This is a genomic window from Pseudonocardia acidicola (genome assembly GCF_012911935.1).
Classification (GTDB): domain Bacteria; phylum Actinomycetota; class Actinomycetes; order Mycobacteriales; family Pseudonocardiaceae; genus Pseudonocardia; species Pseudonocardia acidicola.
Genome location: NZ_JAAXLA010000045.1, coordinates 1 through 55,131, shown reverse-complemented (window position 1 = coordinate 55,131; position 55,131 = coordinate 1). Strand labels below are relative to the sequence as shown.

Annotated in this window: 50 protein-coding genes, 1 tRNA gene, 1 rRNA gene, 2 pseudogenes and 1 riboswitch; of the genes and pseudogenes, 20 read left to right on the top strand and 34 right to left on the bottom strand. The window is 71.0% G+C overall.

The genetic code is table 11. The features are described 5' to 3' along the window. Nucleotides 1-423: 423 nt before the first annotated feature. The 4 genes from pqqC to HF526_RS22035 are packed head-to-tail and all read left to right on the top strand — an operon-like array spanning nucleotide 424 to nucleotide 3,031. Nucleotides 424-1,119 (top strand): pyrroloquinoline-quinone synthase PqqC, encoded by a 696-nt coding sequence (pqqC, locus tag HF526_RS22050; RefSeq protein ID WP_169383445.1) that lies wholly within the window; start codon nucleotides 424-426, stop codon nucleotides 1,117-1,119. Then, nucleotides 1,109-1,399, top strand: coding sequence for a pyrroloquinoline quinone biosynthesis peptide chaperone PqqD (gene pqqD / locus HF526_RS22045; RefSeq protein ID WP_211177628.1), 291 nt, complete (start codon nucleotides 1,109-1,111; stop codon nucleotides 1,397-1,399). The genes pqqC and pqqD overlap by 11 nt, the downstream gene beginning before the upstream one ends. Further along, nucleotides 1,392-2,477 carry a pyrroloquinoline quinone biosynthesis protein PqqE gene (gene pqqE, locus HF526_RS22040; RefSeq protein WP_169383443.1) on the top strand — a complete coding sequence of 362 codons (1,086 nt, stop codon included), beginning with the start codon at nucleotides 1,392-1,394 and terminating at the stop codon, nucleotides 2,475-2,477. Before pqqD ends, pqqE begins: the two co-directional genes overlap by 8 nt. Nucleotides 2,478-2,479: 2 nt before the next feature. Next, the gene (locus HF526_RS22035) at nucleotides 2,480-3,031 is read left to right on the top strand and encodes a manganese efflux pump MntP (RefSeq protein ID WP_169383442.1); all 552 of its coding nucleotides are present in this window, start codon (nucleotides 2,480-2,482) and stop codon (nucleotides 3,029-3,031) included. 524 nt (nucleotides 3,032-3,555) lie between these two features. Here the strand turns inward: HF526_RS22035 and HF526_RS22030 are convergent. Both HF526_RS22030 and HF526_RS22025 read right to left on the bottom strand, forming a co-directional pair. Next, on the bottom strand, nucleotides 3,556-4,944 hold the full coding sequence (locus HF526_RS22030; RefSeq protein WP_169383441.1) for a condensation domain-containing protein: 1,389 nt from the start codon (nucleotides 4,942-4,944) through the stop codon (nucleotides 3,556-3,558). Between the two features lie 21 nt (nucleotides 4,945-4,965). Next, nucleotides 4,966-6,348: a condensation domain-containing protein gene (locus HF526_RS22025; protein WP_169383440.1), complete on the bottom strand. Its 1,383-nt coding sequence runs from the start codon at nucleotides 6,346-6,348 to the stop codon at nucleotides 4,966-4,968. Nucleotides 6,349-6,796: 448 nt separating this feature from the next. Between HF526_RS22025 and HF526_RS22020 the strand changes: the two genes are divergently transcribed. From HF526_RS22020 to HF526_RS22005, 4 genes are all read left to right on the top strand, one after another. After that, nucleotides 6,797-6,976, top strand: coding sequence for a hypothetical protein (locus tag HF526_RS22020; protein ID WP_169383439.1), 180 nt, complete (start codon nucleotides 6,797-6,799; stop codon nucleotides 6,974-6,976). Between the two features lie 1,300 nt (nucleotides 6,977-8,276). Further along, a complete protein-coding gene (locus HF526_RS22015; protein WP_169383438.1) occupies nucleotides 8,277-8,462 on the top strand; it encodes a three-helix bundle dimerization domain-containing protein in 186 nt (61 codons plus the stop codon). A 430-nt stretch (nucleotides 8,463-8,892) separates the two neighbouring features. Continuing rightward, nucleotides 8,893-9,402 (top strand): hypothetical protein, encoded by a 510-nt coding sequence (locus tag HF526_RS34695; RefSeq protein ID WP_211177627.1) that lies wholly within the window; start codon nucleotides 8,893-8,895, stop codon nucleotides 9,400-9,402. Nucleotides 9,403-9,470: 68 nt separating this feature from the next. Beyond that, nucleotides 9,471-9,896 (top strand): cadmium resistance transporter, encoded by a 426-nt coding sequence (locus HF526_RS22005; RefSeq protein ID WP_169383437.1) that lies wholly within the window; start codon nucleotides 9,471-9,473, stop codon nucleotides 9,894-9,896. A 917-nt stretch (nucleotides 9,897-10,813) separates the two neighbouring features. On the opposite strand, the gene HF526_RS22000 is transcribed toward HF526_RS22005, so the two are convergent. Next, complete coding sequence (locus tag HF526_RS22000) at nucleotides 10,814-10,981, bottom strand: hypothetical protein (protein WP_169383436.1); 168 nt, start codon at nucleotides 10,979-10,981, stop codon at nucleotides 10,814-10,816. 75 nt (nucleotides 10,982-11,056) lie between these two features. Between HF526_RS22000 and HF526_RS21995 the strand changes: the two genes are divergently transcribed. Further along, on the top strand, nucleotides 11,057-12,454 hold the full coding sequence (locus HF526_RS21995; protein ID WP_211177626.1) for a cytochrome ubiquinol oxidase subunit I: 1,398 nt from the start codon (nucleotides 11,057-11,059) through the stop codon (nucleotides 12,452-12,454). After that, nucleotides 12,451-13,647: a cytochrome d ubiquinol oxidase subunit II gene (locus tag HF526_RS21990; RefSeq protein WP_169383435.1), complete on the top strand. Its 1,197-nt coding sequence runs from the start codon at nucleotides 12,451-12,453 to the stop codon at nucleotides 13,645-13,647. Before HF526_RS21995 ends, HF526_RS21990 begins: the two co-directional genes overlap by 4 nt. A 45-nt stretch (nucleotides 13,648-13,692) precedes the next feature. On the opposite strand, the pseudogene HF526_RS35590 reads toward HF526_RS21990, so the two are convergent. The 17 genes and pseudogenes from HF526_RS35590 to HF526_RS21905 all read right to left on the bottom strand — a co-directional run. Further along, a pseudogene (locus HF526_RS35590) lies at nucleotides 13,693-13,868 on the bottom strand (lipoyl synthase); the annotation flags it as partial. Nucleotides 13,869-13,885: 17 nt separating this feature from the next. Continuing rightward, nucleotides 13,886-15,265 (bottom strand): L-serine ammonia-lyase, encoded by a 1,380-nt coding sequence (locus HF526_RS21980; RefSeq protein WP_169383452.1) that lies wholly within the window; start codon nucleotides 15,263-15,265, stop codon nucleotides 13,886-13,888. A 5-nt stretch (nucleotides 15,266-15,270) separates the two neighbouring features. Then, nucleotides 15,271-16,551: a serine hydroxymethyltransferase gene (gene glyA, locus HF526_RS21975; RefSeq protein ID WP_169383434.1), complete on the bottom strand. Its 1,281-nt coding sequence runs from the start codon at nucleotides 16,549-16,551 to the stop codon at nucleotides 15,271-15,273. After that, nucleotides 16,548-16,961, bottom strand: coding sequence for a glycine cleavage system protein GcvH (gcvH, locus tag HF526_RS21970; protein WP_169383433.1), 414 nt, complete (start codon nucleotides 16,959-16,961; stop codon nucleotides 16,548-16,550). Before gcvH ends, glyA begins: the two co-directional genes overlap by 4 nt. 17 nt (nucleotides 16,962-16,978) lie before the next feature. Further along, nucleotides 16,979-18,076 carry a glycine cleavage system aminomethyltransferase GcvT gene (gene gcvT, locus HF526_RS21965; RefSeq protein WP_169383432.1) on the bottom strand — a complete coding sequence of 366 codons (1,098 nt, stop codon included), beginning with the start codon at nucleotides 18,074-18,076 and terminating at the stop codon, nucleotides 16,979-16,981. Next, nucleotides 18,076-20,955 (bottom strand): aminomethyl-transferring glycine dehydrogenase, encoded by a 2,880-nt coding sequence (gcvP, locus tag HF526_RS21960; protein ID WP_169383431.1) that lies wholly within the window; start codon nucleotides 20,953-20,955, stop codon nucleotides 18,076-18,078. The genes gcvT and gcvP overlap by 1 nt, the downstream gene beginning before the upstream one ends. A 143-nt stretch (nucleotides 20,956-21,098) precedes the next feature. Then, nucleotides 21,099-21,203, bottom strand: a riboswitch (glycine riboswitch). Between the two features lie 142 nt (nucleotides 21,204-21,345). Further along, nucleotides 21,346-21,546, bottom strand: coding sequence for a hypothetical protein (locus tag HF526_RS21955; RefSeq protein ID WP_169383407.1), 201 nt, complete (start codon nucleotides 21,544-21,546; stop codon nucleotides 21,346-21,348). 89 nt (nucleotides 21,547-21,635) lie between these two features. Then, nucleotides 21,636-22,308: pseudogene (locus HF526_RS21950) on the bottom strand (AAA family ATPase). An 8-nt stretch (nucleotides 22,309-22,316) separates the two neighbouring features. Next, nucleotides 22,317-22,505, bottom strand: a complete 189-nt coding sequence (locus HF526_RS21945; RefSeq protein WP_169383430.1) for a hypothetical protein — start codon at nucleotides 22,503-22,505, stop codon at nucleotides 22,317-22,319. 66 nt (nucleotides 22,506-22,571) lie between these two features. Then, nucleotides 22,572-24,956 (bottom strand): xanthine dehydrogenase family protein molybdopterin-binding subunit, encoded by a 2,385-nt coding sequence (locus HF526_RS21940; RefSeq protein ID WP_169383429.1) that lies wholly within the window; start codon nucleotides 24,954-24,956, stop codon nucleotides 22,572-22,574. 44 nt (nucleotides 24,957-25,000) lie between these two features. Continuing rightward, a complete protein-coding gene (locus HF526_RS21935; protein WP_169383428.1) occupies nucleotides 25,001-25,507 on the bottom strand; it encodes a (2Fe-2S)-binding protein in 507 nt (168 codons plus the stop codon). A 29-nt stretch (nucleotides 25,508-25,536) separates the two neighbouring features. Next, nucleotides 25,537-26,415, bottom strand: coding sequence for an FAD binding domain-containing protein (locus HF526_RS21930; RefSeq protein WP_169383427.1), 879 nt, complete (start codon nucleotides 26,413-26,415; stop codon nucleotides 25,537-25,539). A gap of 543 nt (nucleotides 26,416-26,958) precedes the next feature. Beyond that, entirely contained in the window at nucleotides 26,959-27,441 is a 483-nt protein-coding gene (locus HF526_RS21925; RefSeq protein ID WP_169383426.1) for a 2Fe-2S iron-sulfur cluster-binding protein, read from the bottom strand. Further along, nucleotides 27,438-28,346: an FAD binding domain-containing protein gene (locus HF526_RS21920; RefSeq protein ID WP_169383425.1), complete on the bottom strand. Its 909-nt coding sequence runs from the start codon at nucleotides 28,344-28,346 to the stop codon at nucleotides 27,438-27,440. The genes HF526_RS21925 and HF526_RS21920 overlap by 4 nt, the downstream gene beginning before the upstream one ends. Beyond that, nucleotides 28,343-30,646, bottom strand: coding sequence for a xanthine dehydrogenase family protein molybdopterin-binding subunit (locus tag HF526_RS21915; RefSeq protein ID WP_169383424.1), 2,304 nt, complete (start codon nucleotides 30,644-30,646; stop codon nucleotides 28,343-28,345). Before HF526_RS21915 ends, HF526_RS21920 begins: the two co-directional genes overlap by 4 nt. Next, entirely contained in the window at nucleotides 30,643-32,205 is a 1,563-nt protein-coding gene (locus HF526_RS21910; RefSeq protein WP_169383423.1) for a hydantoinase/oxoprolinase N-terminal domain-containing protein, read from the bottom strand. The genes HF526_RS21915 and HF526_RS21910 overlap by 4 nt, the downstream gene beginning before the upstream one ends. Further along, the gene (locus HF526_RS21905) at nucleotides 32,192-33,265 is read right to left on the bottom strand and encodes an S-methyl thiohydantoin desulfurase domain-containing protein (RefSeq protein ID WP_169383422.1); all 1,074 of its coding nucleotides are present in this window, start codon (nucleotides 33,263-33,265) and stop codon (nucleotides 32,192-32,194) included. The genes HF526_RS21910 and HF526_RS21905 overlap by 14 nt, the downstream gene beginning before the upstream one ends. 93 nt (nucleotides 33,266-33,358) lie before the next feature. On the opposite strand from HF526_RS21905, the gene HF526_RS21900 reads away from it, so the two are divergent. Further along, the gene (locus HF526_RS21900) at nucleotides 33,359-34,840 is read left to right on the top strand and encodes a helix-turn-helix domain-containing protein (protein ID WP_169383421.1); all 1,482 of its coding nucleotides are present in this window, start codon (nucleotides 33,359-33,361) and stop codon (nucleotides 34,838-34,840) included. A 58-nt stretch (nucleotides 34,841-34,898) separates the two neighbouring features. Here the strand turns inward: HF526_RS21900 and HF526_RS21895 are convergent, their stop codons facing one another. Together HF526_RS21895 and HF526_RS21890 are read right to left on the bottom strand one after the other, a co-directional pair. Further along, nucleotides 34,899-35,999 (bottom strand): DUF917 domain-containing protein, encoded by a 1,101-nt coding sequence (locus tag HF526_RS21895; RefSeq protein ID WP_169383420.1) that lies wholly within the window; start codon nucleotides 35,997-35,999, stop codon nucleotides 34,899-34,901. Between the two features lie 62 nt (nucleotides 36,000-36,061). Beyond that, nucleotides 36,062-37,606 carry a hydantoinase/oxoprolinase family protein gene (locus tag HF526_RS21890; protein WP_169383419.1) on the bottom strand — a complete coding sequence of 515 codons (1,545 nt, stop codon included), beginning with the start codon at nucleotides 37,604-37,606 and terminating at the stop codon, nucleotides 36,062-36,064. Nucleotides 37,607-37,986: 380 nt separating this feature from the next. On the opposite strand from HF526_RS21890, the gene HF526_RS21885 reads away from it, so the two are divergent. Genes HF526_RS21885 through HF526_RS21875 form a run of 3 tightly spaced genes read left to right on the top strand, consistent with a single transcriptional unit; the run spans nucleotide 37,987 to nucleotide 39,738 of the window. Then, entirely contained in the window at nucleotides 37,987-38,988 is a 1,002-nt protein-coding gene (locus tag HF526_RS21885; RefSeq protein ID WP_211177625.1) for an LLM class flavin-dependent oxidoreductase, read from the top strand. A 52-nt stretch (nucleotides 38,989-39,040) separates the two neighbouring features. Beyond that, on the top strand, nucleotides 39,041-39,355 hold the full coding sequence (locus tag HF526_RS21880; protein ID WP_169383418.1) for a hypothetical protein: 315 nt from the start codon (nucleotides 39,041-39,043) through the stop codon (nucleotides 39,353-39,355). Next, nucleotides 39,352-39,738, top strand: coding sequence for an NUDIX hydrolase (locus HF526_RS21875; RefSeq protein WP_211177624.1), 387 nt, complete (start codon nucleotides 39,352-39,354; stop codon nucleotides 39,736-39,738). Before HF526_RS21880 ends, HF526_RS21875 begins: the two co-directional genes overlap by 4 nt. Before the next feature lie 39 nt (nucleotides 39,739-39,777). Here the strand turns inward: HF526_RS21875 and HF526_RS21870 are convergent, their stop codons facing one another. The 4 genes from HF526_RS21870 to HF526_RS21855 all read right to left on the bottom strand — a co-directional run bounded on the left by HF526_RS21870 (nucleotide 39,778) and on the right by HF526_RS21855 (nucleotide 43,488). Further along, entirely contained in the window at nucleotides 39,778-41,136 is a 1,359-nt protein-coding gene (locus HF526_RS21870; protein WP_338051653.1) for a dipeptidase, read from the bottom strand. Nucleotides 41,137-41,789: 653 nt separating this feature from the next. Continuing rightward, nucleotides 41,790-42,239, bottom strand: a complete 450-nt coding sequence (locus tag HF526_RS37505; RefSeq protein WP_169383416.1) for an RraA family protein — start codon at nucleotides 42,237-42,239, stop codon at nucleotides 41,790-41,792. Next, nucleotides 42,193-42,873: a CoA transferase gene (locus HF526_RS21860; RefSeq protein ID WP_211177623.1), complete on the bottom strand. Its 681-nt coding sequence runs from the start codon at nucleotides 42,871-42,873 to the stop codon at nucleotides 42,193-42,195. The genes HF526_RS37505 and HF526_RS21860 overlap by 47 nt, the downstream gene beginning before the upstream one ends. 243 nt (nucleotides 42,874-43,116) lie before the next feature. Next, a complete protein-coding gene (locus HF526_RS21855) occupies nucleotides 43,117-43,488 on the bottom strand; it encodes a hypothetical protein (protein WP_169383415.1) in 372 nt (123 codons plus the stop codon). A gap of 453 nt (nucleotides 43,489-43,941) precedes the next feature. On the opposite strand from HF526_RS21855, the gene HF526_RS21850 reads away from it, so the two are divergent. After that, nucleotides 43,942-44,145, top strand: coding sequence for a cold-shock protein (locus HF526_RS21850; protein WP_169383414.1), 204 nt, complete (start codon nucleotides 43,942-43,944; stop codon nucleotides 44,143-44,145). 651 nt (nucleotides 44,146-44,796) lie between these two features. Here HF526_RS21850 and HF526_RS21845 read toward each other — a convergent pair. The 3 genes from HF526_RS21845 to HF526_RS21835 all read right to left on the bottom strand — a co-directional run bounded on the left by HF526_RS21845 (nucleotide 44,797) and on the right by HF526_RS21835 (nucleotide 45,911). Next, nucleotides 44,797-45,210 (bottom strand): PIN domain-containing protein, encoded by a 414-nt coding sequence (locus tag HF526_RS21845; RefSeq protein ID WP_169383413.1) that lies wholly within the window; start codon nucleotides 45,208-45,210, stop codon nucleotides 44,797-44,799. Next, nucleotides 45,207-45,443, bottom strand: coding sequence for a type II toxin-antitoxin system Phd/YefM family antitoxin (locus HF526_RS21840; RefSeq protein ID WP_211177622.1), 237 nt, complete (start codon nucleotides 45,441-45,443; stop codon nucleotides 45,207-45,209). The genes HF526_RS21845 and HF526_RS21840 overlap by 4 nt, the downstream gene beginning before the upstream one ends. 168 nt (nucleotides 45,444-45,611) lie before the next feature. Next, a complete protein-coding gene (locus HF526_RS21835) occupies nucleotides 45,612-45,911 on the bottom strand; it encodes a leucine zipper domain-containing protein (protein WP_211177621.1) in 300 nt (99 codons plus the stop codon). A 143-nt stretch (nucleotides 45,912-46,054) separates the two neighbouring features. On the opposite strand from HF526_RS21835, the gene HF526_RS21830 reads away from it, so the two are divergent. Next, entirely contained in the window at nucleotides 46,055-47,308 is a 1,254-nt protein-coding gene (locus tag HF526_RS21830; RefSeq protein ID WP_211177620.1) for an amidohydrolase family protein, read from the top strand. Nucleotides 47,309-47,394: 86 nt separating this feature from the next. On the opposite strand, the gene HF526_RS21825 is transcribed toward HF526_RS21830, so the two are convergent. Next, complete coding sequence (locus HF526_RS21825) at nucleotides 47,395-47,865, bottom strand: NUDIX domain-containing protein (RefSeq protein WP_169383412.1); 471 nt, start codon at nucleotides 47,863-47,865, stop codon at nucleotides 47,395-47,397. A 12-nt stretch (nucleotides 47,866-47,877) separates the two neighbouring features. Continuing rightward, entirely contained in the window at nucleotides 47,878-48,468 is a 591-nt protein-coding gene (locus HF526_RS21820; protein ID WP_211177619.1) for an XRE family transcriptional regulator, read from the bottom strand. Here HF526_RS21820 and HF526_RS34690 point away from each other — a divergent pair. Further along, nucleotides 48,457-48,660 carry a site-specific integrase gene (locus tag HF526_RS34690; RefSeq protein WP_239028989.1) on the top strand — a complete coding sequence of 68 codons (204 nt, stop codon included), beginning with the start codon at nucleotides 48,457-48,459 and terminating at the stop codon, nucleotides 48,658-48,660. The two genes, HF526_RS21820 and HF526_RS34690, sit on opposite strands and share 12 nt — an antisense overlap. Before the next feature lie 66 nt (nucleotides 48,661-48,726). On the opposite strand, the gene HF526_RS21815 is transcribed toward HF526_RS34690, so the two are convergent. After that, nucleotides 48,727-48,800, bottom strand: a tRNA-Arg gene (locus tag HF526_RS21815). A gap of 80 nt (nucleotides 48,801-48,880) precedes the next feature. Continuing rightward, nucleotides 48,881-50,686 (bottom strand): N-6 DNA methylase, encoded by a 1,806-nt coding sequence (locus HF526_RS21810; RefSeq protein ID WP_169383411.1) that lies wholly within the window; start codon nucleotides 50,684-50,686, stop codon nucleotides 48,881-48,883. Between the two features lie 66 nt (nucleotides 50,687-50,752). Here HF526_RS21810 and HF526_RS21805 point away from each other — a divergent pair, with 66 nt between their 5' ends. Next, nucleotides 50,753-51,547, top strand: a complete 795-nt coding sequence (locus HF526_RS21805; protein WP_169383410.1) for a PP2C family protein-serine/threonine phosphatase — start codon at nucleotides 50,753-50,755, stop codon at nucleotides 51,545-51,547. Nucleotides 51,548-51,629: 82 nt separating this feature from the next. On the opposite strand, the gene HF526_RS21800 is transcribed toward HF526_RS21805, so the two are convergent. Next, nucleotides 51,630-52,346, bottom strand: a complete 717-nt coding sequence (locus tag HF526_RS21800; protein WP_169383409.1) for a methyltransferase domain-containing protein — start codon at nucleotides 52,344-52,346, stop codon at nucleotides 51,630-51,632. Between the two features lie 77 nt (nucleotides 52,347-52,423). Between HF526_RS21800 and HF526_RS21795 the strand changes: the two genes are divergently transcribed. Both HF526_RS21795 and HF526_RS21790 read left to right on the top strand, forming a co-directional pair. Continuing rightward, a complete protein-coding gene (locus HF526_RS21795) occupies nucleotides 52,424-54,661 on the top strand; it encodes a bifunctional copper resistance protein CopD/cytochrome c oxidase assembly protein (RefSeq protein WP_169383408.1) in 2,238 nt (745 codons plus the stop codon). Nucleotides 54,662-55,034: 373 nt separating this feature from the next. Continuing rightward, nucleotides 55,035-55,131: ribosomal RNA gene (locus HF526_RS21790) — 16S ribosomal RNA — on the top strand; the annotation flags it as partial.

The following is a 55,131-nucleotide window of genomic DNA, read 5'->3' as shown; positions in this document are numbered from 1 at the left end:
ATTCGTCTCGTAGGCTCGGAGATGTCTATAAGAGACAGTTTCCGCAGTGGACCTGCGGGAGGGGCGGGGCTGCAGTTGCACGCCACCGTCGCCGTGCGCGAGACGCTGTGCGACGGGACGGCGTTGCCCCGGACGCCCGACGCTACTGCCCGATCGAGTGGCGCCCGGTGGTACCCGGAGCCGACATGTCCCTGGCTGACGGGCTGTCCTACCGGGCGTTCGACGTCCCCGCCACGAAGCGGGCGCGCTTCGGGCCCGGTGATTGATGAGGAAGGGCGGGTCGTGGGCCATCGCCCACCGACGAGCACAGCGGCCGGGCAGTGGTGTACCTGCCGGGCGTGCAGGAGCTCACGGCGGGGGTGAGTGCGGAGCGTGGGGTGGAAGTGGCCATGGACGGCCTCGAGGTGCAGGTCTGGAGCCGCGATGACGACAACGACGAGAACAGGGACCGACGGTCTGGTCGAGGCGCTGCGCTCCCAGGCACGGCGTTACCACGACCGGCACCCCTTCCACATCAGAATGAACGACGGCCGGCTCAGCCGCCGCCAGATCCGGGGTTGGGTGGCCAACCGCTACTACTACCAGGAGAACATTCCGCGCAAGGATGCCGCGATCCTCGCCAACTGCCCCGACCGCGAGGTGCGCCGGCGCTGGGTCCGCCGCATCGTCGACCACGACGGCACGGCGGGCGAGGAGGGCGGCATCGAGGCCTGGCTGCGCCTGGGCGAGGCCGTGGGGCTGACCCGCGAGGAGATCGCGGATGGGCGGCATCTGGTCCCCGGTGTCCGGTTCGCCGTCGACGCCTACGTCACCTTCGCCCGCACCAAGCCGTGGGTCGAGGCGGTGGCGTCGTCGCTGACCGAGCTCTTCGCACCGGACCTGATGGCCGAGCGCCTCGCCGCGTTCGAGCGCCACTACACCTGGATCGACCGTGGCGGCCTTGCCTACTTCCGGGCCCGACTGGAGCAGGCCCCGCGCGACTCCGAACACGCCCTCGAGGTGGTGACCCGGCACTGTCGATCGGCGCAGGACCAGGCACGGGCGGTGGCCGCCCTGTCGTTCAAGTGCGATGTGCTCTGGAGCGTGATGGATGCGATCGACCGAGCCTATGCGGACTGACCGCGGCACTGTCGAAGGGGCGAGCCGTCCCGGGCTCGCGCCCCACGTCCGGCTGACGTTCGACCGGGCGCGGGCGCGACACGTGCTGCTCAGCCCGGAGGCGGTCGTCGTGCTGAACGGGACGGGCGCGGACGTCCTCGGCCTGTGTGACGGGCGGCGGACGGTGGCCGAGATCGTGGCGGAGCTGCACGGGCGGTACGACCGGGTGGCCGACGGCGAGGTGCAGCGGTTCCTCGCGCGCCTGGTCGCCAAGCGATGCGTGGAGGTCAGCGATGGATAAACCCTTCGGGCTGCTCGCCGAACTCACCTACCGCTGTCCGTTGTCCTGTGCGTACTGCTCCAATCCGCTCAACCTCTCCGACTACACGGACGAGCTGAGCACCGAGCAGTGGCAACGGGTGCTGGCCGAGGCCCAGGAACTGGGTGTCCTGCAGTGTCACCTCTCGGGCGGTGAACCGCTCCTGCGCCGAGACCTGGCGCGGATCGTCGCGACCGCCGGTGAGCTGGGTATGTACACGAACCTGGTCACCAGTGCGATCGGTCTGTCCCGGCGCCGGGCGGAGGAGCTCAGGGCCGCAGGCCTCGATCACGTCCAGGTCAGTATCCAGGCCGACGAACCCGCCCTCTCCGACCGGATCGCCTGCACCCCGTCCTTCGAGCGCAAGATCGAGGCCGCCCGCACGGTGAAGGAGATGGGGTGGCCGCTCACGGTGAACGTCGTGCTTCACCGGCAGAACATCGACCGGGTCGCCGCCATTCTTCAGCTGGCCGAGGAGTTGGGGGCCGGCCGCGTCGAGTTGGCCAACACCCAGTACTACGGCTGGGGCCTGCGCAACCGCGGCGCGCTGCTGCCCAGCAGGGCGCAGCTCGATCGGGCCGAGGCGGTGGTCCGCGCCGCGCGCGAGCGCCTGGCGGGCCGGATGGACGTCCTCTACGTCCTGCCCGACTACTACAGCCGGTACCCGAAGCCCTGCATGGGCGGATGGGCCGCCCGACAGCTGACCGTGACACCCAACGGCGACGCCCTGCCCTGTCCCGCTGCGCAGGCGCTGCCCCTTCCCCGCGCGAGTGTCCGGGAGGACTCCCTGTCACGGATCTGGGCGGAGTCGCCGCTCTTCCAGAGTTTCCGGGGGACGGACTGGATGCCGGACCCCTGCCGCGGCTGCGACCGTCGTGAGATCGACTTCGGTGGGTGTCGGTGCCAGGCGTTCCAGCTCACGGGTGACGCCGCCCGGACCGATCCGGTGTGCCACCTCTCACCGGACCACGGGATCGTCGCCGACGCCGTGCGAGCCGCCAACGACGAGCAGAGATCGACCGACCTTCTCCTCGTCCCTCGGCCACACCGGGCCCGGTAGCCATGCGTGATGCCACGATCGTCACACTGCTGGTCCTCGGGTTCACGCTCAGCCTGGACAACTTCCGGTCGTCGGTCGCGATCGGGACCGTTCCGTTCGGTCTCCGCCGGGCCGCGCAGATCGCCGTGATATTCGGGATCTGGGATGCCGTGGCGCCACTGGCCGGCGGTCTGCTCGGGCACTACGTCGGCAAGGCGATCGGCCCGATCGCGGATTACGTGGGGCCGGCGGTGATGGGCCTGTACGGCGTGTACCTGCTCGTCGGGGCGATCCGGAACCCGGCACCGGAGGAGCTGGACCATCCGTGGGTGACACTGTTCGGCATGCCGCTCTCGCTGAGCGTGGACAACCTGCTCGCCGGTACGGGCCTGGGAGTGCTCGGGTTCTCCGCGGTGATCCCGGCTGTCACCTTCGGCGTGATGACCGCGGTGATGTCGTTCGCCGGGATGTGCCTCGGGCGGGCTGCCGCCAGCGTGATTCGCATCCGCGCCGACCTTCTGAGTGGCATCTCGCTCGTCGCCGCGGCGATCGTGCTGCCGATCGTTTTCGCGTAGCCCGTCCGAGGGCCAAGGACAGTGGGAGTGAGTTCTGGCGCAGCAGGTACGCGGGTCGTCTCGCGCACCGAGGGCAAGCCGGTGTCGGTGGAGATGATCACCGGGTCCGGGTCCGGGTCCGGGTCCTCGCTCCGCCGGCGCCGGCTACGAGTTCCCACCCGCCGATCAGCAGACGAGCACCGGCTGAAGGACCGCAATGGGACGAGAGGTTCGTGCATCCCCGTGGGTTGTTCAAGTGGCACGCGGTGCTGACATTCGCATTACGAGCGGGAAAAAGCGATACAACAGTGCTTGCTGAGGGGTCATCTCACGAATTCAAGCCTTCGAACGTCTGCCGAGCGGAAAAATCGGCGACGCTTCGTACCGCGTCGATTCTGACCCGGTTCTCGTGATGCCGCGTCCGGGGAGGGGAGAGGAGTGCAAGAGCATGACAAGCCCCAGGCGGCCAACCGTGGTTTCGCTGCTCCAGGATGCTGCGGTGCCGGCCCAAGCGCGCGCCGAGGCTCAGCGGGCCGTCGAGCGGATCACACCGGCGCCGGAACCGGAGTGTTGATCCGGTACCTGCCGGTCCGCGCGATCTCCCGCAGCACGCGCACCAGATGCTCCAGGTAGCGCGGCACCGCGGCTCGCGCCGCCTCGGTGTCCGGGTACTGCGCCTTGAGGTATGTCCGGCCCACCAAGCGGTTCAACCACATCGACACGTCCGCCGTCTGGCCGGGGCCGACCAGCAGCGCCATGTTCGCCTCCTGCCACTCACGCACGCCGGGCGCGTGCCGCATGTCCAAATAGGACGCCATGGGCGGAACGGCCGCCGCGTCGCCCTGGGGGTCCAGGGCCGGCAGCAGCTCGGCCACCCGCAGCAGCGACACCCGAGCCAGGCTCTGCGCCTGCTCGAATGCCGCCTGCGCCCGCGCGACCACCTCGCCGAACTCGCCCTGCCCCGCCAACGGGAACGCCACCGGCCCCAGGTTGATGAACCAGCCCTGCGCCGCCTGCCAGCGCGGCTCGTCCCGCGTGTGCACGACCGCCAGGCCCCGATAGTTCTTGACGTCTGCCAGCTCGTACGCCGTGATCCCCAGCGCCGTCAGCCACCCCGCGGAGAAGCCCGCGCCGTTCGCCTTGCACGCGTGCGAAAAGGCCTCCGCCTCGGCCGCGTCGAACACGTCGAGGTCTACCGCCGCGGTCGGGTAGAACCGGCCCGGCTCGGTGCCGAGCTCGAGTGGGAACGTCGGCGGCGGCCCGGAAAGCCAGAAGTCCAGCCACTCGCGCGCCTCGGGCGAATCCAGTGTCAGGCGGGCTGCCCGCTCACGTTCCAGTACGCACGCGTCGACATAGCTGCCCACCTCGGGCAGCCGCGCCGGCGTGCCCGCCAGTTCCGCTTCGTAGAGCGCCCGCAGCTCCGCGAACACCAGCATCACCGAGTAGCCGTCGGAGTGGCTGTGGTCCACCGCGTAGTAGACGGTCGCGCTGTCCTCGCGCACGATCGCGCCGGCGACGAACGGCGGCCACCGCAAGGGGTCCGTGCCCTCGTCGAACCGCTCGTGCAGGTATCCCGCAATGTCGGCGACCTCCCCGGCGGGCACGATCTCCAGCGCCACGGTGTCGCGCTCGACGGTGTGCCGCTGCAGGCCCCCGTCGTCGAGGGAGAACCAGGTGAGCAGCGTCGGATGCCGGTCGAGCCACTTCTCCAGTGCCGCGGCCATCGCCTCCGGCCGGAACGTTCCCGGCAGGTCGAACACCGTCGCCAGCCACGGCGACTGCGACCTGCCCGCCGCCTGGTTCGCCAGCAATCGCCGCAGGTGGTTCTCCTGCAGGTACGACAGCGGTTCCGGCGTCACCGGGCCGCCCGCGGCGGTGGCCCGGAACTCCACCAGGCGGCCGGGCTCGGGGGCGTAGTCAGTGATCGTGGTCATCAACATCGGTGGGTCCCTTCCTCAGACTGCCGGCTGCGGCACGGCCACGACCTCGCGCAGAACCTGCGCCACGCGGTCGAAGTAGCGGGGCAGCACCGCACGTCCGGCAGCGGTGCCCGGATATCGCGCCGAAAGACGCAGCCCCTCGGACGACCGGATCAGCCACAGGTAGACCTCGTCGGCGTGCGGGCTGCGCGAGCGCAGTGCGGCCGCCTTCCAGTCGCCCCACCGGTCCGCGCCCGGCACGCGGCGAAGGTCCATGTAGGACACCACGAACCGGGGTGTCAGGCGGCAGCCGAGGAGTTCGGCGATGCGCTCGAACGGGATGGCGGCCATGGCCTTCGCCGCCCGGGTCGCGGCCGTCACGGCCGTGAGTACGTCGGGGAAGGCGTCCCCCGGCCGGACGGCGACCTCGAGCGGCGCGAGCCCGACGTACCAGCCCATCGACTCGGCCCATTCCACGGCGCTCCGGGTGTGCATCGACATCAGCGCGCCGAACACGCCGCAGCAGGTTTCGGCCTGTCCCGCGAGTGCGAGGCACGCCAGGCTGCCGGCCATGAACGAGCCGCCGCGCTCCCGGCACCGGGCCTCGAACACGGCCGTCTCGTCGGGGCCCAGCAGCAGGTGACATGTGCCGTCCTGGGACACGCTCGCGGTCTGCTCCGGGTTGACCGGCAGCGGGAACGCCGGCAGCTCACCCCCGTGCGACAGCAAGAAATCCCGCCACGCGGCAACTGTCCGGTGATCGGCGAGCACCTGCCCGGCGGAACGCCGTTCGGCACCGGCGAAGTCGACATAGCTTCCGACGGCGCCGAGCTCGGCGGGCCTGCCGCACGTCTGCGCGCGGTACAGATCGCTGATCTCATGGGCGATCAACAGGATGCTGTATCCGTCTACATTGGAGTGATCCAGGCTCACGTAGACGGTGAACGAGTCCCCGTGAGACACCACCGCGAACACGTACGAGGGCCACGTGAGCGGGTCGGTCTCGCTGTCGAAGAGGTTCTCGAGCCGGGCGGCCAGCGCGTGCCCGGACCCGAAGTGGCCGAGGTCCCACCTGCCCATGCCGACGTCACCCTGCGACAGGGTGCTGCGCGAGACGCCGCGCTCGGTGTAGGACAGGACGCTGCGCAACGTCTCGTGCCGGTCGATCCAGCCGAGCAGGGCCCGTTCGAGCGCGGCGAAGTCGGGGCGCCCGGGAAGCTCGAACGCGGTGCCGAGCCAGGACGCGGCGGTCTGCCCGGCCTCGCGGCGCGCCCGGGCAACTCGTAGGTGCGCCTCCTGGACGTAGGCGGCGGGACGTGGGTCGGCCACCACGTTCGTGCCACCCGTTCGAAAGAACGGACGTAATACGGTACACTCGCCGGTACGGACGTGATAGCCGGAAAGTTCGGTGAACTGCACGTGAAATACACGCTCCTCTCCAGACTCGAGCTGCGACGACGGAGGGTGGGAAGCCGGAATTACGGAGAGTTGCGGCGACTGCGCCGCGGTACGGCGGAAGAGTATCCGTCCATCCGAAAGGATGACAACGTGCCAATTGGTGACCTGTCGCACAGCCCGCGAATTCCACATCGTGGACCCAGGCTATTAATTGCGAACTGCGCATGGTTGGCGTGGCTGGAAATTCCGCATCGCGGATCTCCGGGTGGAATTCCATATCGTGGACCCAGGCTAGGAATTCCTTATCGTGGACCCAGTGGGTCTACAGTGGTCGGCGCTGCGGGCTGAGTGCCAGCAGGAAGCCGAGGTCGACAGGCTTTCAGGCGAGCCGACGCCGCGGGGCCGCCGGTGTGGCGCGCGGGTGCGCCGCCCGGTTCGCCGGGGAAGGCCGCTGAGGAACGGCCGCCCCGTGGAACGCGTCGGCCGTCTTGTCCGGCGTCGGCGACAGCCGGGCGTCACCGACGCCCTCGGGAGCCTGAGCGAGCGCCAGGTGCTCAAGGTCCTCACCCGGCTGAGCAGTGCACAGGTCTTCACGATCCTCGGGCTGGTCGACAGCGTCGACTGCTTCCCCGATCGCTGGGCGATCTGAGCGATAGCCGGACGGGGCGTCGATGACGAGCTCAGTGGGGCCGACGACGGGAGGGCTGTGTGATGGGTCAGCGGACGAGAGTCGGACTGGACGTGCGTGTCCGGTCGGTGGTCGCACGTGGTCTGGACGGCAGACCGGGCAGCTGTTCGAGCGGGAGATCAAGGGTGGCCCGGCCTGCGGCGAGATGCATCCGACCATCTCCCCGGTGGTCGCCCGTCCTGCTACTCCGATCCGGCGGCTGCCATGATCTCGCGGGTCTGTCAGCGTCGGCGTGATCGACGACCTCGCGGATCGTCCACGAGGTCGACCCAAGGCCCGATCACCGGTCGACGCACGGCCTCGTCGACGTCGTCGAGCTGCCGCGAGAACACGTTGAGCAGTGCGGCCGGCGGTTGTGAGGTCGACCAGGCATTCTGCCTGGACGGGCGGCGCTGCTGCGCCGAGAGTACGGATAATCCTGCGACTGCATGCTGCGAGTTGGCGCACGTGGAGGTACCTCGTGCAGTCGTCGAGTGTCGATAATGCGCGTTGTGGCCCTTTGGGTGGAGTTCATCGACGGACCTGCCGCGGGTATCACCCGTGAATACCCCCATCTGAACATCGCCTTGCCCAGCTTGTTCTGGGCAGACACCGGCGACCCGATGAGGTGCGCGGTGTACCGCAGAAATGCCGATGCCCCGGACTCCACAACCGGGAAGTGGCGCTACGGAGTCACCAACTCGTGGGCCGGGACGCTCGCCGGGTGACCGAGGTAACGGCCGGCGGACGACGAGTCGTCCTGAGCAGATTAATGATTTGGGCCTTATGTTCGGTTTGTGAAGCGGTCTGCGGATCGAGGAGAGGCTGATCGCGGAGTAGTCAGCCTCGGCCTCAGCGCCGCCCATCCGGCTACACGACACTGCAACTCACAATGGAGGCCGTGTTGCTGCAGCAGTCTCACGCACGTAGCGGAAGAGGATCGGTGCCGCGAGATCGGCCGCAATGTCGTGATGAACGGATGCACAATAATTTCTGAGCGGGAACCACGACTGCTCATGAAGATGTTGTGTCCGAAGGTTTGCAGCTATAATGCGAGATAGGCGATTTCAGTGCAGGAAGTCGCGTTCGAGCTTCAGATTGCGACTCATGACGGGAAGTCTGCCGAGTACGGGCTGAGCGCCTGGAAGTGGATACAGTGAGGTCTGTCCAGATATCGCTGTAAGTGCCATCAGCTACCGTGAAAGTCACCGCTTCGGGTCACGGCCACGGACCTTCTCGTCCGAAGTGGTGGCCGGCGACGGAGCAGAAGGGGCGCGGCGGCATGGCCGCTCCAACACCGAAACTCAGCCGCGAGGGCGCCGCGGCGGGCGTGGGCGAGGACCGGGTCCGCGCCACGGTCAGCGAGGCCGCGCGGCGGTTCGCCGACGCCCGGGTGCGCAGCTTCGTGCCGATCCTGGTCGAGCGGGCCGTCCGCGAAGGGCTGTCGAGCCGGCCGCCGCGACACTGAGCCAGCCGCGCAGCCGGAGCCGGCCCGACTGTGCTGTTACGGCGGAGCGCTGGGCCTGGCGGCCCGCGGTCGGTCCCGAGGGCTGCTCGTGCATGCACGACGTGGTCGGCCCGCACCCGCGGGGCCACGGCGCCGTCAGATCGTGTGCTCGACCGGTTCGAGCGACCCGGTCGAGGCGACGCCCTCGTCCGTGGCGCGATCGGGTGCCGCCGTGAGGGCTCGACGGAGGGGGGTGCGCGCGGCCCTCCGGCTTCGAGGCGACCGAAGTTGCACCAGATGGCGGGCCCGTCTGGAGGGGAACACTCAGCACCATGGAATGAACCTGAGGTGAACGGGCAGTGAACGAACCGGGCGGCGCCGGGGAGCGCTGCGGCCGCGTGTGCGGCGTGACGCACTGCGGTGCCGCCACTGCGAGATCGAGGGAGGAACCATGGCCCCTGCCCGAGCGAGGTCCGCCGAGGCCCAGGAACCGCGCACCGAGCCCACGGCCGCGGAATCCGAGACCCGCGAAACCGGCGGCACCGGTCCCACCGCAGCAGGTGCGGAGCGGGAGGGCGGCGGCCGGGGCGCCACGGTGAACCTCCCGTTCGTCACGGCCCAGTTCCACAAACCCGACCTGCACCTGCCGCGAATGCGCCGCCCCGATCTCGGAGCCACCGCGGGCGCGGCCGCGGCCAAGGCGCGGTCGCTCTCCCCGGCAGACCTCGCCTACTACGCCGGCCTGGGGGCCCTCACCGCTTTCGAACTGATCGAGTGGCCGGTGGCACTCGCCATAGGCGCCGGCACCGCGCTGGCCCGCAGCGGACGCAGCAGCGGCGAACGCCACGCCGGCGACCGCGGCAACGGCGCCGACCGCGGCCCGGGGGACGCCGAGTCGGGCCGCGACCGTGGCACACCTGGCACACCTGAGGGGAGAACCGAGACCGGCGGACAGGGCTAGCAGCTCCCGCCCGGGGTGTCCGGCAGCAGTGCGCGCCGGGCCACCCACGGCTCGCGAGCCTTTGCCTGATGGGGACCCTGGCTGTCCTCGGGGTGGCGGCTGCCGCCTTCACCGTGACCAATGTGGACGCCTTCGTGGTGCTGGCGGTGCTGTTCGCGACCAGCCGAAGCACCGGCGTCCCACGGCCCGGCCAGATCCTGGCCGGGCAGTACCTGGGCTTCGCCGCCCGGGTCGCGGTTGCCGTACTGGCCGCGTCTGGACTGCGGCTGGTTCCGGACCGGTGGGTGGGTCTTCTCGGGCCGCTGACCATCGCCGCGTTCTTCGTCCTGCTCGCCGGATGGTGCGCGGCCGCCGCATTGATCGGCAGCCACAAGAGGGTGGCCGCTACCGTCGGCGCCGCCGGACGCTGGCTCATCCCCGCAGTGTTCAACGCCGTCGGCGCGTGGGTTCTCCTCAGATCCGGGGCCCTGGCCAATCTCGCCACCCGCCGATGAGCTCGACAACATGGTGGATCACGCAGCTCGCCGCGTTGTGTCGATCGGGTGCCTTGCCCGCCGCCGAGTTGATGGCGCGCCCTCGGCCGCCCCGCAGATCGGCAGGGAGAGCTGGACGCCGCGGGACTGCCCGGAGCTCACTTTCGCCGTCCGGGCTCAGGGCTGCGGGATCGCGGCGCTGGTCAGGAGGACCGGCAGGACGCCCAGGAGCGCGGTGTCCGGCAGGGCGGGCACCGCGGCGGGTCGGCGTTCCGGTCAGGTAGGTCGTCGACAGTTTCGTTCCGGCGGAGCGCACAGCCGCGGCCTGCAGCCCCATCGCCGGCGTGGTGGCCGCGAGCAGGCCGAACTTCGCGGGCCAGCCCGGGCGGTCGCCTGTGAGGGCCCAGCCGGCTGTGAAACCCGCGAGGATGGTGAGCTCGATTTGCCGGTCATGACACCGGCGAACGCCTGGCCCAGCCGGGTGAAGCAGGCTGCGTCCACGGCTCCGGCGGCCACGGCCAGGACGATGGCCGGCGGCGGAGATGACGCCGGTCGTCGGCGAGCACCGACCGTACGCGTCGGCCGGCGCCACGGCGGTCGGATGAAGGCCGGCGTGGCGTACCCGGCCCGCCGACCACCAACGCCGACCGCGGCGTGCTCACAACCCGAAGATCGTTGACGCAGCTCGCCCGGTCTGGGCCTCGGTCTGGCGCCGGGTCTGCCGCCGGGCGTAAAGTCGGCCTGCTCGTCCGCCGGTCCTTCCGGTCAGCAGGAACGAGCGGGTTCCGGCGGGCTGCAATACGGAAATGGCGCTGCCGGGGCGATGCAGGACGTGCCACCGCCAATCCCCGCAGTGCGGGAACAGTCCCGCCGATGACGTGCCAAGGGCTTGCCACGGCCGGTGTGGGCGGCTGGGCACCGGTCGATCGGGCCGGCGTCTAGTGCCGCGACTCGCGGATTCCGCGGAATGACTCGACCAGCCGTACGAGGACGCCGATGCCACCGATGAGGGCGACGATGAGGCCGACGACGTACATGTCCGGGAGCAGCAGTCCGAGGGCGCCGATGCCGATCCCGAGCAGCACGACGAGCACTGGGGCGAGCATGGGGACACCACCTCCGCTGCCCATGGTGCCTGTGGGGTCTGGGGCCGCCGCTGCGGCGCGGTTCTGGAGCGCTGTGTGAGCGGCTCACTGCTGGTACTGGCCGAGGGCGACATCCCTGCGCGGGCGCAGATGGGTGCGTCGCTGGGCTTCCACATCATCTTCGCCTGTTTCGGCATCGCCTTTCCCACCGTGGTGCTGATCGCGCACTGGTTGGGAATCCGGCGCGGCGATCAGGTGGCGCTGGTGCTCGCCCAGCGGTGGTCGCGGGTGGCGGCGGTGATCTTCGCCGTCGGGGCGGTGTCGGGCACGGTGCTGTCCTACGAGCTCGGGCTGCTGTGGCCGGGCCTGATGGGCCGCTACGGGTCGGCGTTCGGCATCCCGTTCGCGATCGAGGGCATCTGGTTCTTCGTCGAGGCGATCTTCACGGCCATCTACCTGTACGGCTGGGGCCGACTGCCGCCGTGGCTGCACTGGTGGTCGGGGACGCCGATGGTCATCGCCGGGCTCCTGGGCGCGCTCGCGGTGGTCGCGGCGAACTCGTGGATGAACCAGCCCAGCGGTTTCACGCTGCAGGACGGGCGGGTCGCGTCGGTGGACCCGTGGGCGGTGATCTTCAACCGGGCGACGCCGTTCGAGACCCCGCACATGATCCTGGCCGCCTACATGGTGGTCGGGTTCGTCGTCGCCGGCGTCTATGCGGTCGGGTTGCTGCGCGGGCGGTGGGACCGCTATCACCGACTGGGGTTCCTCGTCCCGTTCTGGGTCGGGGCCGTGTGCGCGCCGCTGCAGGTGCTCATGGGCGACGTGCTCGCCCGGGCGGTGGCGCACCAGCAGCCGATCAAGTTCGCGGCGATGGAACTGGTGGCCGACACACAGCGGGGTGTCACCGAGTGGCTCGGCGGCATCTACTGGAACGGGGAGGTCTACTTCGGGGTCGGCATCCCGTATCTCGACTCCTTGCTGGTCGGGTTCTCGCCGAACACCGAGGTGATCGGGTGGAACAGTGTGCCGCCGCAACTGCGGCCGCCGCTGCCGAACCTGCTCCACCTGTCGTTCGACGGGATGGTCGCCATCGGCACGGCGCTCATGGTGCTCGGCGCGTGGCAGGCATGGGTGTGGAAGTTCCGCCGTGAGGTCCTGAGCACGTGGTGGTTCCTCGTCCCGGCGGCGCTCGCCGGGGCCGCGTCGATCGTGGCCATGGAACTCGGCTGGCTCACCACCGAGGTGGGCCGCCAGCCCTGGGTGGTCTACGGGTTGCTGCTCACACGGGACGCGGTGACCCCGGCCGGCGGGGTGCCGGTCACCCTGGCCGCCACGATCGTGGTCTACGGGGTGCTCACCGCTACCAGCATCGGCGTGCCGTGGCTCATGGGCCGCCGCTGGCAGACCCGGGACGCCGCGCGGACGGGGGCGGACAGTGTGCAGACGCCCTACGGCCCTCCACCGGCCCGGGCCGAGGAGTCACGGGCATGAACCCTTCCGACACCACCATCGCCGTCGCCGCCCTGCTCATGGTGACGATCGCCGGCTATGCCCTCTTCGCCGGCGCCGACCTCGGGGGCGGGATCTGGGACCTGCTGGCGGGCGGTGACGAACGCGGCGCCCGCCCGCGCGAGGAGATCGACGCGTCGGTGACGCCGGTCTGGGAGGGCAACCACGTCTGGATCATCTTCGGGCTCGTGGTCTTCTGGACCGGCTTCCCGAGCGCGTTCAGCGCGGTGATGATCGCGCTGTTCACCCCGCTCGCCCTGTCGCTGCTCGGCATCGTGCTGCGCGGTGTCGGCTTCGCGTTCCGCCACGAGGCCGAGAGCGTGGCGACGAAGCGGCTGTACGGGGCGATGTTCGCCGCCTCCTCCCTGATCACGCCGTTCTTCCTCGGCACCGCGGTCGGCGCGGTGGCCACGGGCGCAGTGCCGGCGAACCCCACCGGTAACGTATGGAGCGCCTGGACCAGCCCGACGGCCATCGTCACCGGTTTGCTCTTCGTCGCCACCTGCGCCTACATCAGTGGCATCTACCTCGTGGCCGACTGCGACCGGCGCGGCCATCCCGACATGGCGAGCTATTTCCGCCGCCGCGCGCTCGCCGCGGGCCTGGTCGCCGGGGTCCTGGCCGCTGTCAACATGGTGCTGCTGATGCGGAACGCCCCGTACCTGTGGGCCCGGCTGATCGGTCCCGCGCTGCCCGCGGTCGTGGTGTCCGTACTGGGCGGGATCGCCGCACTGTTGCTCCTGCCCGGCAACCGGCCCAACCTGCTCCGCGCAGCCGCGGCGCTCGCGGTCGTCGGGGTGGTCGCCGGGTGGGGCGTGGCGCAGTACCCCTGGGTGCTGCCCGGTCAGTTGACGCTCGCGCAGAGCAGCGCGCCCGAGCCGGCACAGGTGGCGCTGTTCGTGGCCCTGGGCCTGGCCGTGGTGTTCGTGCTGCCCGCGTTCGTGTGGCTCTACTGGCTGCAGCAGCACGAGGAGTTGCACGAGTCGCCGCCCCCGCCGGTCCCCCCCGCTGCCCTGGCCGGGGAGAACCGCGTGCCTGCGAAGAACGCCACGGCCACCCGGCCTCCTCCCGATCGGCACCCCGTGCTGGAGACGGCCGCCATCGCCATCGTCGTCACCGGTGTCGCCCGCGAGATCGCCCGACACCTCTTCCCGCGGCGGAGCCGGCGGGACTGACACGGGACTCGGCACAAGGCCGCCGCCGCGGTCGCGGCGATGTGCCCCGAGCTGCCTCCGCACCGTGCCCAGGCCGCCGGAGCGCACCAGCGACGTCAGCTCGGTGTACTGCGGGCCGGTCCCGCGCCCGGGTGCGGATCCACGACGGTGTGCACTCGATCGGGGTCTCGCTGTTGCGGACCTCGACGGAGCAACGTGCGGCCTTCGGGTGCGGTCGCCATCGCGCTGTCCTTCCTGATCAGCATTCGGCGATGCTGACCGGCATGGTGGCCGCGAGGCCGCCGAGTGAGGTCTCCTTGTATTTGTTGTTCATGTCCCGCCCGGTCTCACGCATCGTCTCGATGACGGTGTCGAGTGAGACGTGATGGGAACCATCGCCCCGCAACGCCATCCGCGCGGCGTTGATCGCCTTTCCGGCGGAGATCGCGTTGCGTTCGATGCAGGGGATCTGGACGAGCCCCCCGACCGGGTCGCAGGTCATGCCGAGGCTGTGCTCCATCGCGATCTCGGCGGCGTTCTCGACTTGGGCGGGGGTGCCTCCCAGGATCTCGGCGAGGCCGGCAGCGGCCATGGACGCGGCCGACCCGACCTCACCCTGGCAGCCGACCTCGGCCCCGGAGATCGAGGCCCGCTCCTTGTACAGGGACCCGATCGCACCTGCGGTGAGCAGAAAGCGCACCGCCGTCGCGTCGACGTCGGCGGCGCCCGCCGGGACGTAGCGGGTCGCGTAGAACAGGACCGCGGGGATGATCCCGGCGGCCCCGTTCGTCGGCGCGGTGACGATCCGCCCGCCGGAGGCGTTCTCCTCGTTGACCGCCATCGCGACCAGGTTGACCCAGTCCTCGGCGTAAGCCGGCTCCCGGCCGGGGTCCTCCTGGGTCAGGGCCAGGTGCCACTCTCTCGCCCGGCGCCGCACCTTCAGTGCGCCCGGCAGCGTCCCCTCCCGGGTGAGGCTGTGCTGGACGCACTCGCGCATGACGTCGCGGATGTGCAGCAGACCGGTGCGCACCTCGTCGGTGCTGCGCAGCGTGGTCTCGTACCGCAGCATCACCCCGCTGACCGGTTCGCCCGACTCTGCGCAGAGTGCGAGGAGCTCGGCCGCGGTGCCGAACGGGCCGCGGTCGCGGTGGCCGCTCAGCTGGCCGAACTCCTCGCGGGTGACGACGAAGCCGCCGCCGACGGAGAAGTAGGTGTGGTCATGCAGCACCCGGCCCGTGCCGTCGAGCGCCGCCACGGTCATGCCGTTGGGATGTTCGGGCAGGACGGTGCGCGGGTGCAGGACGATGTCGTCCTCGGCCAGCCGGATCAATGGGCCACCGCCGAGGCGCAGCGGGCTGCCGGCCCGGATGTCGGCGAGCCGCGTTTCCATCTCGACCGGGGTGATCCGGTCGGGTCGGTGTCCCTCCAGCCCGAGCAGGATTGCGCGCATGGTGCCGTGCCCGGCGCCGGTGGCCGCGAGCGAGCCGTAGAGTTCCACCCTGACGTCGGCGGTCGCCGCGAGCAGCCCACGGTCGCGCAGCTCCCCGGCGAACCGGGCGGCCGCGCGCATGGGGCCGACGGTGTGCGAGCTCGACGGGCCGACTCCGATCGAGAACAGGTCGAACACGCTGACCGTCACTGTGCTCACCCCAGCCCGGAGTAGAGCGGGTGCGCCGCGGCGAGCGCGCCGACCCGGCTGCGCAGCGGCTCCACTTCCGAGTCGCCTGCGTGGGTGGGGAGCGACAGCGTCTTCGCAATGACGTCAGCCACCTCGGCGAACGCTTCGTCGTCGAAGCCGCGGGTGGCCAGGGCCGCGGTCCCGATCCGCAGGCCGGAGGTGACCATCGGCGGGCGCGGGTCGAAGGGGACGGCGTTGCGGTTGACGGTGATGTCCACCGCGGCGAGCCGGTCTTCCGCCTGTTGCCCGTCGAGGCCGGCGTCCCGCAGGTCGACCAGTGCGAGGTGTACGTCGGTGCCGCCGGTGAGCACGCCGATTCCGGCCGCGGTGACATCGGCGCGCGTGAGCCGCTCCGCGAGGAGGCGGGCGCCGCGGACGGTGCGCCGCTGCCGGTCGGCAAACTCCGGCTGTGCCGCCATCTTGAACGCGGTTGCCTTGGCGGCGATCACATGCTCCAGCGGCCCGCCCTGCTGACCGGGGAACACCGCTGAGTTGATCTTCTTGGCGAGCGCGGGGTCGTCGGTGAGGATGATGCCCCCGCGCGGCCCGCCGAGCGTCTTGTGCGTGGTCGAGGTGGTGACGTGGGCGTGCGGGACCGGAGACGGGTGCAGGCCTGTCGCCACCAGGCCCGCGAAGTGGGCCATGTCCACCAGCAGGTGGGCGCCGACCTCGTCCGCGATCCGGCGGAACCGCGCGAAGTCCAGGTGTCGAGGGTAAGCCGACCATCCGGCGATGATCAGTTGGGGACGATGCTTCTGGGCCAACCGCGCGACCTCGTCCATGTCGATGAGGTGGCTGTCCTTGGCGACCTCGTACGCGACGACGTGGTAGAGCAGCCCGGAGAAGTTGATCCGCATGCCGTGGGTGAGGTGCCCGCCGTGGGCCAGGGAGAGCCCGAGGATCGTGTCGCCGGGTTTGATGAGTGCCTGCATCGCGGCGGCGTTGGCCTGGGCGCCGGAGTGTGGCTGCACGTTGGCATATGCCGCCCCGAACAGTGCCTTCACCCGGTCGATGGCGAGCCGCTCGATGTCGTCGACGTGTTCGCAGCCGCCGTAGTAGCGGCGTCCGGGGTAGCCCTCGGCGTACTTGTTGGTCAGCACCGACCCCTGTGCCTGCATCACGGCCAGTGGCGCGTGGTTCTCCGATGCGATCATCTCGAGGCCGTGCTGCTGGCGGTGCAACTCGCGCTCGATCAACTCGGCGACGTCCGGGTCGAACGTGGCCAGCGGCGCGTCCAGGGCGTTCATCGGGCGGCCCCCGTCTCGGCGATGAACGTGGCATAGTCGGGAGCGCTTTTCAGCTCGCCGAGCGCCTCGACCCGGACGGCGAACAACCAGCCCTCGCCGAACGGGTCTTCGTTGACAAGGCTCGGATTCTCGGCCAGCGCCGGGTTCACGGCCACGACCTCGCCGGAGACGGGGCTGAACAGCTCCGACACGGCCTTGGTCGACTCGATCTCGCCACACGGCTCGCCTGCCGTGACCATGGCCCCGGCTTCGGGCAGCTCGACGAACACGATCTCGCCGAGGGAGTCGACGGCGGCGGTGGTGATGCCGACCCGGACGGCGTCGGCGGGGACGGGTCCGCCGGGCGCGATGGCGACCCATTCGTGTTCGGCGGAGTAGCTGAGGTCGGTGGGCAGCGGGGTGTCGGTCATGGGGTCTCCTGGGAGGGTCAGCGGCGGTAGAACGGCGGGGTGACGACGACGTAGGTCTCGGCTCGTCCGCGCACGTCGATGGCGAGTTCGGTGCCCGGGGCGGACAGTGCGGTGTCGACGTAGCCGAGGGCGATCGGATGTCCGAGGGTCGGGGAGAGCGCTCCAGAGGTGACTCGCCCGACGACGGTGCCGGTGCCGGCGAGGACGGGGTATCCGGCGCGGGCGGCCCGTCGGCCGGAGCCGCGCAGTCCCACCAGCTTCCGGGTGGGTTCGCGCTCGGCGAGGGCCGCCAGCGCGTCGCGGCCGACGAAGGGCTTGTCGAGTCGGGGCAGGCGGCCCAGGCCGGCGGAGTACGGATCGGTGGCGGTGCTGAGTTCGTGGCCGTAGAGCGCCATGCCGGCCTCGAGGCGCAGGGTGTCGCGGCTGGCCAGGCCGGCGGGGATCAGCCCGGCCGGGCGGCCGGCCTCGAGCAGGGCGCGCCACAGGGCAGGCGCCTGCGCGGCGGGCAGGTAGAGCTCGAATCCGTCTTCGCCGGTGTAGCCGGTGCGAGCGAGCAGGACGTCGTGGCCTGCGACGGTGGCCGGGCCTGCGGCGTAGTACTTCAGCGCCGTCACGATGTCGAGCTGTGCCTGCGGGAGCAGCCCACACACGATCTCTGCCGCGCGAGGGCCCTGGACCGCGATCAGGGCGGTCTCGGCGGAGCGGTCGGTCACCGTCGCGTCGAAGCCTTTGGCGCGCAGGGTCAGCTCGGCGAGGTCGTCGGGGGTGTTGGTGGCGTTGACGACGGCGAGGAAGTGGTCCTGGGCGCGCCGGTAGACGACCAGGTCATCAAGGACGGTGCCTTCGGCGGTGCAGAGCAGCGAGTACTTGGCCCGGCCGACCGCGACCGCGGACAGCTTGCCGGCCAGCGCATGGTCGAGCGCCGCGGCGGCCTGCGGCCCGGTGATCTCGATCTCGCCCATGTGGGAGAGGTCGAACAGGCCGGCGGCGGTGCGCACGGCCCGGTGCTCGGCGAGCTCGCTGTCGTAGCGCAGGGGCATCTGCCAACCGGCGAAGTCGGTCAGTGCCGCGCCGAGCGCCTCGTGTTCGGCGTGCAGCGGGGTGCGGGTTCCCATCAGGGGGTCTCCTCGGGGATCGGGTCGGCGAATGCCGCGGGGGCGGGACAGGCGCAGACGAGGTTGCGGTCGCCGCGGGCGCCGTCGATGCGCCCGACGGGCGGCCAGTACTTCGACGTGCGTAGCCGGGCGACGGGGTAGGCGGCCGTGGAGCGGCTGTAAGGCCGATCCCAGTGGTCGGCGAGCACGGTTTCGGCGGGGTGCGGCGCGTGGCGCAGGGGGCTGTCGGCGACGGCCCACCGCCCGGCGGCCACCGCGTCGATCTCGCCGCGGATCGCGACCATCGCTTCGACGAAGCGGTCGAGCTCGGCGAGGTCCTCGGACTCGGTGGGTTCCACCATGAGCGTGCCGGCTACGGGGAACGCGAGTGTGGGGGCGTGGAAGCCGTAGTCGATCAGTCGTTTGGCCACGTCCTCGGCGGTGACGCCGGTGGCCCTGGTCAGCGGCCGCAGGTCGAGGATGCACTCGTGGGCGACCAGTCCGCCCGGGCCGGTGTAGAGCACCGGGAAGTACGGGTCGAGCTGGTGGGCGAGGTAGTTCGCGGCGAGCACGGCGGTCTGGGTCGCGCGGCGCAGGCCGTCGCCGCCCATGAGTGCGATGTAGGCCCAGGTGATCGGCAGGATGCCGGCGGAGCCGTGTGGTGCGGCGGCCACCGGGAGCCCGCTGGAGCGGGTGGGGTCACCGAGCGGGTTGCCGGGCAGGAACGGGGCGAGGTGCGTGCGGACGGCGACCGGGCCGACGCCGGGTCCGCCCCCGCCGTGTGGGATGCAGAAGGTCTTGTGCAGGTTGAGGTGGGAGACGTCGCCGCCGAACTCGCCGGGTCGGGCGAGCCCGACCATTGCGTTGAGGTTCGCCCCGTCGATGTATACCTGCCCGCCGGCGGCGTGTACGAGCGTGCAGACCGTGCGGATGTCGTCTTCGTAGACCCCGTGGGTGGACGGGTAGGTGATCATGATCGCGGCGGTGCGGTCGCCGTGGGTGTCGAGTTTGGCGCGCAGGTCGTCGAGGTCCACGCTGCCGTCGGCGGCGGTGGCGACGACCTCCACGTCCATCCCGGCGAGCACGGCGGAGGCGGCGTTCGTGCCGTGCGCTGATTGCGGGATCAGGCACACGGTGCGGCGGGTGTCGCCGCGTGAGCGGTGGTAGCCGCGGATCGCGAGCAGGCCCGCGAGCTCGCCCTGGGAGCCGGCGTTGGGCTGTAGCGACACCCGGTCGTAGCCGGTGATCTCGGCGAGCCAGGTCTCCAGGTCGCCGATCAGTCGGGCATAGCCGCGGGTCTGGTGGGCCGGGGCGTAAGGGTGCAGCCCGGCGAACCCGGGCCAGCTGATCGGCTCCATCTCCGCGGTGGCGTTGAGCTTCATCGTGCATGAGCCGAGCGGGATCATGGTCCGGTCCAGGGCCAGGTCCTTGTCGGACAGCGCGCGTAGGAAGCGCAGCATCGCGGTCTCGCTGCGGTGGGTGTGAAAGACCGGATGGGACAGGTAGCCGCTGCTGCGTCGCAGCGCCTCGGGCAGGGCCGGCGTCGCGTGGGCGGGTCGGCATCGCACGTCGAATGCCGTGAGCACTGCGTCGACGATCTCTGCGGTGGTCACCTCGTCGCAGGCCACGGCGACGTGGTCGGCGTCGACCCGGCGCAGGTTGATCCCGGCTGCCTCCGCCGCTGCGACGACCGCGTCGGCTCGTCCGGGCACTGCGGCCAGCACGGTGTCGAAGAAGTCGGCGTGCACGACCTCGACGTCTGCGGCCCGCAGCCCTGTGGCCAGTCGCGTGGCGTGGCTGTGCACCCGCTCCGCGATCGCGCGCAGTCCCTGGGGGCCGTGGTACACGGCGTACATGGCGGCCACGTTGGCCAGCAGCGCCTGCGCGGTGCAGATGTTGCTGGTCGCCTTCTCCCGGCGGATGTGCTGCTCGCGAGTCTGCAGCGCGAGCCGGTAGGCGGTGCGCCCCTCGTCGTCGGTTGACACCCCGACCAGCCGGCCCGGCAGCATCCGCTCCAGCCCGGAGCGCACCGCCAGGTACGCCGCGTGCGGGCCGCCGAAGAACAGGGGGACGCCGAAGCGCTGGGCCGAGCCGACAGCGATGTCGGCGCCGTACTCGCCGGGCGGGGTCAGCAGGGTCAGCGAGAGCAGGTCGGCAGCGACCGTCACCAGCGCCCCGCGCTCCTTCGCCGCCGCAATGACGGGGGCGAGGTCGCGCACGACCCCGCTCGTCCCTGGGGCCTGCAGGACCAGGCCGAACAGGTCGCCCTCGGGGAGCGCCGCGGCCGGGTCGACGACCTCGACGGCCATGTCGAGGGCCTCCGCCCGGGTGCGCAGCACAGCGAGGGTCTGCGGGAGGCATTCGGCGTCGACGAGGACCTTCGCTCCGGTGGGCGCCGACCGGTTGGCCCGGCGCATCAGCAGCACCGCCTCGACGACGGCGGTGGCCTCGTCGAGCAGCGAGGCGCCGGCGACCGGCAGCGCGGTGAGGTCCTCGATCACCGTCTGGAACGTCAGGAGCGCCTCCAACCGGCCCTGGGAGATCTCCGGTTGGTATGGGGTGTAGGCGGTGTACCAGGCGGGTGACTCCAGCACGTTGCGCCGGATCACCGGTGGAGTGATCGTGTCGGCGTAACCGAGCCCGATCATCTGGACCTTCGGCTGGTTCGCCGCGGCCAGCGAGCGCAGCGCGGCGAGCACCTCGTGCTCACTTCGCGCCGCGGGCAGCGCGAGCGGCCGGGCGGTGCGGATGTCGGCCGGCACGGCGGCGTCGACCAACTGCTCGAGGTCGGGATGACCGACCGCCTTCAACATGGTGGTCACGGCCACCTCGTCGGCGCCGATGTGACGGTGGGCGAACGCGAGGGAAGGAGCGAACTCGGGGGGCTGCTCTGTCGGCAACGGGGGCTCCGGGTCTCAGAGGGCGAGGGCGCGCCTGATCGGCGATCTCCCCGCTCTGTCATCGGACCTGAGAGATTCGCGGGCCGAGCCCGCTTGCCCCTTCGGTGCGTCCCGCTGGGTGCGGGAGCGCTTTCCAGAGTTGCCTCGTCACAGCGGTGCGGTGGCCTGAGAGATTCCTGGGGAGGAGTTGCTCCTACGGCTCCGGGCTGCCCCTGAGAGGCCGGCGCCGGATCTCCCGCTGTGAGTTGAACGGCGTATGAAATTCGGGTGCCGGTCCGCTTCGTCGGCGGCTCGGTGAGGGTCACCCTAACCGGGGGCGGGCGTGGCGTCACCCCCATGACGATCATTACTGCGGGGCCGGACCAGGGCGGCCCGGACGCCGGCGAGCGCTCAGACACTGGTTGTCACCCCGCCGCTTGCGCGGTTGTGAATCGCCCCGTCCCGCTCGCCGAGCCGACGACCGGTCCCCCCGCAGCGCAGGGCGATCATCTCGGCGGCGATGGAGACCGCGGTCTCCTCCGGGGTGCGGGCGCCGAGGTCGAGGCCGACTGTTCCGCCCTGCACCGTGGCTTCGGCCGGTGGCATCTCCACCGCGGGTCCCCGCCGGGCCTGTTGTGATGAGCCCGGTTGCGGGGGGTGTGTGTAGGTGGGCGTTCCCGACTGCGGCACTGCTGGTGAGGTCATGCCGTGAGGAGGGTGTCGAGCTGGTTGCGCACCCGGTCGGCGTCCTCGCGGTACTTCAGCACCGCGCCGAGGGTGGCCGCTGCGCTGTCCATGTCCAGTTCCCGGGCCCCGATGAGTTGCAGGGCGCGCGCCCAGTCGAGGGACTCGGCGACACCGGGCGGCTTGATCAGGTCGGCCTGGCGCAGCTTGTGTGCGGTCCCGGCGACCTGCGCGGCGAGGCGGTCGGGCAGTCCGGGCAGCCGGCTGTGCAGGATCTCGATCTCGTGCTGCACGTCGGGGTGGTCGAGCCACAGGTACAGACAGCGCCGCTTGAGCGCGTCGTGCACCTCGCGGGTGCGGTTGGAGGTGAGCACGACGATCGGCGGCCTCCAGCGCCCGCAGGTGCAGGAGCTGGCGGGGGAAGTCCCAGTCGTAGAGGGCCTGTGTGGCGTCGATGCCGTCGTGGCACTGCAGCCGGATCCACTCGGCGCCGAGGACCTGCGCCAATGCCTGGGCCAGCGCGGTCTTGCCGGTGCCCGGCTCGCCCTCGCAGAACAGCGGCCGGTTCATCTGCATCGCGAGGAAGACGGCGGTGGCCAGGCCGTCGTCGGCGAGGTAGCCGGTCGAGCGCAGCGCGGCGGCGAGCTCGGCGGGCGACTCCACCGGTGCGGCCTCGGGTTTGCCGATCATCTGAGTGCTCACGACGTTCGTGCCGTCCGCGGGCGCTGGATCGGTGGTGCAACGAGCAGCAGCGCGATTCCTGCTTCCCAGACGACGCCGAGCGGTGGGGGCGGCGTGCCGCTGCCGGACCCGGTGCGCGGATCGTTCCGCGTCGCCCATGCCACGCCCGGGGGCACCGCGATCGTGAATGCGCTCTCCAGCTGCATCGACGGCTCTCCTCAGGGTCGGCTGCGAGCGGCCCCGGCGGGCCGCTCGCAGCCGGGTAGGACGGGTCAGGGCTGGCTGGTGCCGATGGCACCGATGAGGCGCAGCACGTAATCCGGGGCCAGCGGAAGCTGCCGGATCCGGGCTTCGAACGGTGCCAGCGCATCGGCGACGGCGTTGGCGACCGCCGCCGGCGCGGCGATCTGCCCGCCCTCACCCATGCCCTTGATGCCGCCGATGCTGAACGGCGAGGGCGACTCCAGGCTGAGTACCTCGATCGGCGGGACATCGGTGGAGGTCGGGATCAGGTAGTCCATATACGTCGTGGTCAACGGCTGCCCGTCCTCGCCGTAGACGAATTGCTCGTACAACGCGCCCCCGATGCCCTGGGCGATCGCCCCCTGCACCTGGGCTTCGACGATCATCGGGTTGATGACCGTGCCACAGTCCTCCACAGCGACGATGCGGTCGAGCCTGACCGCCCCGGTGTCGGCATCGACCTCCGCGAGTACGACGACACAGCCGTTGGCGTAGGTAGCGGGCGGGTCGTAGAACCGCGTCGAGGTGAGCATCGGCTCGTCGGAGCGGACCTCGGAGTCCCAGTAGGCCGCATAGGCCACCTCGGCGAAGGTCTTCGATGCCGAAGGGCTACCGACGACGGAGATCTTGCCGTCCTCGATGACGAGATCGTCAGGGTTGGCCTCCAGCATGTTGGCGGCGACCTGGAGGATCTGTTCGCGCACGGCCGCGGCCGCTCGGGCCACGGTCGCCCCACCGATCACCGCGCTGCGGCTGGCGTAGGTGCCGAGGCCGTACGGTGCGGTCAGGGTGTCGCCGAAGACCACCTTCACGTCGGCCATGTCGACCCCGAGACCGTCGGCGGCGATCTGGGCGTAGGAGGTCTCGTGGCCCTGACCATGGCAGGAGGTGCTCACCGCGACGGTGACCGTGCCGCTCGGGTCGACGGTGACCGTGGAGTTGTCGTGCGACGGGAGGGGGGTGCCGGCCTGGGCGGAGGAGTCGCTGCCCCAGGCGGTTTGCTCGACGTAGGAACTGATGCCCAGCCCGATGTAGCGGCCCTGCTCGCGCAGCCGCCGCTGCATGGTGCGGAACGCCGAGTAGTCCACGGTCTTCATGGCCAGCTCGAGTGACTCGAGATAGCTCCCGCTGTCGTAGAGCTGGCCGGTGATCGATCGGTAGGGCAGCTCGTCGGAGTGCAGCATGTTGCGCCGCCGGATCTCCACCGGGTCGATACCCAGATCGCGCGCGATCTCGTCGATCATGATCTCGCGCACCGTGTTCGCGGCCGTCCAGCCCACGCCGCGGTATGCCGCGACGGGGCTCTTGTTGGTCAGTGACGCCGCGACGGTCTCGTCGAAGGCCTCGATGCGGTACGGGCCGGGGAACGACTTCGAGGCCAGCGCAGGCTCGATCAGCGCGCTCTCGGTGTTGAAGGAGTAGCCGCCGCCGTCGCCGATGAACTCCCCGCGCACGCCGAGAATCTTGCCCTCGGCGGAGGCAGCGACCTCGAGGTTGATGTACTCCTCCTTGGCCTGCGTGGCGGCCAGGAGATGCTCGTGCCGGTCCTCGATCCACTTCACCGGCCTGCCGAGTTGCAGCGCGATGAAGGGGATCGCGATCTCCTCCGGCGACGTGCACATCTTCTGCCCGAAACCGCCGCCGACCTCGGGGGCGATCACCCGAACCCGGTGTTCGGGCAGGCTCAGCTGGCCGGCGATGACAGACCGTAGGAAATGCGGCATCTGGGTTGATGACCACACGGTCAATTGCTGCTCGGAGCGCTCGTAGTTGGCCAGCACACCCCGGGTCTCCATCGGGGCCGCGCCATAGCGGTTGTGGTGGAACTGGATGGAGAACACCCGGTCGGCAGCGGCGAAGGCGGCGTCGGTGTCGCCGTGCTTCTCGGTCTGCCGGTAGATCTCGTTGGTGCCCAGCTCCTCGTGCAGCACAGCCGCACCGGGCGCGTTCGCGGCGTCGACGCTCGGCACCGGCGCCAGCACCTCGTACTCGACCGCGGCGCCCAGTGCCTCTGCGGCGTCCTCGGCGGCATAGCGGTCGGCTGCCACGACGACGGCGACGGCGTCGCCCACGAAGCGCACCTTGTCGATCGCGATCACGTTCTGCGGCGTGCGCAGCAGGTTGTCGAGCACGACGTGGTCGATCAGCGGCGGCACATCAGCGAGGTCCTGCCCGGTGAACACCCACACAGACTTGCCCAGCCCGGGCAGGACCGAGGTGTCGATCGACACGATGCGGGCGTGCGGGTGCGGCGAGCGGACATAGACGGCGTGCAGCATGCGCGGCAGGACGAGATCGGCTACGTAGCGGGCCGTACCGGTGAGGTAGCGCGGGTCCTCGACCCGCTTGGCGCGCTTACCGATCCATTTGTCCTTGCGGATCGCGAGGTGGCTCTCGGTGATCGTCTCAGACATGGCGGGAACCCTTCACCTGCGAGGGGACGACGACAGGGGACAAGTCAGGAAGCCTGTGCACTCGACCTCGCCGCCTTTCCCGCCGCGGCGGCAGCGGCAGTGGACTTGACGATGTTCTGGTAGCCGGTACACCGGCAGAGGTTGCCGTTGAGTCCGGCCCGGATCTCGTCCTCGGTCGGCTCCGGGTTCTCGGCGAGCATCGCGTGCACCGACATGAGCATCCCGGCGGTGCAGAACCCGCATTGCAGGCCGTGGTTGTCGGTGAAGGCCTGCTGGACGTAGTCGAGCTTGCCGTCCTCGGCGAGGCCCTCGACGGTGGAGATCTCGGCGTCCTGAGCCTGGACTGCGAAGATCAGACACGATCGGACGGCGCTGCCGTCGAGCAGGACGGTGCATGCCCCGCAGACGCCGTGCTCGCAGCCGAGCTTGGTACCCGTCAGCCCGACGTCCTCACGTAGGACGTCCGCGAGCGTGCGCCGCGACTCGATCAGTACCTCGTGTGACTCGCCGTTGACCGTCAGGTTGACCACATGCTTGGGGTTCGTCGTCATCGGAGGCGTCTCCTTCGTGGTGGATGCCGTCAGGCGGGAGTGGTCGCGCGCTCGAGCGAGGTGCGGATGCCCCGGGTGATCAGCACGCCCGCGACATGGCGGCGGTAGTCGGCGCTCGCGTGGATGTCGTCGCTGGGCCGCAGCGCCTCGGACGTCGCGCTCGCGGCCCTGGACAGCAGGTTGTCGTCGACGTCGCCGGCGGCGGTGCCGACCAGCAGCTGCTCGGCGGCGGCGATCCGGATGGCAGTGGCCCCGCCACCGAAGACCGTCAGCCTGGCGTCGGAGATGACGCCGTCTGACAGCGTCACGAGGGCGACGACGCCGATGATCGCGAAGTCGCCATGCCGGCGGGCGACCTCCTCGAAGTACCAGCCAGAGGACCCGTTCGGCGTGTTGAAGGTGACCGACGTGGCGATCTCGTTCGGCTCGAGCGCTGTCGTGAGGTAGGAGTCGAAGAAGTCCTCGGCTGCGATCGTCCGCATCCCGGAGGCGCTCTGCGCGGTGACGTGCCCGCCGAGCGTGGTGAACACGGCGGGCATCTCCGCGGCCGGGTCGGCGTGGCAGATGCTGCCCACCACCGTTCCGCGGTTGCGTATCTGCGGGTGCCCGACGTGCGCGAGAGCGGCTGCGATGAGCGGGGCGGCAGAGGTGACCGCCGCAGACCGCTCGACGTCGTGCTGGCGGGCCGTGGCTCCGATCGTCAGGTTGCCGGCGCCTGCCTCGATCCGGTCAAGGCCAGGGATGGAGTTGAGATCGACCAGATGCGCGGGGTTCGCCAGGCGCAGGTTCATCATCGGTACGAGGCTCTGCCCGCCGGAGATGACCTTGGCTTCCTCGGAAGAGCTGAGGAGGCCGGCTGCTTCTTCCACCGTTCGACAGGCGTGATAGGTGAAGACGGGTGGCTTCATCGGTGTACCCCCTGGGGAGAGCGGCGTCGTGGAGCGGGGCCCGGAGCAGCGAGTGACCGTGCGCGAGGCCCATGCCCGCGGATCCGGTGGGCTGAATCACAGCGAGCGTATGGGTCGGACAGGTGCGCATCTTCGGCACTCCAACCGAATGGCAGGGCCAAGTTGGCGGATTTGCACAAACGGGTTGCACGAACGAGCAGTGATGTCAACGGTGAGTTGCATCGCTGTTTCAGCGACGTCACACGGCACCCTCGACCGCGGCGCGGTCCGAAGCCCAGCCTGACGTGCGGAAGCGCCACCCTTCATGTGCGGTGGCGGGCCATGCCGACACAGCAACCGGGCTGTCTGTGCCCAGGAAGGTGCTCCGACAAGCGGCCGGTTCGTCCAAGAAACCTAGGGTCGCGCTGTTCGCCGAGACGTCGGCGCCCGACCTCCGCGCGGCGCACGCACAGTCCCGCGCGTCACACGGACACCGGCGTGGTGTGGCCGCGTGCCCGGACGGGTCGACTGCCGGCGGCGCAAGTACGTATGCCTGCCCGCTCTCTACGGGGTCGGTTCCTCTGCAACGGAGCCTGCGGCGCGCAGCACCGCTTCGACGATCTTCTGGTAGCCGGTGCAGCGGCACAGGTTGCCGGCGAGGGCCGCGCGGATCTGCTCTTCGTCGGGGGCCGGCGTGCTGTCGAGCAGGGCCTTGGCCGATATCACGATCCCGGGCGTGCAGAATCCGCACTGCACCCCGCCCGCCGCGAGCAGCTCGCGCTGGACCGGGTGCAAGTCTCCGGCGGCGCCGACGCCCTCCACGGTGACGACCTCACGGTCGTCGGCCTGCACCGCGAGGTAGGAACAGGAGTTCACCGGACAGCCGTCGAGAAGCACCATGCAGGCGCCGCACTCGGAATCGTCACACCCCTCCTTGGGACCGGTCAGTCCGATGTCCTCGCGCAGCGCCGACAGCAGCGACCGGTGCGGTGTCACGTGCCGCTCCACCCGCACGCCGTTGACGGTCACCTTCAGCGGATAGCTCACTGATTCCTCCCGGTCTCGGCGAACGCACGGCCGGCGGGGCCGGTGTCGGCGACGGCGCGCTGTGCGGCGCGGGTCAGCGCTCTCACCACGACGACCGAGGTCATCGCCCGCCGGTAGTCCGCGCTGCCGCGCACGTCACTGATCGGTTGCACAACGTCGGCGGCCGCCCCGGCCGCCTCGGCGAACGCGTCCGTGCCCGCAGGGCGGCCGAGCAGCAGGGCCTCGGCCGCCGGGACCCGCAGGCACGTCGGCGCGACGGCGGTGAGCGCGATCCGGGCCGAGCCGATCAGGCCATCGCCCCGCACGGCAAGGGCGGCGGCGGCGCCGACGATCGCGATCTCCATGGCCTGCCGGTGATCCAGCCGGACGTAGGCGCTGCCGGTGCCCGGCGCCGGGTAGGGAACGCGCACGGCCCTGAGCAGCTCGTCCGGTGCGGCGGTGGTTCGGCCCGGACCCGCCAGCAGATCGGCCACGGAGACCGACCGGCTACCGTCGGCACGCTGCAACTCGACGGTGGCGTCGAACACGAGCAGAGGCGAGCCCGTGTCCATGGCGGGGGAGGCGTTCATCAGGTTCCCGCCGAGCGTGCCGGTAGCGCGCGTGGCCGGGGAGCCGATCATCGCCGAGGCGTCGGCGAGTGCTGACCACCGGGAGCGGACGAGCGGCGAGCGTTCGATCCACGCATGGCTGGTCAGCGCGCCCAGCGCGATACCGGCGTCCGCCTCGCGCTGTCGTCCCAGCTCCGTGATCCGGTGCAGAGCGATGAGCGACTCGGGCAACGGGTGCTTCCCGCCGCGTGCCGCGACCACGAGATCGGTCCCGCCCGCGATCATGCGGGATCCCGGCCGTGTGCGAAGCAGGTCGACAGCCTCGGCGGTGGTGCGGGGGGCGGCGTAGCGGATCATGGGCGTCCTTCGGCTGCATCGGGGGTCGCGTCGGATTCGTGCAGCGCCATCCAGACCCGCTCGGCGTTCATGGGCAGCGCCCGGACCCGGCGACCCGTGGCTTCGGCGATGGCGTTGCCGATCGCGGCGGGCGTCCCGACGACCGGGGGCTCGCCGACCGCCTTCGCCCCGTGGGGACCGCCCTGGTCGACCGGGTCGTCGAGGAACTGCACGGTCACCGTGGGCGCGTCCGGTGCCGTGACGAGCTTGTAACCCAACAGGCCCGGGTTGAGCTGGTGGCCGCCGTCGTACTGGCTGCCCTCGAGCAGCGCCATCCCGACGGCCTGGATCACCCCGCCCTCCACCTGGCCCTGGGCGCCGATCGGGTTGAGCACGCGTCCGAACTCGTGCACCGCGACGACGCGGGGAACCGTGACGACGCCGGTCTCGCGATCGACCCGCACCCGAGCGATGTGGCAGAAGAACGAGGGGGCCGCGAACGCGGAGTACCCCAGGCGGCCGCTGCATCCGCTCAGGTTGTGCTCGGGCAGCGGCGGTGGGGTGCCGGACCCGCTGCCGATCAGCTGGGTGCCGGCGGCGAGCTCGGCGAACGACAGCGAGCGCGACGGTGCTCCCTTGACCCGCACCGACCCGTTGACGAGCTCGAGATCGCTTCGGTCGATTTCCAGCCGGTCCGCAGCCACCTCGAGCAGCTTCTCGCGGACCTCGCGGGCCGCCTCCATCACGGCCCGGCCGTTGTTGAACGTCGTCTGGCTACCGGCGCTGCCGATGTCGAACGGGCCGGAGTCGGTGTCCTGGTAGAGCACGGAGAACGACTCCGGCCGCATGCCCAGCTCCTCCGCGGCGAGCAGCGGCAGCCCCATGACCGAGCCGCTGCCGTTCTCCTGGGCGCCGGTGATGATGGTGCCGGTCCCATCCGGGTTGAGCTTGAGGTATGCCCCGGAAGGTACGGAGAGGCTGAACCACCAGCCGACGGCGATCCCGAGTGCCTCGTCGGGGCCCAGATCGGTGCCGGGCCAGCCGGCCAGGTCTGCGGCGCGCTCGAGGCACTCATGAGCGCTCGAGCTGACGAACCGCTGCCCGGTCTGGCCGGTGTCGCCCGCCCGAACAAGGTTTCGTCGTCGGAACTCCAGTGGGTCGAGGCCGACCAGCCGGGCCAGCTCGTCGGTGTGCTGCTCCACGGCCCAGCAGGTCTGGGGGCCCCCGGGGGCCCGGACGCTGCCCGCCGGCGTCCGGTTGGTGTAGAGCGTGTGTACCTCGGCGTGCAGGTTCGGGATGCGGTACGGGCCGGCGATCATCATCAGCCCGATCTCGGTGGCGAACAGCGCGTCGCCGCAGTATGCGCCGGAGTCGAGCAGTAGCCGCGCCTGCCGCGCGGTGATGGTGCCGTCCTGCTTCAGCCCGGTCGTCAGCTCGATCCGGGCGCCGTGGCGGACCTTGTCCGTCGCGACGAACTCCTCGCGGCGGGTGAAGACGAGCCGTACCGGGCGCCGGGTGACCTTGGACAGGAGAGCGACGTGCGCCTCGAAGTGGAAGTCACACTTCCCGCCGAAGCCGCCGCCGAGATGCGGGACGACGATCCGGACGTCGCTCTGCGGGATCTGCAGGGTCTCCGCCACGCCGGCCCTCGCGGGGAAGGGAACTTGGCTGGTGCTCCAGATCGTCACCTTCTCGCCCTGCCACTGGGCGACCACCGCGTGCGGCTCGATGGGGACCGCGTGCACCATGTCGGTGCGGTAGGTCTCGGTGAGCTGTAGCTCGGCCTCGGCGAAGCCGGCGGTGACGTCGCCTTTCACCGACGTCATGTGCCCGCAGTCGTTCGACCCTCGGTCCACCCCGTCCTGGGTCTGGTAGCCCTCCCACTGCGGGTGCAGCAGCGGGGCGGCCGGATCGAGCGCGGCCTCGACGTCGAGCACGGAAGCCAGGTCCTCGTACTCCACCCGTACTGCGGCGGCGGCCGCCGCGGCGTGTTCGGCGGTGTCGGCGGCGATGGCCGCAACGATCTCGGCCTCGAACCGGACGACGTCGTGGGCGAACAGGGTGCGGTCTTTGACGAACATGCCGTAGCGCACCATCGGGGCGTCGGCCTGGGTGAGTACGGCGTGGACGCCGGGCATCCGGGCGGCCTCGGAGGTGTCGATCGAGAGGATGCGGGCGTGGGGCCGCCCGGCGTAGACGAACTTGGCGTGCAGCAGCCCGGTGAAGGCGAGGTCGGCGGTGTAGCGCGCCTCGCCGGTCACCTTCGCCAGGCCGTCGCCACGGACGAACCGCTGGCCAAGTACCGAGGTCGTGCCGGTCATCCCGGGTGCCTCCGTTCGGGTTGGGGGGAGTTCGGGGACGTGGGGGTGTCGGCCGCGGGCATGGTCATCGGGGGCCCGGTGGCGCGGACCCTGATCCGCACGGCCGGGTCTCGCAGGTAGGCCAGCGGGACCTCCTCGATCCCGGTGACCTGCAGCCGGTCAGGATCGGCGCCGGCCTGGATCGCGCGACTGAAGGCCTCGGTGGTGAGCTCGTCGACGGCCGCGCGGAGCAGGTCGGGGCGGCCTGCGCAGATCCGCTCGGCGGAGCCGCCGACCGGTGCGATGGCGGCGCCGAGCGCGTTGGCCACCTCGAAGTGCGGCGGCCGGATGACCTCGGCGATTCCCGGCATCCGGTCGGGGGCGATCCCGCCCGCACCGCCCACGACGACCAGGGGCAGGTCGTGGGCGCCGAGCGCGACACGATCGACGGCCTCGGCGATCATCCGGTCGGCCTCGGCCAGGCGGTCGGCAAGTGAGGCGTGCCACTGCTGGGGTACCGCCCGGGTGCCGAATGTCGTGCGCCCGGCCGCCACGGCTGCGTCGGTGAGGGTGGGTTCGGACCCGCCGCAGCAGAGGGCCTGCCGAACCGGCCCGCCCCCGACCGGGACTCCGATCACGTCCGGCAGCCGAAAGTTCGTGACCACCCCGCTGACCGTGTACGGGGTGAGCGACTCCCACGGGAAGCCGTTGACGAGCCGGCTGACCGTGGTCCGGGAGCCGCCGATGTCGGCGACGACCGCGTCGGTGACCCCGCTGCTGTGCGCGCCCCCGCGCATGCTGGTGGCGGGGCCGCTGCCGATCAGCAGCACCGGGAATTGCGTGGAGTAGGCCAGGGCCATCTGGGTGCCGTCGTTCTGCGCGAGGTAGCACTCGGCGTCCATGCCGTGGCGGTGCACGGCGGCCTGCAGCGCTGCCGCGCCGGCCGCGACGCTCCCGGAGAGCGCCGCATTGAGGACCGTGGCGTTCTCCCGCTCGAGCAGCCCCATCGAGCCGATCTCGTGGCTGGTCGAGATCGGGATCTCGCCCAGCTCGGCCCGCACGATGGCCGCAGCCCGTAGCTCGTCGGTGGGGTCGACAGGGGAGAAGACGGCGGTGATCGCGACTGCCTGCGCGTGCGAGGCGATCTCACGGGCGAACGCGGCGACGGCGCTCTCGTCGAGCGGCGCGATCCGGATCCCGTCGAACTCGCACCCGCCTGCGACGATCGCGGTGTCCACCCCCACCGCTTCCCTCAGCTCCCGAGGCCAGGTGACCAGCGGCGGTAAGGCAGAGGTCAGCGGGGCCCCGATGCGCAGCACGGCGACCCGGCGCAGGCCGGCTCGGGTGCGGATCGCGTCGGTGGTACGCGCTGCCCCCAGGGTGACCGCGCCGACCCGCGCGGGATCCACGGCGGGCGACGCCAGGAGTGCGGCGACCGCGGTCTCGATGCACTCGCTGAGGTCGGCCGAACCGGGCACCTTGATCTGGGCCACCACCATGCCGCTGCTGTCGATCACCACGGCATCGGTGTTGGTGCTGCCCACATCGATGCCCATGCGCAGGCTTTCATGGGCCGGCATGGGCACTCCCCGGTCCGCCGTAGTCCAGGTCGTAGCCGAACGAGCGAGGGCCGACCACGGCCAGTCCCTCCGCCGAGCGCCACACCTCGGGTGCGGGCAGGGTCACGACGCCCACCCGCTGGCCGTACTGCAGTCGTTCGGTGCCGATGGGAGAGCCGTTGACCAGCCCGAGGACGGCGATGATGTCGGGGACGGTGGCGATGACCTCCCCGTCTTCGAGCGCGATGAGCACCTCGTTCTGCAGCTCCAGCCGGAGCCGTCTGAGCTCGCGCCCGAGCGTTCCGTCTACCACTGCGTGCCCGCGGGCGAACCCCGCCCCGCCGGTCCACTCGAGCTCGACGATCCGGCCCTCGATGAGCACCCGCCCGCCCGCCTCCTCGGCCAGCGCGGCGGGCCATCCGCTCCGACGGGCGCGCATCGCCCGGCCCATCGCGACGGCCCTGGACACCGAGCCGGTGATGGCTGCGGCCTGGGCCACCCGGCCGGGCATGACGTAGAGGGCGCCGGCGCAGGTGCCGCCCAGTGCGGCGGTGCAGCTGCGGGCCAACCGCTCGGCGGCCGGGTTGTCTGCGGCGTGCAGGACGATGTCGTTGTCGCGACCGTCGGTGAGCACCACCGGGCTCGCCGCGACGCCTGCCACGTGCATTGTCTGCTGCTGCATCTCCGGAAACGCTCGGCCCATCCCATCCGCGTCGAGCAGCGGGGTGCCCAGGCGGGCCGCCCAGAGGACCGGCAGAAGCCCGTTCGCCCCCGCGATCTCGTAGCACATCAGGACGTCGACAGGGGCGCCGTGCAGTCGGGCCACTGCGCTCGCGAGCCGGCCGCCTTCCACGCCGCTCCAGATCCGCTCCTGAGCCACCGTCGGTGAGCCGATGAGCCCGCAAGGCATCACGAGCGCGTCCGGGCCGAGGTCCGCCACGGCAACGACGTCGACAGGGCCGTGGGACTCGATCGCGTGGCGGGCCATCGCCAGCCCGATCGCGGTGTCGCCGCCCCCGCCGGCGCTGAGGATCGCGCAGCCGAGTGCGAAGTCCTCGATGTTGTCTGCGTCCAGGCGCACCGGCGGAACGTAACACCTTGTTTTCCCGCGAGCCTGTACTTCCTGCACGAAAATCGCCAGTCTATTGGCATTCTTGCCGAAAGGATGATGAGCGTGCCACAGCTCGACGAGGTGCTGCGGACCCCCGGGTTGCGCCTGGAGTGTCTCGGCGGCAAGCCAGGAGCCACGGCTGTGGAGCGGGTCTTCGTCGCGGAGAACCTGCTCGATCTGCAGGCCTGCCCGGCGGCTGCGATCGCGGTACTGAGTACCCACGTCAACGAGGCGGTCGACTCCTACCGGTTCGACGTCGCGCTGCGGCTGGCGGCCACCCGAGGGGTGGCCGCGTTGGTGCTGGCCGACCCCACGGCCCCGCGCCCGACCTCCACGTCTGCGGCGACGGCCGAGCGATTCGGAATAGCGATCTTGCGCAACGTCGATCCGATCAACATCGCCGATCTGGTGTGCGGGCTTGACATGGCGTTGCGCGGCTCGGCCGAGCTGGCCCTGCGGCGCACCGTCGTCGCGGTCCAGCGACTGACGACCGATCGTGATTCCGAGCCGGAGACATTGGTTTCCGAGATCGCCGAAATTGCCGATGCGGAGATTGTCCTTTCCGACCGACCCGAGGGGGAGCTCGCATTCCCGGTCGGCTTGAGCAACGACACCCAGCGGTGGGTCCTGATCCGCAACGGGGCGGCGCACGCCCGGCCCGAGCTGGCGCTGATCGGCAGGCTGCTGGCCAACTCCCTCGGGCTGGCGGCCCTGGCCGAGCGCCGTGCTCAGGAACTGCCGGTGCGTTCGCGCGCCGAGCTGCTCGCCGAGCTGCTGGACAGCTCCGCGCGCGGGCGTTCGGAGCTGCTGCGGCGGGCGCGCTCGCTGGGGTTGCCCATCGACGGTTGGCACCTCGTAACGCGCATCGAATTGAACGATGAGAAGCTGCCGGACAGCGACGAGGTAGCGGCGTACGCCAGGCGCGAGGAACTCGGCCGGGTGACGCTGGGCGTGGTCCGCAGCAGCGGCACCTGGCACCTCGCCCGCGCCGAGCGAGGGCTGCTGCTGATCCAGATGTCGCGCAGCGATCCCGGGTCGGCCGCGGCGGCCGACGCAACCCGGGTTGTGCAGCGGGCGCTCGACGCGGCCATCGCCGCGTTTCCCGATGTGGAGCTGTACTGCGGTGTGGGGTCGGCCCACGGCGGCCCGACCGGCCTGATCAGCTCGGCGGCCGAGGCCAGGGCGGCGGCCGGCGCGGTGCGGGCGCGGGGACGGGCCAACACCGCGACGGCCTTCGACGGCCTGGGTCTGCGCCGGACCCTCGTCGAGTGGTATGCCTCGCAGACCGCGCGCACCGCCGTCGACACGGTGCTCGCGCCGTTGGACAAGATGGGCCGTAGCAAGGCCGCGGCGGCGATCCGGACGTTGCAGGCCTACCTCGACAACCACGGTTCCCTCTCCCGTGCCGCCATTGAGCTGCACCTACACCGCAACTCTGTGGCCTACCGGGTCGAGCGGATCTTCGCCGAGCTGGACGTGGACCCGGACAACCCGGACGACTGGCTCTTGCTCCAGCTGGCCTGCCGGGCCCGGGCCCTCATCTGAGGCGTGCGCGCAGGGATCGCCGCGGGGCGAGCGGCCGCGCTCGGCGAGCATCGCCGGGTCATCCGGCGGCCAGTTCCTCGACGGGGATCCAGTCTTCGTCGATTCCGAAGGCGCTCGGCCCGAAGATCTCCAGCGCCTCGGGGGTGCGCATGATCGGCGGCGTGGAGATGGCGAAGAGCCGCACGCGCTGGCCGTACCGCAGCGCCTCGGTGGTGATCGGCGCGGCGGACTCGGCGTCCAGTACCGAGATCAGGTCGGGCACGAGGGCCAGGAGCCGGTCCCCGTCGCGGGCCATCAGGTGCTCGTTCTGGAACGTCAACTCGACGGTCCGGGAACCGTCGAAGGTGGAGATGCGCGCGGTACCCCGGACGAAGCCGTCCGCGCTGCGCCGTTCGACATCCACGACCTTGCCCTCCAGCAGGATGCGCCCGTGCTGGTAGATGGTGTCGGACAAGCACTCGATCAACGCCTGAAAGGGATCGCGGTGCTGCTCCCGGGCTTCGCGGATCACGCGGCCCAATCGCAGCGCCAGAGTCATGGTGCGGGGGATCGCAGTGGCCTTGACCTGGGTACCGGTCATCGGGTACTCGGCGATGTAGGACACCCCTCCCATGCGGATGGTGACTCCGCGGGCGTACCACTCCATGCTGTGGTTGTCCGGGCCGGTGTCGATCACGGTGACGTGCTTGCGCTCGTTGCAGATCGCGATGGGCGAGCCCGAGACCCCGTAGACGCCGAACGTCTCCATCTGCAGCTCGGGGAACGCGCGGCCCATGCCATCACCGTCGACGATGGGCAGCCCGGTGCGAGCGGCCACGAGCAGCGGCACCATCGAATTCAGGCCGCCGCACTCCATCGGGATGATGGCGTCGGCGGAGCGACCGAGGTGCTGTTCGAGGCGGCGCAGCGCCACCACCGGCTCGTCGCCGCTGGGGATCTTCTCGATCACGACTGTGGGGGCGCCCATGAAGGCGCTGGCCACCACCAGTGCGTCGTCGTCGACCTCCGCCGGGTCGATCAGCGTGATGGTGCGGCCGCGCTCGAGCTCGGCGGAGACGAGCAGGAGCCCGATGTAGGGATCGCCACCGCCTCCCGTGCCGAGCAGCGCGGCGCCGCGCGCGAGGTCGGGGAGGTCGTCGAGCTGCAGGGTCTGGGCCATCGGTGTCTCCGTGTCGGGGCAGAGGGGATGCGGCGTCGGCGGCGGATCAGCGCCGCCAGGGATCAGCCGGACAACACCAGGTCACCGACCGCTTTGACGCGGATCCGGGTCGCATTGCCGGGCAGGTACGCCAACGGGATCTCATCGACGTCGACGATCTGCACCGAGTCGGGCTTGGCACCGGCTGCGACGGCCTTGTCCACGGCCTCCTGCTTGGCCTCGTCGAGCAGTCGGTCTCGCTCTCCGGGCGCCACCGAGTACATCTTGTCCACCTCGCCCCCGACCTGGGCGATGGCCGCGCCGATGGCATTCGCGGTCGCGTGGTGGGCCGGCCGGTGGACGAGGCCGACGCCGGGGAGCTCGTCCGGCACGAGGATGCTGCCGCCGCCCACCGCGACGATGGGGAGGTGCTCCGCGCTCGGACGCACCCGGTCGACGGCCGCGCCGATCTCCTCGGCGATCCGTGCGCGCACCGCATCGACGAACGAGCGCTCGAGGTGGCGCACGAGGCCGCGGTCGCCGATGTCCGCGATGCCGGCGGCGGCGGCGATATCGGTGCAGGTCAGCGTGCGGCCTCCGAACACGAGGGCCTCCTGGGTGAGGCGGTAGCCGACACTGTCGGGCCCGATGGAGAGCGGATCCTCGCGCACCCGGCTGCCGCCGCCGAGGCCCACGGACAGCACGTCGGGCATCCGGAAGTTCGTGCGGATTCCGCCGACGCTGATCTCGGTGCTGGCCTCGTGGGGAAACCCGTGGCGCAACATCCCCACGTCGGACGTGGTCCCGCCGACGTCGACGACGGCGCAGTCGCGCAGTCCGGAGAGGAAGGCCGCGCCGCGCATCGAGTTGGTCGGGCCGGAGGCAAAGGTGGCCACGGGGTAATGGCGCGCGTGGTCGACGTCCATCAGGGTGCCGTCGTTCTGGCTGAGGAACAGCGGCGCGTCGATGCCGGCGGCGCTCACGGCTTGGCCGAGGCCGTGGCAGATGTGTGAGGCGAGTTCGCTGAGGCAGGCGTTGATGATCGTCGCGTTCTCGCGCTCCAGCAGGCCCATCCGACCGATCTGGTGCGAGAGGCTGATCGAGGTGTCCGGCAGCAGTTCGCGCAGGATCTCGGCCGCCTCGAGTTCGCAGTCTGCGTTGATCGGGGAGTAGACTGACGAGATCGCGACGCAGTGCACGCCGTGGGCGTGGATGTCCTCGGCGGCCCGTTCCAGCTCGTCGCGTCGCACCGGCGCGATCGACCGGCCGTCGATCTCGTGCCCGCCATGACAGAGGTAGCTGCGGCCGTTGATCGCGGTCACCAGCCGGGCGGGCCAGCCCGACATCGGCGGGAGGGCCTCCGTCGCGGGCAGGCCCAGCCTGATCGCTGCCGTGGGTGCGAGGTCGCGCCCCTGGACGATCGCGTTGATGAAGTGCGTCGTGCCGATCATGACCCCCTGCACCGCGCCGGGGTCGTGGGCCGTGGCGGCATGCAGCGCGGCGAGGGCGGCCGCGATGCCTGAGGTGACATCCTCGGTCGTGGCCACCTTGGTCTCGGCCAGCACGGTAGAACCATCGAGCAGTACGGCGTCGGTGTTCGTCCCGCCCACGTCAATTCCGATGCGCATGGCCTCTCCGTTGCCGATCCTCAAGGTCAGGTGCGGCGCCCGGACCGGGCGACTCGACTGTGAGACTAAGGGCGAGACAACGGGCGAGGCCTGTGCTCATCGCCCGAAGAAGCGGGAAGAACTGTGCAGACTTTCCAGTAGCTGGCGCTGCGCCGGCCCGAAGAGGCAGAGGTCTGTACCTGCGGAACGCTCGCCGATCGCGTGTTCGGCGCTTCGCACAACATGGCCGCGGATCTCGGCGATTCCGCCAGAGACTTCGCGGTGGCGTCTCCCTAGGTTCAGCCCCACAGCGGAGCCGGTTCGCACCCGCGGCGGCGCTGCCTCGAAGGAGGATCCATGTGCGCATCCTGTAGGAGCCGACGAGCCGCGGTGGTGTCCTCGTGACGCCGCCCGTGACCTCGTCGGTCTCACCGGTCGGGCTGGTCCTGGGCAGTCACATGCCGCCCAGGGACATCGTGCCTATGGCCCGGTTGGCCGAGGAGCTGGGTTTCGGCGAGCTCTGGTTCTCCGAGGACTGCTTCTTCTCCGGAGGCATCGCCGGATCTGCGGCGGCCCTCGCCGCGACTGACCGACTTCCCCTCGGGCTGGGCATCGTCTCCGCCGCGACCCGGCACCCGGCGGTGCTGGCGATGGAGCTCGCAACGCTCGACGTGCAGTTCCCGGGGCGGATCTACGGCGGGATCGGGCACGGCGTCCCTGCCTGGCTGGACCAGATGGGGCTGATGCCCCCGAAGCCGCTCTCAGCGCTGCGCCAATGCGTGACCGCGGTGCGCCGGCTGCTCGACGGTGAGGAGCTCACCGAGTCCGAGCACTTCCACTTCGACAAGATCGTGCTCACCCACGCGCCCGCGACCCGGGTGCCGCTCTACACCGGTGTGGTCAACGAGCGGGGGCTGCGCCTGTCGGGGGAGATCGCGGACGGCACCGTGCTCTCCACGCTCTCCAGCCCCGCCTACGTGCGGTGGGCTCGCGAGCAGGTCGACGCCGGGGCCCGCGTCGGAGGGCGGACGCGTCCACACCGCCTGGTGACTTACGCGCTGTTCTCCGTCGACGCCAACCCTGCCGTGGCCAAGGACGCCGTCCGTGAGTCCATCGCGTTCTATCTGGCTGCGATGCCGGACAACGCGCTGTCGCAGGTCTACGGCATCCGCGACGAGCTGGCTGACTTGCTCGCGGAGGGCGGCGTCGAGCACGTCGCGAAGAACATGCCCGACTCGTGGGTCGAGGATCTCGCCGTCGCCGGTGCGCCGGACGAGTGCGCGGAGAAGCTGCGCAGGCTCCTCGACGCCGGCTCCGACTCGATCGGGCTGTGGCTCTTCCCTGCCGCCGACGCCCACCGCATCGCCACCCTGACCGCGCGCGAGGTGCTCACCCGGCTCTGACCGCACCCCACCCCCACCGCACCTCAGCACGACCGAGGAATCGAGGAACACCGTGACCTACCGCGTCTTCTTCCTGAACAAGCTGCGCCCCGGCGTGGATCCGGCCGACTACGAGGCGTGGATCCGCCGGACCGACTACCCGGTGGCGCGCAATAGCCCGGCCATCCTCAGCTATGACGTGACGCGGATCGAGGGCGCCCTCGACGAGCAGGGCGCGCCCTCGGTCAGCTATCTGGAAGTGATCGAGGTGACCGATATCGAGCAATACCGGGCGGAGGGAAAGACCCCCGAGTTTGTGAGGCTGCTCGAGGAATGGGCGACCTACGTGGAGCTCGACGAGGCGCTGCACGGGACCGTCATCGAGTGAGCGTGGCCCGCATCGTCTCGGTCGGCTGGCTGTGTATCCGGGATGGTCGGTTGCTCGTCGTCCGCACCCGGGGACGGGCCGCCTTCTACCTTCCCGGCGGCAAGCCCGAGCCCGGTGAGACCCTCTCCCAGACCCTGCGGCGCGAGGTTGCCGAGGAGCTCGGAATGGTCGTTGACGCGGCGAGCATCGCTGAGGCGTTCGTCGTGCACGCCCGGGCCCACGGCGTCCCGCGTGCCGCGCTGCGGATGCACTGCTTCCGGGCCGATGCCTCGGGGGTGCCGCGACCGGCACGGGAGATCGCAGAACTGACGTGGGTCGGGCCGGACGACAGGGTCCGGTGCGCACCGGCCGTGCGGCAAGTCCTCGACCGACTTCTCGGCTGAAGACCGCCGCACGAGCGGTGACGGGCCGACGCCCACGCGTCAGCCCCTCGCCAGCTCGGCCAGCAGCAGCGCTTCCGCGAGCACGCCACGGGCGAACATGCCCAGATGCAGGCTCTCGTCGATGCCGTGCCAGTGACTCGCAGGATCGCCGACCCCGGTGACGAGTACGGCGGCGCCCGGGAACGTGCGGGCGAACTCGGCGACGAACGGGATGGACCCGCCCATCCCGATTTCGCGGACGTCGTTGCCATAGGCCTCGGCGAACGCGCGGCGGGCGGCGTCGTAGGGGTCACCGATGGCCTCGAGGCTGAACGGGCCGCCGCCCGTTCGCGGAACGACGGTCAGCTGGGCGCCCCAGGGGACGTGCGCCTGGAGATGCTCGGTGAGGGCGTGCTGAGCCGCCGCTGGATCGTCACCGGGGGCGATCCGTAAGCTGACCAGAGCGCGGGCACGGGGCACCAACACGTTGGGCGCATCGGCTACGCGCGGCGCGTCGATGCCGAGGATCGCCGCCGCGGGGTGGCACCAGATGCGTTCCGGGATCGAGCCGCACCCGATCAGCTCGACACCATCGAGTAGGCCGTTGTTCGCCCTGAACTCGGCCTCGGCCCCGTCGTCCCCGACGCCCGCCGCTGTCCGCTCCCCGCGAACCAGGCCGGGCACAGCGACGTCCCCGTGCTCGTCGTGCAGGCTCGCCAACAGCCTGCACAGCGCCGTGAGGGCATCGCCCGCCGCCCCGCCCGCCATCCCGGAGTGGACCGGGTGCTCGAGCATCGCAACCTCGACGACGCAGTCGACGAGTCCACGAAGGCTCGTCGTCAGCGCCGGCACGTCCACCGCGGGGTTGGCGGCATCGGCGATGACGACCACGTCTGCGGCGAGCAGGTCGTGGTGGGCGCGCAGCAGCGCGGGGAGCGTGGGCGAGCCGGACTCCTCCTCGCCCTCGATGAACAGCGTGACGCCGATCGGTGGTCTGCCGGCGTAGGCGCGCAGGGCGGCGATGTGCGTCAATACGCCGGCCTTGTCGTCGGCGGCGCCGCGGCCATAGAGCCGACCGTCACGCTCGGTGGGCTCGAAGGGCGGAGTGGTCCAGTGCTCGTCACCACCGGTGGGCTGCACGTCGTGGTGGGCGTAGAGCAGGATCGTGGGCTGGCCTTCGGGCGCTGGCCACTGCGCGACCACGGCAGGCGCGCCGCCGGCGACCTCCACGATCCGGACGGTGGCTGCACCGGCGCCACGAGCCAGCTCGGCCACGGTTCGGGCGCTCGCGTGGGTGTCCTCGGAATGGGCGGGGTCGGCCCAGATACTCGGGATGCGCACGAGCCGTTCCAGGTCAGCCCGGGCCCCCGCGAGCACACCGTCGACCGCGGTCTTCACGCTCAGTCTCTGATCAGGCACGTGTGCGTATGCTACGTGCGAGGACCCCGGCGCCGTGCGATTCCGCCTTGGGCGGTCACGGCCTGCTCGGTCTACAGGCCGGCAGGTGCCCGAGAAGGTGACTGCGCCGCCGACGGGGTTACCTCAGTGGCCGTGGTGACGGCCTTATCTGCGGGGGACGCGGCAGGGCCCATCCTCGTACACTCCCGCCGGGTCGGCCGGATCAGCACAATAATTGATTGCAGCAGCATAAAAATATGTATCCGGAACCCGCGTATCTTGACCGCTACCGGCTCGTTACAGGAGTGGGCCCGTCCTCATCGATCGAGCAACCGGGGGAAGTATCGATGAGGACGGGATCCGCACATGACGACAATCGATCAGGCGCTCGTGAGACCTTGCGTACGGCGCCGCCCGGTACGGCCGAGTTACCGATTTGCCACCGACGGAATGCGCCGCGCGGTGTCGCCGGTGTCGGTACGTACTCATGGCCACCGGGGGCGAACGTGACCGCTGGGCTGCGCATGATTGCCGCCCAGCGGGTCGCGGCGGTCGTCGAGGCGTCGAGAGGGTCGAGACCCCGACTCAGGATCGCCGGCGGAACAACAGATCCGCCCGTGACCTCCGTGAGGCCCCGTACTCAGCACCCTGCACCCTCATCTGCTGGTGGCATCTCAACAGCCTCTCGTTACGTGAGGAACTGTTTGGTGGGGCGATGGCCCGTCGTATCCTGGGCGGGTTACCACGATGCCGTCATCGTCGCTCCCGTGCGCGGTTCCCCTCCGCGGGTTCGATCCCAGGGCCTTGATCCCCAGATCGGTATCGGCGAGCGCACGGGAGTCGCGCACCGCGCCCGCGATGATCACCCCGGCCCATCCGTTCCGCGCTCCGCGTTCGGCGTCGCCGAGAAGGGCGCAGCGCAACGACGCTCGGCCGTCGACGACGAGCACCGCCCCGCCCGGCTCAGCCAGGAGTTGCCGAAGCAGCGCCTCCCGTCGGAGAACGATCCGTCCCGGCCTGGACGGGCGGTCCGCCTCGCAGACCGTGTTCCCCCTGTCCGCACGCGCCCCTGAGCCACTAGACGATTGCGTCGTTGCGCAGTCGTTCGATGGCAGCGGCGGCATACCCCAGACCGGCGAGCACATCATCGGTGTGCTCGCCGAGTTCGGGGCCGCTCCACCGGACGCCACCCGGGGTGTCCGACAGGCGCGGGGCGACGTTCTGCATGGCGAACTCGTGGCCACGGCTGTTGCGGACCCGCACGATCGCGTTGCGGGCGGTGAAGTGCTCGTCGGCGAACATGTCCTCGGCGCGATAGACGCGGCCGGCCGGTACGCCGCCCTCGTGCAGCAGTTCGAGAAGCTCGGTGGCGTCGTACGTGGCCGACCAGCGGGCGATGAGGCCGTCGAGTTCCTGCTGGCGCTCACCGCGCGCGTGGTGGGTGGCGTAGCGATCGTCGGCCGCGAGTTCGGGCCGACCCATGACCTCGGCGAGCCGGCGGAAGGCCGTGTCCTGGTTGGCGCCGATGAGGATGCTGCTGGCGTCGGCAGTGGGGTAGACGTTGCTGGCCGCCTGGCCCGAGGCAGCGTCTGGCCCGGCGCTTCGGCGGGCGAGCAGGGCCTGCCAGAACCCGAACGTGGCGATGTCGGCGCGGGCGTGCTGGTTGAGTTCGCCGGCCGGGTCGTCGTACCACTGCCCAGGACGGTCGAGCCGGTGATGGCGGGCGGTGAGGGCGTCGTGCACGGCGTTGCGCAACACCACCTCGGTGTGGCCGAGGTTTCGTACTGCCCGCGCCTCTGATCCTCGCAGACGTTATCGGCTGCGGTCCCTGTACATGCGCGCGCTCGTGCCCGACCTGCCGTTCGTGCCCGTCGAGATCCGGGGAGATCGCCCGGGCTCACCGGCCGATCGAGAGGCGTGGCAGCTGAGTGCCCGTTCAGTCGACGGCACCGGGCCGCTGCGGCGTCCAGCCCGCGTCGCTGCACGCCGTCGCAGGTCCGGTCATCGCCGAGACCGCGGTGACGCGGCCGAACCCTCGTCGCCGAGCACCAACGACACGCGCCGCGCCGCATCGGCGATCCCGGCGTGACTCGTCGCCGCGTGCTCGTCGAGCTGCGCGACGAGGCCGTTGCGCTCGTCGGCCGGCAGCGCCACACCGCGTGTCTGGTGATTCCGCACCGCCTCCGCGAGCACGCGGCACGCCGCGTCGGCGTCGCGGTCCCCGCCGGCCGCCGCGGTGAGCGCCGGCTCACGGAACAGCTTCCACGCGCCCCGGCCGTCGGCGACGCCGACGGTGACAAGGACGCCGACGGTGACAAGCATGAGCACGAGCAGCGCCGGGAGGCTCATGCCCTGCCGCGAGTTGTTGTGCACGCCTGTCCCCATCCCTGGTGGTGGGAGTCGACGTCGCTGCGGGCCCGCCGGCAGGGGCTGCCGGCGGCCCCGCGTCGGTGAGAACGATGCGCCAATCGGCATAATGACGAAAAGTCCGGTATCGACTGCTAGGACCGACATGGCCGCGTACTGTGGAGCGACAGCAGATTGACCGTCCGGCGGCGCCACGAAGACGGCAGTGGTGGGGAGCTCCGGGTGATCGGAGGACCGCCGGGGCAGGGCAGGGCGGCCGCGTTGGCGACGCTTCGGGAACAGGCCGGGACGCGCTGTGGTTGTATACGGCTGGTCGTTCAGTTTCGGTGTTCGTGTAATGCGCGCCCGCGGAACAAGTTGGTGTACGAGGGCCGGCGTCACAGAGACGCCGGGCAGCGCCACCAGAGTCGGCCGGGTCCCGCACGGTGCGGGCCCCAACCACCTGCGAGGAGCAGATGCATGGCACAGGGAACTGTGAAGTGGTTCAACGGCGAGAAGGGCTTCGGCTTCATCTCCGTCGACGGGGGCGGCGCTGACGTCTTCGTGCACTACTCGGAGATCGACGCGAGCGGCTTCCGCAGCCTCGATGAGGGGCAGCGCGTGGAGTTCGAGATCGGCCAGGGCAACAAGGGCCCGCAGGCCACCGGAGTCCGCGTCATCTGATCCACGCTGCTCAACCAGGAGCCCGCTTCCGCACCGGAGGCGGGCTCCTGCCATGTCCGGGACAACGGCGCGGTATCGGCGCCGAGGTAGCCGCGCCGGCCAACCAGTCGGCCTGGTGGCGCAGACCGTGGGTCGTGCCGAGGATGTCGCGGCTGCTCGTCGACACCTCCGTATGGCTCGATCTGGCCAAGGCGGCGACGTCAGACGGTATGGAGATCCGGGCTGGGGCCTCGCTCACATGTGAACGTGGGTTGCCGCCAGGAGTGGGTCTTGGCCGATCACGACCCCGCACCGACCGACCCGAGCGGGTGGGCCGTCGCTGTGGCCGGCCTGCGGGGCGATGACCGCGAGCAGCTTTTCACCGACGGCGCGGGGGTGAGCTGCGCGCCGACCCGCCGCCGGGCAGCACGACTCGACGAGGCGGTGACCCAGCGGATCGGAGATCTTGGCCAGCCGAGCTCCACGTGCCGAGCTGACCGCCTTCGTCGCGATGTGGGCAGGGCCTGAAGCCGAGCCCCGAGAACCTGCAGCCGTCCGCATCTGTCGCAACCGTGACCTCAGCACCAACGAGCTGCGGGCGCGGGGGTCCTGGCGCGCTACCGCCGGCGAACGCCTGAGGCATAACTCCGGCGCCTGCCGCCGCGGATCGGCTCAGTCGGGGACCGGAACGAGAACGACCGTCAGCCCGTCGATGCCCGCGAAGTCATTCGGATTGCTGGTGTGCACGGGCAGGTCGCGGGCGAGCGCTACCGCGGCGATCATCGCGTCGTACGCCCGGGCCTGGGGCTTGCGCCCGCTCTGGCGCAGCGCGGCAGCCACCCTGGCGAACGCCCGTGCCGCCGCGGGGTCGAAGGGCAGTGGGTCGAAGTCCGCCTCGGCCTGCTGCAGGACCGCCTGTCGGGCGGCGCGCTCCTGTTGCGAGGTGGCCACCAGCGGGCCCACGGACAGCTCCGCGAGCGTGATGGTCGAGATCAGCGGCACGTCGGGCAGCGCTGCGGCATCGGTCAGGCGGGGGAGATTGATCACCGTGCTGGTGTCCAGGAGCCCCGCCGCTGAAGCGGTCACAGCGACGGGTCCAGCGCTGCGTCCACGTCTGCGCGGAAGGCCTGTGCGTCTACCGCCGGGACGGAACGCCACCGCGCCAGCAGCGTGTTCGCGGTGACCCGCGGGCGCGGCAGTGGCCGTAGCTCCCCGACCGGCACCCCGGCCCGGGTCACGGTCAGCGTCTCACCATGCTCGACCCGGTCCATCACTTCCCCGCCGTGGTTGCGGAGATCGCGGATCGTGACCTCGTCCATGGGCCCGAACGTATCACGCGTGAGACGCTTGGGTCGTCACTGCTCGCGGTGTCCGCGCCGTTCTCGCCGACGAAGCCAAGCAGGTACCGAGTGGCAGCAGACGTCCTCCCGATGGCCGCAGCGGCCAGGCGAGACACCCGGACCACAACGATGTCCCCCTGCAGCACCTCACCGGACGCCGGCTGCGCGCGACCGCCGCGGCAACCGGCTGATCACCGCGACGTTGCCCCGCTGTTCGATCCGGTCCTTCACCTGCACCGGGGTGCGGTTCGGGCTGTGCTGCGGGCGGCTGGAGCGCTCGTGCAGGCCGGTTTCACCCTCGACACACCAGCGGGCATACCAGCTCGAGAGGCACTGCGGGGAGATCGTGGCCTCCGCGGCCACGTGCGCGATCGGGCGGCCGCGATCGACACGCTCACACAGACGCCGTCTGCCTTCCACGGTCAGCGGGGCATTACGGTGCGGCACGAGGACCTCCAGGGCCGGTGGTGTGGTCGCCTTCAGCAGCTCCACACCTCGCCTGGAGGTCCTCCCTATTGCAAGATCATCCGATCCGGCGTGTCCCGATCCGCGTCACCAACCTCCGCGAGTGGGACAGCTAGCCGACCCCCTTGACCGAGACCTCGGAGGCCCCGCTCGTGGACACCCTGATCAGTGCCGACCGGCTGCTGACCGGACCGGCCGGACAGCAGCTCACCGACGCCGCGGTGCTGGTCCGTGGCGATCGGATCGTCGCGGTCGGAGGGCGCGACGAGCTGCGTCAGCAGGCCCGAGCGGGCAGCGACGAGCAGCACCACTCCGACGCCACCCTGCTGCCCGGGTTGATCAACACCCACCTGCACCTGGTCGCCGACGCCAGCCGCGACCCCTTCGGCGCCTTCCGGACCAGCACTCCGGAGGCGGTATTCGAGGCGATGGCCGACCGCGCGCTGCAGGCTCTCGACGCCGGGGTCACCACCATCCGGGACCTCGGCGACGGACACGGCCTCGCCTTCGCCCTGCGCAACGAGATCGCCTCCGGGACCCGGCCCGGCCCGCGGATCCTGGCGGCCGGAACACCGCTGACCCCGCCCGACGGGCACTGCTGGTTCCTCGGCGGTGTGGTCGAGGGCCCCGACGCCATCCGCGCCCGCATCCGCGAGCTCGCAGACGCCGGGGCCGACGTCATCAAGGTCATGGCCGGGGGCGGGCAGACGACCCCCGGCGGCGCGTCGCCGTGGGAGTCCCAGTTCACCCTCGACGAGCTACGCCTGATCGTCGCGGAGGCCGGCGCGGTCGGGCTGCCCGTGGCCGCGCACGCCCACGGCACCCAGACCATCACCGACTGCGTCGCGGCCGGCGTTCGGACGATCGAGCATTGCGGCTGGAGAGGCGGGTCGGGCAAGCCTGATCGCCGCGACGACGTCGCCCGCCGGATGGCCGCCGCCGGGATCTACGCTGGCGACACCACCCCACCCAACTGGCCCGCGTTCGCCGCGCGGATCCCCTTCCCACCCGGGCACCGCCTGGGCGATCAGCTGCCCTGGATGGACTCCCTCGGAGTCCCGATCATCATCGGGACCGACTCCGGCATGCCCGGGGCGGTGTTCAACGACTTCGTCAGCGCCCTGGAGATGTACACCGAGCTCGGCTTCCCCAACGACCGGATCCTGCAGTTCGCCACCGCGAACGCCGCCGACGCCCTCGGCCTGTCTGCCGTCACCGGGTGCCTTGCCGCCGGCCTGGCCGCCGATCTGCTCGTTGTCGACGGCGACCCGCTCACCGACCTCCAAACCCTGCGCCGCCCCCGGCTCGTGATGGCCCGGGGCCGGATCCACCACAGCAGCGCGCAGCAGAGCGAGGAGGAGACCACCGCCGATGTCTGACATCCTCGCATGGCCCTGAGCGTGGAGCGCCTACTCGGCACAGTGACCCGAGCGGAGCGGTGGATCGAGGAAGTCGGGCTGACCGGTCAGGTGTAGTACGGCTCCGCGCGGTCGGCGAACCCGTGATCGATGCGCAGGCGGATGGACGGGTGGATGTCCAGCTCGTCGAGCTGCTTGCGCTCCACCCATCGGACCTCGGACGACTCGTCGCTCGTGCGGGGCTCGCCGGACACCGGGCGGGCGCGGAAGCAGATGGAGAACTCCTGGCGGACCTCGCCGTCGTCGTAGGCCATGACATGGGCGGGATTGGAGTAGATGCCGATCAAGCCGGTGACCTCGACGGTGATGCCGGTTTCCTCGATGACCTCGCGGACGACGGTCTGGGTCATGGTCTCGCCGAGTTCGTGGCGGCCGCCGGGGAGGGCGTGCCGGTTGTTGTCGGTGCGGCGGATCATCAGTAGCCGGCCGGCGTCGTCGAGGACGAACGCGGACACGGCGATGACGATGCTGTTCGGTTTCGGCGCGTCAGGGTCCTGGTAGTAGTCGGTCCGGGCCACGGAGCCGATCGTTCACCATGTCGCGGGCTTCGACAGCGTCCAGACGTCGACGAAGCTCTTCGCGTAGGTGTCGAACAGGTCGCCGGCGCCGAGTTTGCGCAGGTGCAGCGCGGGGGCGTGGGCGCCCGGGACGCCGTAGACGTGGGTGTTGACGATCATCTGGTCGTCGTAGCGGAAGATCGAGTTGTAGAGCGTGGTCTTGTGGAACCGGAACTCGATGCCCGGGGTGCCGAGCAGCGGCTTGTAGGCGGCGAGTCCGTACTTGATGCGGACGGCGAGCACGCTCTTGCCGAGCTGCTCCTCCTCGCTGCGCAGTGACACCGCGCGGCTGGCCGGGTCGCCGAAGTTGATCCGCACGGTGACCCCGGCGCCGGCCTTCTCGGCCAGGGTGCGGATGAAGTCGGGCCGCTCGACGAGGAACTGGCTGGCGTGGACCAGGACGTCGATCCGGTCCGTTGCGGCGGCGAGCAGCTGGTCCCACAGGTCGAGCGGGACCGCGGTGCGGTGCGGGTACACCCCGATGATCTCCGACGCGGCGATCATCGCCTGCCGCTCTGGCGGGACGGCGGCCGGCCACAGGTAGGACTCGGGTTGGCCGAGCATCGTGGCGAGAGCGTTGCGGCCTTCCGGCATCTCGTCGCGACGCGGCTCGACGCGGCTGGTCTGTCGGCCTGTGAGATCGCCGACTACCTCGGCCACGAGCGGGTCTCTCTGACGCAGGACGTCTACATGGCCCGGCGAGTGGCCGGCGCCGCCGCATCCGCCGCTCTCGACCGCTTCGCGCCCGGGGCGTAAACGGCAGGCATTCGGTAGATGGATCTTGAGTGTGATCGCTGGTCAGCGCTGTGACCAGCGGGTTAGTGCCCCCGGCAGGATTCGAACCTGCGACCTAGAGATTAGAAGGCTCTTGCTCTATCCAGCTGAGCTACGAGGGCGGGCCGCGCTCGGCGGTTCAGCTGAACCGCCGATCGGAAGGGTAGCGTCCGCCCCGAAACGCGGTCTGGCGGCCGCTGCACTACGCGAGTTCGTGCCGCTCCTCAGCCCGTCCCGCTGGACCGAGCCAGCCGTCCACCAGCCCGTCGAGCCCGAGCCGGACGAGCTTCTCGCCCTGCTCAGCGGCATCGCGGGCCGCGTCGGAAAGATCCAGCAGCTCGCGGAACGCCTGGCCGTAGGCCCGTTGCTCGGTCAACGGCAGCCGCGGCACCCGCGTACGGCGCAGGTCGAACCGGCTGGAGCCGCGGGTGTCCGGGTCGACCGAGCGCAGGACCCCGGCGAGGAACTCCGCATCGAGGTGTCCGGGATCGACCCGGTAGACGCTCAGTCCGGGTCCGAGGACCGCTCCGGTGACCGCCACGCGAGCGCAGCCCGCCGGCGACGCGACGACGTCGCCGGGCTCCACCCGGACCAGGCCGGCCGCCGGCGAGGTCCGTCCCGACGGGGGCCGGCCGTCGAGGAGATCCCCGGTGGTCAGCACGGGCAGCTCCCCGCCGTCGACGGTCGTCCGGGTGGGCGAGTGCCGCACGGTCAGCAGCCCGGCGCTGGTCAGCTCGCCGATCGTGGCCGTCGGCAGGCTGCGGCGTTCGGAGAAGGTCGTGAGTTCGGGTGGCACCACCTGCCGGGCGCGGAACCGTTCCACCGCGGCGGCGTACCCCCGTGCCGGATCGGGCTCGCCGCCGCGGGGGGCGTGCCGCCCGGGGCTGAGGTCCACCTCGTCGTCAAGCAGATCGACGATCGGCACCCCGCAGTCGGCGGCGAGCTCGCGCACCACGTCGTCGGGGGTGCCGTGGATGTCGCGAAGCACGATCCGGGACGGGGGCCGTTCGCCGGGTTCCGGGCGCTGCAGCAGCCACAGATCGGAGTCCGGGGTCACCGCCAGTACCGCACGCAGCGCGCCGCCGCGCAGCAGGTTCGCCCGCACCCGGCGCCCGGGTCTGCGGCTCGCCGCCGCTGCCGGCATCCGGATGACCACGCGGCCGCCGGGCCGCACGTGCGCGAGGCAGTGCTGCACCCACGCGAGCTCCGGCTCGCCCCGCGGCGGCAGCCCGTAGGTCCATCGGGGGTCACCGGCCAGCTCGGAGCGGCCCCACCCCCGGTCGCCGACCGGTGGGTCGCAGACGACGGCGTCCACGTCGACGCCGGCGAACCCGTTGTCCCGCAGGGAATCGCCGGCCACGACGGTCGCCGGGACCCCCTGCAGTCGCAGCCGGGCCGCCGCGATCAGCGCGCTGCCGTCGTTGGCGTCCTGGCCCATGGTCCGCGCCGCACCGGCGGCCAGCAGCAGGCTGCCCGTGCCGCACGCGGGATCGAGCACGGTGCTGCCCTCCGCATCGGCCAGCCGCACCGTGAGCCTGACGAGATCGGGGGGTGTCGTCGACAGCTGGCGGGAGTGCGCCTCCAGGTAGCGCTCATGGAGCAACTCGAAGGCCGCTGCGTACCCATGCTGACGGGCGAGTTCCTCGACCAGTTCGACGAAGTCGGGGTCGGCCCGTTCGTCGACGCCGGGAAGTATCGGGTTGTCGTCGCCGTCGCGCAGCCGTACCAGCAGGGCTCCTGCCCGAGCAACGACGTGCCCGAGGCCGAGGTCGCCGCCCTCCGCGCGCAGCCGCTGCCAGACCCGCTCGACCACGGAGACGTCGTAGGTCTTGCCGTTGCGGCGGAGCCAGTCCTCGACGTCACGCAGGGAGAACCGCGGGCTGGACGCCGTGCCGCCGACCGGCTGCGGGAAATCGGGATGGCGTCGACGCCAGTTGCTCACCGCGGCGCGCCCCACGCCGCCGAGACGCGCGATGTCTCCCGCGTTCACGGTGGTGTCCTGGGCCACGCCTGGAACGATAATTCACGGGCCTAGTGCTTGTGAAGTGAGTACACAGTGGTCATACTGCACGGCATGGCGCTGGGTCTGCGGTCCGCGATCGGGTCGGATGTCGGTCGGATGCGCGCGGCGAATCAGGACTCGGGTGCAGCGAGCGCTCGACTCCTCGCCGTCGCGGACGGCATGGGCGGCCACGCCCACGGCGAGGTGGCCAGCGCCCTCACCATCGCCGCCTTCGCCGATCTCGACGACCGGCTTCCGGCCGACCTGCACGACGTCGACCTATCGGCCGCGCTGGCGGGGGCGCTTGCCGACGCCGCGCGCCGACTGGGCGAGCGGGCCGGACGCGACCCGGGGCTGCGCGGGATGGGCACCACCGCGATCGCGGTCCTGCTCGACGACAACCGCCTCGGCATGCTCCACATCGGGGACTCGCGCATCTACCTGCTGCGCGGCGGCGTGCTCGAGCAGGTCACCAGAGACCACACCGTCGTCCAGGCGCTTGTCGACGAGGGCCGGATCACGGCCGAGGAGGCGACGACACACCCGCGCCGCTCGGTGCTGCTGCGCGCGTTGCAGGCCGGGCACGAACCCGAGCCCGACCTGTGCGAGCGCGCGGCGATCGTGGGGGACCGTTATCTGCTCTGTTCGGACGGGGTGACAGCCGTGTTGAACGATGCGGCCGTGCACGAGGCGCTCGCTGCGGACGCGGATCCCGCCGCCGTGGTGCAGCGGCTGATCGCGCTGGCCAACCAGGGTGGCGGGCCGGACAACATCACCTGCGTGGTCGCCGACGTCGTCGAGGCACCGGAGCCCGAGCAGGGTCGGGTCCTCGTCGGGGCCGCGGCCGACATCGCGGTGGCGGGCTGACGGGCCGGACGGTCGTCGCGCTCTGCTGAGCAGCAGCCCGCGGCGGCGGGCGATGACACCGAGCCGCCAAAGGGGGCGCCGCTCAGCGGCGGGCCACGAGACGACGCAACGGCACGGGCACGACACGCCCCGGGCCGGCGCTTCCGGCCAGCCGGGCGGTCAGCGCGCGCCGGGTGCCGGGGCTCGCCCGTGGCGACCAGACACCGGCGGTGTGCAGGTCCGCGACCACCTGGGCCGCGCTCGCCGCGTCGGGTACCGGAATCTGGAACGACCCCCGGTCGTCCCCGAGCACGGCGAAATCGGCGGCGGCGAGCAGCCAGCTCGCATGATCCAGCCCGGACCGGTTGGGCCAGCCGTCACGCCGCGCGGCCCGCAGCAGGCCGACGTCCTGGAGGTCGGCCCACGACCGCAGGGTGGCCGACGGCACCAGTGCCACCAGAGTGCCGCCCGGGCGCAGCACCCGGCGGATCTCCGCGAACACGGCGTCGAGGTTCTCGAGCAGGGGCAGCAGGAGGGTGAGACACACCGCATCGACCGCGCAGGCCCGCAGCGGCACGGCATCGGCGGTGCCCCGAAGCCATGCGCCGTCGCGGGGCGGGACCGGCCCCACATCGAGGCCGAGCCAGCGCCCCGGCGCAAGCTCGCCGGCGAGAGCCCCGATCCCGCACCGCAGGTCGAGTGCCCGCTCCGCCTGGCGGATCGGCGCCGCGATCCATGGCAGCGGGGTTCCACCCCGGCCGTCCGTGGCCGTCTGTAGCAACCGCTGCACCGCGGCCGGCCGGCCGGGATCTTCGAGCACGTCGGCAGTGTTGCAGCCGGGGCGATGCACGACGGCCCCGCAGCCACGGGTGCCGCAACGGGCTTAGCCTGAGCGCCATGGGGCAGATCACCGCCGCACGGCCGGCCGAGACGCGACCGCCGTCCGGGGTCGCCGGGCTCATCGGACTCGGGGCGGCGATCGCAGTCCTGGTGGCCGCCGGGCTGACAGCGCTCTCCGGTGCCAGACCGGCCACCACCCTCGGGCTCCCCGACCCGGGCACGCTGACCACCGCCGGACTCCCCGCCGTCCGCGCGCTGGCCGAGGTGAGCATGGTGCTCACCATCGGATTGCTGCTGCTGGCGGCGTTCCTGGTGGCACCTCAGCGTTCCGGCTATCTCGATGTCGCCGGATATCGGGCGATCCGGGCGGCCTCGTTCACAGCGGCGCTCTGGGCCACGACGGCGTTGCTACTGATACCGCTCAATGTGGCCGATGCTCTGGGGCGCCCCGTGGAGGACGTGCTGGACCTCGGACTGCTGATCGACCTGACGCCCAAACTGTCCGCCGCCACGGCCTGGACCCTGACGGCGCTGATCGCGCTGCTGGTGCTGGTCGGATGCCGGATGGTGCTCAGCTGGGGATGGACCGTGGCGGTCTTCGGTCTGGCCCTGGCCGGCCCGCTCCCGGTGGCACTCACCGGACATTCCGCCGGTGGCGGCGCGCACGATGTGGCCACCGACAGCCTGATGTTGCACGTGCTGGCCGCCTCGCTGTGGGTCGGCGGCCTGGTTGCAGTGATCGCGCTGGCCGCCCACCGGCGGGCCGCAGGCCAGGAGGGTGCGCTGGCGACAGCCGTTCCCCGGTTCTCCCGGCTGGCCCTGGTGTGCTGGCTCGTGCTTGCGGTGACCGGCGTGGTGAACGCACTGGTCCGGGTCCCGCTGCGGGACCTGGTGGGCAGCAGCTACGGCTGGCTGGTGCTGGGCAAAGTGACCGCACTGCTGGTGCTCGGGGCCCTGGGCGCCGCGCACCGACGCCGATCGGTCGCGGCCGCCGCGCGGGGTAAGCCCTCGGCGCTGCTGCGGCTGGGCGGTATCGAGGTGCTGATCATGATGGGCACCATCGGCCTGGCCGTCGCGCTGGGACGCAGCGCCCCGCCGGCCACCGGGGCACCGCCGCCGTCGGTGACCGAGGCGCTCATCGGGTACGACCTCAGCGGACCGCCCACGCCGGCGCGGCTGGCCTCCGACTGGCGCTTCAACATGATCTACGGCTCGCTGGCCGTCGTGGCGGCCCTGCTCTATCTCGCCGGGGCGCGCCGGCTGCGCCGTCGCGGCGACACCTGGCCGCGGGGACGCACCGTGGCCTGGCTCAGTGGCTGTGTCGCGCTCCTGCTCGCGACGAGTTCGGGGATCGGCCGGTACGCCCCGGCCATGTTCAGCGTGCACATGGCCGGACACATGATGCTGTCGATGCTGGTCCCGATCCTGCTCGTGCTCGGGGCGCCGGCGACCCTCGCATTGCGCGCGTTGCCGCCCGCCGGGCGGTCGGCACCACCCGGGCCGCGTGAGTGGCTGCTCGCCGCCGTGCACTCACCGCTCGCCCGCTGGCTGACACACCCGCTGGTGGCGCTGCCGCTGTTCGTCGGGAGCTACTACGCGCTCTACTTCTCGAACCTGTTCGCCACGGCGCTGAACCAGCACTGGGCCCACGTCGCGATGAACGCCCACTTCCTGCTCGTCGGAACGCTGTTCTTCTGGCCGCTGATCGGGGTGGACCCGGCCCCGCGCCGGCTACCACCTGCCGCTCGCCTGGGGATCGTGTTCGCGTCCGTGCCGTTCCACGCCTTCTTCGGGGTGGCCCTCATGAGCTCGAGCACCGTGATCGGCGGGGACTTCTACCGCAGCTTGGCCCTGCCCTGGGTTCCTGATCCGCTGCAGGACCAGCAGCTCGGAGGCGGCCTGACCTGGGCTTCCGGCGAAGTGCCGCTGCTCCTCGTGGTCATCGTGCTGCTGGTCCAGTGGTCCCGCCTCGATGAGCGGTCGGCCCGGCGCGATGATCGCCGAGCCGACGCCGACGGTGACATGGAGCTGAAGGCCTACAACGCGATGTTGCACCGTCTGGCGACGGGAACCGGTACGTCTACCGCGAACGAAGAAATTTCGGAAGAACTTGTCGGAGCGACCTCCCGCGACGAACGCCCCGGCCCGGCCGCCCCGGCCCCGGCCGATGCGGCCGCGGCGCGGAGCGTTCCCGCAGGTCAGTCGACATCCCCTGGTGCTGCGACGGCGTCGCAAGCCCTGGAACCCGGTCGACCGCTCGTCGCAGGCGGCGACGGGCGTGACACATCGCCGTAACCTGATCTGAGGCTATTTTTGCAGGTCAGGAGCCTGCAAGGGGGGCGATTTGACGCACCCCGGAGGCGGCGCGTAACTTTCTCCTCGTCAGCGAGACGCCGGACAGAACGGGCCCTGGAGCCCGGTCAACAGGCCCGCTGACCGCCCCCCGCAGTACCCCCCGGGAACCGGCAGGTTTCGGTGGGTGTACGGTGGGGAAACAACGGAAACACAGCCCCGGCTCGGTCCGCGAGGATCGTCATGGTGTGCGGGTGTCTTTTGAGAACTCAACAGTGTGTCGAGCTTGTTTATGAATTGGTTTTTGTGCCAGTTTGTTGTGCGCGTGCTGCTGCGGGCCCCGTCTCGTGGTGGTGCGTGTTGTTGGAGCCAGTTTTTGTTGGAGAGTTTGATCCTGGCTCAGGACGAACGCTGGCGGCGTGCTTAACACATGCAAGTCGAGCGGTAAGGCCTCTTCGGGGGTACACGAGCGG

Excerpts from the sequence above, each read along its gene's own strand:
- HF526_RS21795 (WP_169383408.1), top strand. The coding sequence starts at position 52,424 with ATGGGGCAGATCACCGCCGCACGGCCGGCCGAGACGCGACCGCCGTCC.
- glyA (WP_169383434.1), bottom strand. The coding sequence starts at position 16,551 with ATGAACGCCCTGGACGCGCCGCTGGCCACGTTCGACCCGGACGTCGCC.
- HF526_RS34695 (WP_211177627.1), top strand. The coding sequence starts at position 8,893 with ATGGCCCCTGCCCGAGCGAGGTCCGCCGAGGCCCAGGAACCGCGCACC.
- HF526_RS22035 (WP_169383442.1), top strand. The coding sequence starts at position 2,480 with ATGCGTGATGCCACGATCGTCACACTGCTGGTCCTCGGGTTCACGCTC.
- gcvT (WP_169383432.1), bottom strand. The coding sequence starts at position 18,076 with ATGGGAACCCGCACCCCGCTGCACGCCGAACACGAGGCGCTCGGCGCG.
- pqqD (WP_211177628.1), top strand. The coding sequence starts at position 1,109 with ATGCGGACTGACCGCGGCACTGTCGAAGGGGCGAGCCGTCCCGGGCTC.
- HF526_RS21895 (WP_169383420.1), bottom strand. The coding sequence starts at position 35,999 with ATGGCCCAGACCCTGCAGCTCGACGACCTCCCCGACCTCGCGCGCGGC.
- HF526_RS21890 (WP_169383419.1), bottom strand. The coding sequence starts at position 37,606 with ATGCGCATCGGAATTGACGTGGGCGGGACGAACACCGACGCCGTACTG.
- pqqE (WP_169383443.1), top strand. The coding sequence starts at position 1,392 with ATGGATAAACCCTTCGGGCTGCTCGCCGAACTCACCTACCGCTGTCCG.
- HF526_RS21930 (WP_169383427.1), bottom strand. The coding sequence starts at position 26,415 with ATGAAGCCACCCGTCTTCACCTATCACGCCTGTCGAACGGTGGAAGAA.
- HF526_RS21805 (WP_169383410.1), top strand. The coding sequence starts at position 50,753 with ATGGCGCTGGGTCTGCGGTCCGCGATCGGGTCGGATGTCGGTCGGATG.
- HF526_RS22030 (WP_169383441.1), bottom strand. The coding sequence starts at position 4,944 with ATGACCACGATCACTGACTACGCCCCCGAGCCCGGCCGCCTGGTGGAG.
- HF526_RS21910 (WP_169383423.1), bottom strand. The coding sequence starts at position 32,205 with ATGCCGGCCCATGAAAGCCTGCGCATGGGCATCGATGTGGGCAGCACC.
- HF526_RS21915 (WP_169383424.1), bottom strand. The coding sequence starts at position 30,646 with ATGACCGGCACGACCTCGGTACTTGGCCAGCGGTTCGTCCGTGGCGAC.
- HF526_RS21935 (WP_169383428.1), bottom strand. The coding sequence starts at position 25,507 with ATGACGACGAACCCCAAGCATGTGGTCAACCTGACGGTCAACGGCGAG.
- gcvH (WP_169383433.1), bottom strand. The coding sequence starts at position 16,961 with ATGACCGACACCCCGCTGCCCACCGACCTCAGCTACTCCGCCGAACAC.
- HF526_RS22000 (WP_169383436.1), bottom strand. The coding sequence starts at position 10,981 with ATGCTCGCCCCAGTGCTCGTCGTGCTGCTCGGGATCGGCATCGGCGCC.
- HF526_RS21920 (WP_169383425.1), bottom strand. The coding sequence starts at position 28,346 with ATGATCCGCTACGCCGCCCCCCGCACCACCGCCGAGGCTGTCGACCTG.
- HF526_RS22005 (WP_169383437.1), top strand. The coding sequence starts at position 9,471 with ATGGGGACCCTGGCTGTCCTCGGGGTGGCGGCTGCCGCCTTCACCGTG.
- HF526_RS37505 (WP_169383416.1), bottom strand. The coding sequence starts at position 42,239 with ATGCCGCCGCTGCCATCGAACGACTGCGCAACGACGCAATCGTCTAGT.
- HF526_RS21990 (WP_169383435.1), top strand. The coding sequence starts at position 12,451 with ATGAACCCTTCCGACACCACCATCGCCGTCGCCGCCCTGCTCATGGTG.
- HF526_RS21940 (WP_169383429.1), bottom strand. The coding sequence starts at position 24,956 with ATGTCTGAGACGATCACCGAGAGCCACCTCGCGATCCGCAAGGACAAA.
- HF526_RS21820 (WP_211177619.1), bottom strand. The coding sequence starts at position 48,468 with ATGCTCGGCCAACCCGAGTCCTACCTGTGGCCGGCCGCCGTCCCGCCA.
- pqqC (WP_169383445.1), top strand. The coding sequence starts at position 424 with ATGACGACAACGACGAGAACAGGGACCGACGGTCTGGTCGAGGCGCTG.
- HF526_RS21945 (WP_169383430.1), bottom strand. The coding sequence starts at position 22,505 with ATGCAGCTGGAGAGCGCATTCACGATCGCGGTGCCCCCGGGCGTGGCA.
- HF526_RS22015 (WP_169383438.1), top strand. The coding sequence starts at position 8,277 with ATGGCCGCTCCAACACCGAAACTCAGCCGCGAGGGCGCCGCGGCGGGC.
- HF526_RS21850 (WP_169383414.1), top strand. The coding sequence starts at position 43,942 with ATGGCACAGGGAACTGTGAAGTGGTTCAACGGCGAGAAGGGCTTCGGC.
- HF526_RS21840 (WP_211177622.1), bottom strand. The coding sequence starts at position 45,443 with ATGGACGAGGTCACGATCCGCGATCTCCGCAACCACGGCGGGGAAGTG.